The following is a 57,671-nucleotide window of genomic DNA, read 5'->3' on the forward strand; positions in this document are numbered from 1 at the left end:
TTCGTACTTAATACTTTTTTCGTTTCAAGAGCTGCAATACCCATTTTGAACTTTTCCTGAATATCGCGATTGAGATCTTCATAAAAATCTTCAAATTCAGGAGTAACATCCACTGTTCTTATACGTACGATATCACTTTCTTCTTCCATACAAAGGTAACTAATTAATTACATTTTATTCAATAAAAACAACTACATTTTTCCTACAATCCCCAGCTCTCCCTATCCAGATTCCGGTAATTGATAGCCTCGGCCAGGTGGCGGGCTTCTATCTTTTCGGAACTGTCGAGGTCGGCGATGGTGCGGGACACCTTGAGGATACGGTCGTAGGCACGGGCGGAAAGACTCAGGCGCTGCATGGCTGTTTTGAGAAGAGCCAGCCCGGCAGCGTCGGGGACAGCATATGTATGAAGAAGTTGGGTACTCATCTGGGCGTTACAATAAACACCTTCGTGGCCGGCAAAACGTTTTTCTTGGACAGAACGTGCCCGGATCACCCGCTCACGGACATCGACACTCGGTTCGGAAGGACGTTGCTCTGAGATCTTTTCAAAAGGAACGGGCACGATCTCCACCTGTATATCTATCCGGTCCAGCAACGGCCCCGATACACGGTTCATATACTTCTGCACCGCTCCCGGAGGACAGAGACAGGGACGGTCGGGATGGTTGTAATACCCGCAAGGGCACGGATTCATCGAAGCCACCAGCATAAAACTGGCCGGATAGTCGACTGAGAAACGGGCACGTGAAACAGTTATCTTCCGGTCTTCCAACGGCTGCCGCATCACTTCAAGAACACTCCGGTTGAACTCCGGTAGTTCGTCCAGGAAAAGCACACCGTTATGCGCCAGACTGACTTCTCCCGGCTGTGGATAAGCACCGCCCCCTACCATCGCCACATTCGAAATGGTATGATGCGGCGAACGGAATGGGCGTTGTACCATCAGGGATGTCTCCACCCCTATTTTCCCGGCTACGGAATGGATCTTTGTCGTCTCGAGCGATTCATGCAAAGTGAACGGAGGAAGGATCGTAGACAGACGTTTTGCCAACATTGACTTACCGCTTCCCGGCGGGCCGATCATAATCAGGTTATGACCACCTGCAGCAGCCACTTCCAAGGCACGTTTCACATTTTCCTGACCACGTACATCGGAGAAGTCGAACTCGAAAAGTTGCTGACGGGCGTAAAACTCCTCCCGCGTATTAACGACCGTCGGCTGCAACTCACGTTTACCTGCTATAAACTCGATCACCTCTTTGATGTTCGAAGCTCCGTAGACATCCAGGTCGTTCACGACAGCCGCCTCACGGGCATTCTGCTTCGGGAGGATAAATCCTTTAAAGCCTTCTTCCCTCGCCTTGATTGCTATCGGAAGGACGCCTTTTACCGGTTGAAGGCTTCCGTCCAGCGACAGTTCCCCCATCAGCAGAAAACGATCCAGCCGCGAAGCATCCAACTCTTCTGCAGCCGCCAGTATGCCGATAGCCAACGGCAGGTCGTACGATGAACCTTCCTTCCGGATATCGGCAGGAGCCATATTAATAACGATACGGTTACGGGGAAACTTATATCCGCTTACCTGGAGGGCGGAGATAATACGTTCGTGACTTTCGCGGACAGCCACATCGGGAAGGCCTACCAGAAAGAACTGGATACCTTTTGTACAATTCACCTCAATGGTCACGATGGTTGCAGAAATGCCCTGCACGGCAGCAGCATAGGATTTTACTAACATAATTAAAAGGTTTTGATCGGAAGTTTATAATTCGTTTATCTTATCATTCCACCAGTTTTTCAAGTGTTTGTTCTATTTCCAGACCATTGTCCGTCTTCAAGATGATCTTACCTTCTTCATCGATCAGGAAACAACGGGGAAGTGCATTTACATTATACAGGTCGACCAGCATAGTAGCTTGGCCTGCAGAGTCGGTCACCAGATTCCAGTCGATACTGTCTTTAGCCAGTAGTTTCCTGACTTCCCCGGGATCATCGTCCAGACTGACCAGCAGCATTTCGACTTTCTCTTTTGGATATTTCACCGCCACCTTATCCAGATACAGGTCTTCCGTCTGGCACATATCGCACCACGGAGCCGTAAAAGCCAGCAATAAGTAACGCTTCGGGAAAGAATCCAGACTTACGGTATGACCATAGATATTCTTTACATTAAATCCCGGAGCTTCGGCACCCAACGAAGTACGTTGCGCCTTAGCACTGTATTCCTGTAGTTTACGGATCAGATAAAAATCGTTCAGCTTAGGACTTAACACCGCCAACAACTCATCCATCTTACGGGTATCGTCCGGATTCATAAAGAAATACTGCAACAGAACAACAGAAGCTTCTTCATCGGGATGATCCTGAATATAAGCCTGTGCACGTTCGCTCAACGAATGACTTACATTCGTCAGGCGGGAAGGAAGATCCGTCTCTTCAATTGTATTCGTATGACTACTTTTATTATTCAGGATATTGACCAGGTCGGCCTGTTCTTTCAATAAAGGAGCAACCCCCTTGCGGAAATTCGTCAGCTGGTCGTTGATACGTCCACCTTTCACCTGCAACAGAGAAGGATAAAGAGCATCGCCGGTAATGGTTACTTTCTCACCGGGTATCAGGTAAGCAGTAGTCCAGCGTTTCTTATGATCGAAGAAGATAGTAACAGTATTGAAGTCACCTTCACTCCGCTTTAAGGAGAACTGTCCGGGTTTTTCGCAGGTAATGGTGTCGACTACTTTATAACTGTCGTTCTCAAAAACAGCATATAGCGTCTCATCTTCCAGATTAGACAATTTGCCTTCAATCCGGTAAGGAACGTCCCCGCCACATGATGACAAGAACAATGCGACTCCGAAAAACAGTAATAAACGTTTAATCATTATACCTTAAAACCCCACATTAACAGATAATTTGCGGTAAAGATAACAATAGAATTTAAATTACGCTAACATTTATGATAAAATTAATTCAGATATATAAAAAAAAGCGTAGAACAAATGTTCTACGCTTTTCGATAGTTTTATTCTTAACCGTTGATAAAAACTTATCTCCGGTAGGGAAATTACAATTTCGGACCAGCAGCAACCAAAGCCTTACCAGCTTCGTTACCAGTGAACTTAGCGAAGTTCTTCTGGAAGCGACCAGCCAAATCTTTAGCTTTTTCGTCCCACTGAGCAGCGTCAGCGTAAGTGTCGCGAGGATCAAGGATCTTCGGATCAACACCCGGAAGAGCTGTAGGAACAACGAAGTCGAAGTAAGGAATAACCTTAGTCGGAGCTTTGTCGATAGAACCGTCCAGGATAGCGTCGATGATACCACGAGTATCTTTGATAGAGATACGTTTGCCGCTACCGTTCCAACCTGTGTTAACCAGATAAGCCTTAGCACCAGTCATTTCCATTTTCTTAACCAGTTCCTGACCGTATTTAGTCGGGTGCAATGACAAGAATGCTGCACCGAAACAAGCTGAGAATGTAGGAGTCGGTTCAGTGATACCACGTTCTGTACCAGCTAATTTAGCTGTGAAACCAGAAAGGAAGTAGTACTGAGTCTGTTCCGGAGTCAGGATAGATACCGGAGGCAATACACCGAATGCATCAGCAGACAGGAAGATAACCTGTTTTGCGTGCGGGCCTTTAGAAACCGGCTTAACGATGTTTTCGATATGATAGATAGGATAAGAAACGCGAGTGTTTTCTGTAACTGACTTGTCAGAGAAGTCGATAGCGCCGTTAGCGTCTACTGTACAGTTTTCCAACAGAGCGTCACGTTTGATAGCGTTCCAGATATCCGGTTCGTTTTCTTTGCTCAAGTTGATGGTCTTAGCGTAGCAACCACCTTCGAAGTTGAATACACCGTCGTTATCCCATCCGTGTTCGTCATCACCGATCAACAGACGTTTCGGGTCAGTTGACAATGTAGTTTTACCTGTACCTGACAAACCGAAGAAGATAGCCGAGCTCTTGCCTTCTTTGTCTGTGTTAGCAGAACAGTGCATAGAAGCCATACCCTGCAGCGGCAACAGATAGTTCATGTAAGAGAACATACCTTTCTTCATTTCACCACCGTACCAAGTATTCAGGATAACCTGGATCTTTTCAGTCAGGTTGAATACAACAGCAGTTTCAGAGTTCAAGCCAAGTTCTTTATAGTTTTCAACTTTAGCTTTAGAAGCATTCATGATAACGAAATCAGGTTCACCGAAGTTAGCCAGTTCTTCAGCTGAAGGACGGATGAACATGTTTGTTACGAAATGAGTCTGCCATGCTACTTCCATGATGAAACGCAGTTTCAGACGGCTGTTTTCGTTAGCACCACAGAATGCGTCAACAACGAACAATCTTTTGTTAGAAAGTTCCTTTGTTGCTAATTCTTTACAAGTCTTCCAGCACTTTTCGTCTACTGGTTTGTTATCATTTTTATATTCTTCAGATGTCCACCATACAGTGTTTTCGCTGGTAGCATCCTTTACAAAGAATTTATCTTTAGGAGAACGTCCTGTATAAACGCCAGTCATAACGTTTACAGCACCCATATCAGTTACCTGACCTTTTTCGAAACCTTCCAGACCTGGTTTTGTTTCTTCTGCGAACAGAACTTCATAAGACGGATTGTGTACAATTTCTGTCACACCTGTGATTCCGTACTTGCTTAAATCTAAATTAGCCATTCTTGATAATAATTTAAATGATTGACTTTATATAACTTTTCTCTCTCTCGAATTAAAAATAACAGGGCTCTGATGCCTACTTGTAACTTGCTGTTACCTCACCTTGTTAAGACCGGTACAAAAGTAATATTTTTTTTTATAGCTGATACTCTATTAAGGAAATTTTTCAGTAATAATTGCTCTTTTCCATGCAATTAACAAATACACTAGTCTATTTGCAAACCAGACCTTACAATTAGGAGCAAAAATGTCAGACTGGGTATCCACTCACAAAAAAAGAGGGGCGATCTGACAACCGGCCCCTCTCTATATTACTTTTCCATATGCATGTTATTTTACTTCCCAAATCTCACCCTTCATCAAGAAATCTTTCAGTTTGCGGGTAGGATTTTTAGCTTGCACTTCTTCGATCTGCTGATGAACGGCCTGATCGTATACGGGAGCATCCACATCGCGGATAACACCCAGAGCAATAGGCATATCATCTTTCATCATGGCCAGCATCATGTGAAGGGTCGTGTCTTTTTCATGTGCATCATGAACCAGGATATCGTCCAATGTATAACCGTCTTCACCGATTGTCACAACTTTCAGTTTCAGGCCATCCAGAACAATACCCTTGTTACCGTCTTTTCCGAATACCATCTTTTCGCCATGACGCAGGAAGATAGTACGGTCTGCACGGAATTCCTTATCGACAATGCTCTTATGGATACCGTCATTAAAGATAACACAGTTTACAAGCACTTCTGTTACAGAAGCTCCTTTATGGCGGGCAGAAGCTGTCAAGACTTCAGTTGTATTTTTCAGGTCTACGTCGATCACACGGGCAAAGAAATTTCCACGTGCACCCAAAGCCAGTTCAGCCGGGATAAACGGGTCTTCTACTGTACCGTAGGGAGAACTCTTTGATACGAAACCACGTTCGGATGTCGGAGAGTATTGCCCTTTGGTCAGGCCATAGATTTTATTATTGAAAAGTACAATGTTCAAATCGATATTACGACGTACGGCATGGATAAAATGGTTACCACCAATAGCCAGACAGTCGCCATCACCTGTAATCAGCCATACACTCAGGTCGGGACGAGCGGTCTTTACACCGGTTGCGATAGCAGCACCACGTCCGTGGATAGTATGGAAACCATAGGTATTCATATAATAAGGTAAGCGGGAAGAACACCCGATACCAGAGATAACGGCCATATCGTGAGGAGCCACTCCTACTTCAGCCATTGCTTTGTGTAAGCAGTTCAATACGGCATGGTCTCCACAACCCGGACACCAACGAACATACTGGTCGCTCTTATAATCTTTCGGTTCGAATTTTATATCTGTCATTTTTTAAGCCTCCAATATTTTAGTGAATTCCTCAACTAATCTCGCAACAACGAAAGGCTGTCCCTTTACGCGATTGAATTTATACGGATTAAATCCGGGTACTTTAGCACGCAGGTAGTTCGCAAACTGTCCGTTATTCTGTTCGGCAACCACAGCTTTCTTGAACTTAGAAAGTACTTCAACTGTGTTCTTCGGCAGCGGGCTGATGAATTTGAAGTGGGCCATTGCAACCTTCTTTCCTTGCTGCTGCATGGTTTCCATCGCTTCATACAAGTGTCCGTAAGTTCCGCCCCAGCCAATAATCAGCAGGTCGGCATCAGGATCGCCAATCACTTCCAGTTCAGGGATATAGTCGGCAATCTTGTCGATCTTAGCCTGACGGGTGGAAACCATCTTCTGGTGGTTGATCGGATCAGTCGAGATAGCACTTGTCTCATAGTCTTTTTCCAGACCACCCAGACGGTGTGCGAAACCTTCCATACCCGGGACAGCCCAGTAACGAACAAGGCTTTCTTTATCACGACGGTAGGCTTTCCATACCTTTTCTTCTGTATAGTTAGATACGTAATTCGGTTTGATTTCCGGATATTTATCCAGGTCGGGCAACTTCCATGCAGACGAACCGTTTGCAATGAAAGCATCTGTCAACAGGATAACCGGAGTCATATGTTCAACAGCCAGTTTACCAGCCCAGAAAGCAGCATCGAAACAGTCTGTCGGAGTTGAAGCGGCAATAACAACCAGCGGGCTTTCACCGTTACGTCCGTGAAGAGCCTGCATCAGGTCGGTCTGCTCACTCTTGGTAGGCATACCGGTTGAAGGACCACCACGTTGCACGTCGATAATAACCAAAGGTATTTCAGCTATTACAGCCAGACCGATCGCTTCACTCTTCAGGGCCAGACCCGGTCCGGAAGTAGATGTAGCAGCCAGGCTACCGGCAAAACTAGCACCGATAGCTGTACAGATACCGGCAATTTCGTCTTCCGCCTGTACGGTAACGACGCCCAGGTCTTTACGTTTTGACAATTCATGCAGGATATCCGTTGCCGGAGTAATTGGATAACTACCCAGGAATAATTGAAGGCCGGACTTTTCCGCAGCAGCGATCAGCCCGTAAGAAGTAGCCTTGTTTCCATTCACATCGGTATAGAAACCCGGTGCTGCCTTTTCGCTTTCGATACGATAGGTGGAAACTGATGCGTGGATATTGTGTCCGTAATTATAACCATCGGTCAACGCTTTGATATTAGCTTTCGCGATAGCCGGCTTTTTGGCAAACTTATTTTGAAGCATGTTCATCGCCTCTTCCAGAGGACGGTCGAACAACCAACAAACAAGTCCTAATGCGAACATATTCTTACAACGTAGAGCAGACTTATTATCCAGGCCAAATTCAGCCAGACCGTCTTTCACCATTGTCGAGATCGGAGCGGCAACAACCTGCACACCACCCAAACCTAATTCTTTAAAAGGATCGTCTGTAGTAAACAAAGCTTTGTCGAGATCCGACTTCTTGAAAGAGTCGGTATCGATGATAACGATCGAATTCGATTTGATATTCTTCACATTCACTTTCAGCGCAGCAGGATTCATTGCAACCAATACATCCGCCTTATCGCCAGGAGTGAAGATTTTACGCGATCCCAGATGAACCTGAAATCCTGATACACCACTAAGTGTTCCTTGTGGAGCACGAATTTCTGCCGGGTAGTCGGGAAACGTAGAGATCTCATTTCCGAGGATAGCCGACAGATTTGAAAAGATTGTTCCGGTCAACTGCATACCGTCTCCGGAGTCCCCGGAGAAACGAACTACAACCTGTTCCAAAGTTGTTACTTTTGTCTGTTCTGCCATAATTACTTATATTAGCTTTAATCGCTTGTTTGTAGTTAGATTTCCGCAAAGTAAAGAATAAACTTTGCGAGTTCAAAACTTTTGAGGCTTAAAAAGCAGATAGATATAGATCCAGATTATTAGATGATAGATTGAAATGATTGGATACATAGCTACTGACAGGTTTTCCGCAATACATATAAACCCCCGAACGGAAACCATCATCTGCCTTTATCATATTCTGGACCGACCCTGCATCTCCCAGGGAGAGGAAAATCGGGACGAATATATTACTGAAAGCCATTGAAGTTGTACGCGCCACCCGGTTACTTATATTGGGTTTGCAATAATGCAATACGCCATATTGTTCAAACACGGTCGGATCTGTTTTACCCAAACAGCAGGTTGTTTCGAAACAACCTCCCTGGCTGATACGCAGATCGATCACCAGTGAACCACGTTTCATAGTGCGGACCAGCTCTTCTGCGATTACATAACGGTAACGGGTATTGATATAACGCATGGCTCCGATCACCACATCGGCGGTCCGGAAAGCGTTGTGTAACACATTGGGATGGAAGTTGGAAGTAAAAAGTCCCTGCCCCAATACCTGCTGGATAGTGCGTAGCTTGTTTATATCATCATCGAAGACTTTAACCGATGCTCCCAGCGCCAAGGCAGCCCGTGCCGCAACCGTACCGGCATTGCCGGCTCCGACAATAACTACTTCGGTTGGCGATACACCTGGTATTCCTCCCAGAAGGATACCTTTTCCTCCTTGTGTATTGCTCAACAGTTCGGAAGCGATGGAAATGGAAGCCGTCCCCTCTATCTCGGAGATAACATTCAACACCGGACATCTCCGTTGGTCGTCCGACAGCAGTTCGTAGGCAATCGCCGTAATCCGTTTGGCCATCATCAGTTCGAATGCCTCGGCGGCAAAAAGGTTGAGTTGCACCATCGAAAAGACAGTCGAGCGAGGTTTCATCAGCAGAATCTCTTCCGGCAGCGGAGGAAGGATTTTCAGGATAATATCGGCTTGAAATACTTCTGCAGGGGTAGATACGATTTCAGCTCCGGCTTCAGAGTAATGGTTATCGGAATAGTTTATTCCCAACCCGGCCCCGGCTTCAACCAATACATGATGTCCGCGATCGGTCAACATATCGACGGCTTCGGGGGTAAGCACCAAACGTTTTTCCCCTTCTTTCCGTTCCCGGGGAATACCTATCAGTAAACGATTGTTCACCTTACTCAATTCCTTCAACAGTTCCTGAGGGATATATGCTCCCTGCACCTGCTTGCCTCCTGTTGCTTCCATAATACGATTCCTGTCGGCAACTCCTACAATTGCCTTTACCTTATTATATTATACTATTTTCTCTAATGCTTCGGTAATTTTATGCACATCTGTCTCCGTCAGCATCACTTCCGCATCAAATACGATTGAAGCTTTCGTATAGAAAGGAGTCCTTTTTTCCAGACTTTCGGCGATAAACGCAACCAGTTCGTCTCCGGACCGGCCTTTCAACACCGGACGTGTTGTCTTACAGGTTTCCAGTCGTTTTGCCAGTTCCTTTACCGAAACTTTCAGGTAAACAGTTGTCCCGTTCTCGTTCATAAACTCCATATTATCAAAAAAGCATGGAGCACCGCCGCCGGTGGATATCAATACATCCTCGAACATCGAGACTTCATGAAGCATCCTCCGCTCGATATCACGGAAGGCTTCTTCCCCTTTTTCAGCAAAAATCTGCCCGACCGTTTTGTGGTAGCGGGCTTCGATGTAACAGTCCAGGTCAATAAAAGAGAGCTTCATCCGTTCCGCCAGGTCTTTTCCGACCGTCGTTTTTCCGGCACCCATATAACCTATCAAAAAAATACGCTTCATCTCGTATATGATTGTTTACCGCAAATGTAAAGTTTTTTTTCCTCATAACTATGATTTCCTTAAATTATAGTTGGTATCCGAAAAAGTCGTTCCGATGTATTACCTTTGTGCTCATATCTGAATAATAGCAGACAATGGCGAAGAGTAAATATTACGTAGTATGGAAAGGGCTGAACCCGGGTGTTTACGACAACTGGGCGGAGTGTAAGATGCAGGTGGAAGGACAGGACGGAGCGAAATACAAATCGTTCGAAACCCGTGAAGAGGCAGCCGACGCCTTTGAGAAAGGGTACTCTTATTACCTGAAAGCTGCCTCATCCGCCAAAGCCGCTTCCAACCTGACGCCGCAGGCTCCCATCGGGAAACCGATCAACGAGAGTCTGGCTGTCGATGCTGCCTGTAGCGGCAATCCGGGTGATATGGAGTACCGAGGAGTCTATACGGCCACCGGACAGGAAATTTTCCATATCGGCCCTCTAAAGAAAGGCACCAATAATATCGGTGAATTTCTCGCTCTCGTCCACGGCCTGGCCCTGCTGAAGCAGAAAGGAAGCGATTTGCCTATTTATTCGGACAGCCGCAATGCCATCATCTGGGTCAAAAAGAAGAAATGCAAGACGTTGCTGGAACGTGAGCCTGTCAACGAGCCGATCTTCGACCTGATAGAACGAGCCGAGAAGTGGCTGAATACAAATACCTATACCACTACGATCCTGAAATGGGAGACTTCAGTATGGGGAGAGATCCCGGCTGACTTCGGACGGAAATAAAGTACTAACAAATGATATCTGATTGTATGAAGAACAAGATCACTTACATTTTCTCCAGCGGAAAAAATCCGAAATTCGTTTATTACGGAATCAATCTGCTACGCCAGTTAATCCCTTCTGCTTTCTTCAGGATGAGAAGAAAAAGAAAGATTGCCAAACTGATCGCTTCACGCTCCGACATGGATTACATTGAAAGCAGGGTCAATTACTACAACAAGCTGAATGCTCCGGTACAGCTGCCGGCCGATACCCCGATACTGGCCGACCATAAAATGCCTAAAAAGAAAAAAGTATATTTCTTCGACTCATTCGAATATACCCGCTGGTTTCCCAAAGAACTGCATTGGGGATATCTGCCGGGAGATATTATCATCGTACCGGATTATCCTTCTATTGTAAAAAGCAGACCTTTGGTCACCGGTGACCAAAGGTTGTCTATAGACAACACCAATTCCATTGTAATGAAATTGGAAAAAGACCGTCACTTTGTATTTGTAAACGACACCAAACCTTTCCACGAGAAAATGAACCGGGTTATCTTCCGCGGAAAAGTAAAAGGTAAACCTAGCCGCCGCATACTCATGCAAATGTATTTCAATCATCCGATGTGCGACCTGGGCGACGTAAGCAAGCATACCGATGACCCACAGGAATGGCAAACAGCCAAAATGACGCTTAAAGAACACCTGGATTTCAAATTTATCCTATCTATGGAAGGGAACGATGTTGCCAGTAACCTGAAATGGGTAATGTCGTCCAATTCGATAGCTGTGATGCCGCGGCCTACCTGCGAAACATGGTTTATGGAAGGTACATTGATCCCCAATTATCATTATATCGAGATCAAAGACGACTTGTCCGATTTGGAAGAGCGGCTGAATTATTATATCGAGCATGAAGACGAAGCCCTGGAAATCATTAAACATGCTCATGAATATGTCGCTTTCTTTAAAGACAAACAACGGGAAGACCTGATCAACCTGTTGGTTCTTCAGAAATATTTTGAAAAGACCGGCCAACTACCCGGTTAAAAACAACGGATATAAGCCAATGAGAAAGTGTCGTACAGAATATCCTGCAGGCCGTGTTTGTATCTGAATGAGACGATATTTTTCTTTATCTCATAATTCAGTTTCGAACGGAAAATCATTGGCTTATCACCTTCTCCCCTATAACCGCGAAAACCGGAGTAGTCGACATCCAGCGTAAAGTTATGGCAAGTACCCTGCAAGCCAAGCCCATAACAAAATGCATCATTCTGCCGATTCTGATAATTATTGGTCATCCAGCAATAAAAGCCGATCATACCCTGAGCGCGAACCGACAGAGTCTCTTCCGGATTTTTCCATAAAGTACGCCCCACGTTACAGTCGAACCAATAAGAAGCGGCATCCGTATAGCGTGCATCGCACAAACGTCCGCCGCTGGCTGTTTTCAGGTTGGCGCTGACAATGACATCCATCCATTTCTCATTAGATAGTACCTGATAATGAAAGCCGAAGATAGCGTCACCGTGACAAGGGATCGGCTGTTTTACTTCTACGGCATGACGTTCATCGCGCACCTCCGGTGAAGTTTCATACCATTCCTGAATTACACCCTGAACCGTCACTCCGGCACGTCCTTTAGCAATAGGGATATATAAGCGGGCATAAACATCTTTTGTCTTATCGCCGGGCATCGTATGGTACTCGCCTCTGAGTTCGACTTCCCAGCGGGAGGAAAGCTTTCCTCCCAACATTTCCGGTACCGGAAATGCATTCACTCCAAAATAACGGGGAGTATATACTAACAAGGGGACTTTATCCCACCAATTTTCTGCTTGCACGGAAGATAAAGATAATAAACAGCAAATAAAAAGAGAGAAGAGCGTCTTTGTTTTCATCCTATACGTTCTGTTTGTTATATCATTAGAGACGATCGTCCACCCATTCCGGGTTGAGACAACCTTTTACATCATATACTACATGGTTTTCTTTAACAAGTGACGGTATATCGAGTTCCAGAAACTCATCATGAGCCACTGCCAGTACGACTGCATCGTATTTCTTTTCTCCGGATAAAGAGGCGGTCAGTTCAAGTCCGTATTCATTCCGAACCTCCTCCGCACGTGCCCAGGGATCATATATAGAAATATTCACTCCATAATCTTTCAATACACGGACCACGTCACCGACTCTCGTATTTCTTACATCCGGACAATTCTCCTTAAAGGTAAAACCGAGCACCAGAACTTCCGCATACTTCACTGGCACGTCTTTTTTGATCATGCATTTCACCACACGCCCGGCAATATACTCTCCCATCGTATCATTGATACGCCGGCCATACAATATCAGACCGGGATGGTATCCGTAATCCTGTGCTTTCCGGATCAGATAATAAGGATCGACGCCTATACAATGGCCACCAACCAACCCTGGTTTAAACGGCAGGAAGTTCCATTTCGTTCCGGCTGCCGCCAACACTTCATTCGTATCTATATCCAGCAGATGGAATATTTTAGCCAATTCATTTACAAATGCGATATTTATATCCCGCTGAGTATTTTCGATTACTTTGGAAGCTTCAGCTACACGAATGCTCGACACCGGGAATGTTCCGGCTGTGATTACCGACCGGTACAAGGCATCGACTTTCCGGGCTGTTTCCGGTGTCGACCCCGACGTTACTTTTATTATCTTTTCCACCGTATGTTTCTTATCTCCGGGATTGATGCGCTCGGGAGAATAACCAGCAAAGAAATCCCGATTAAAAACCAGACCGGATGTGCTAGCCAAAATAGGAACACATTCCTCTTCCGTTATCCCGGGACAGACCGTAGACTCATAAATCACGATATCGCCTTTCGACAAAACACGTCCCACCGTCTCGCTCGCTTTATACAAAGGCGTCAGATCGGGACTATGATGCGTGTCTACCGGAGTAGGAACTGCCACAATATAATAATTACAGGATTGAAGGTCGGAAGGATCAGATGTGAAATAGAGCCCTGCCTCATCAGATTCCGGTAAATGAGGCAACAAAACGGTATTCAGTTTTTCGGCAGACATTTCCATCGTAACGTCTTCCCCTCTCTTTAAAGCATCCACCCGGCTCTGCTTGACATCGAAACCGATAACCGGATATTTGGTTGCGAACAAATGCGCCAATGGCAATCCGACATACCCCAAGCCAATAATTGCAACCTTCATTTTTTCCATTTACTCTATTCTTCTTTTCCGTTCTATAATGACTGGCAAAGATACAACTTATTCTTCATATTTATTTACAATCCAACACTGTAAACATCTGTCAATATGCGTGCAAATTAGTTTAAACTGGAATACAAATAATTAATTACCATATCTTTGCAGCAGATATTTACAGGCAACATCCGTTTACCTAGTTATGTTGACAAAGAAATAGAAGATGAATCGCAGAGCTGACTTAGACCTTATTCTCCCTTGTTATAACCCGCCTTCGGGTTGGGAATTAAAGGTTATCAGAAAATTTAAAGAAGTAGAATCCTTGTTTGATTCTATTCGTTTTCATTTGCTTATTGTGAGTGACGGTTCGACACGTGGGTATGAGCCGGAAACAATTGCCACTCTGGAACGGGAAATCCCGGGAGTCCGAATAATAGATTACCGTCCCAACAGGGGAAAAGGATATGCTTTGCGTGAAGCCGTACGGCATTGCGACTCAGAATACATTATATATACTGATTATGACTTCCCTTACACCGAAGAGTCTTTCGATAGGGTAATCAAGACGTTACTTGGTGGCGCTGATCTTGTTGTTGCCATAAGAGACAGAAACTATCAGAAGAATCTCCCCCCTTTCCGAAGGTTCCTTTCCGAGTCCTCCCATTTATGTAATGCCATTTTCCTACGTCTAAAAATACGCGATACACAAGGGGGATTAAAAGGTTTCAACCAGACTGGAAAAACCGTTTTTTTGTCAACGAAAGTTAACAGTTTTTTGTTCGACACAGAATTCATTTATAAAGCACAGAGAAAGAAATTGAATATTCAGGCCGTACAATCACGTATCAGAGACGGCTTACATGTTTCTGATATGGGCTTCAAAGTGCTGAAACGTGAAATGGCAAACTTTTTTTCAATCTTATTCAACAAATGATCTTACTAAGCTTTGATATCGAAGAATTCGATGTTCCGCTCGAACATGGGATAGATTTACCTTTCGAACAACAAATGGCTGTATCCATCGAAGGGACCCGGAAGATATTGGCTTGCCTGCAAAAATATCAGGTACACGCCACCTTTTTCTGTACAGCTAATTTTGCAGCTCATGCACCGGAGGTCATTAAAAGCATCCGCCGAAATGGTCACGAGATCGCCTCACACGGATATTACCATTCCTCTTTTGAAATTGCCGATCTGAAAAGTTCCCGTGAGTTTCTCGAACAACAGACCGGACAGCCCGTGGAAGGATTCCGTATGGCACGTATGATGCCTGTCGATGAAAAGGAAATAAAAAATGCCGGTTACACCTATAATTCATCCCTGAACCCGACTTGCATCCCCGGAAGATACAACCATCTGGACAAACCGCGTACATGGTTTTACAAAGAGGGGGTTCTGCAACTTCCGGCATCCGTCACTCCGGTTTTCCGCTTTCCATTGTTCTGGCTGGCTTATCACAATCTGCCGGCTGGTATTTACCGCTGGATGCTCAACCGGACCTTGAAACATGACGGATATGTCGTTACTTATTTCCATCCCTGGGAGTTTACAAATCTGAAAGCACATAAGAAAGAATGGAAGCTGCCGTTCATTATGACCAACCATTCCGGAGAAGGGATGATCAAAAGACTCGACGACCTGATTGCTTTCTTAAAGAAGAAACATTGTACTTTTGCTACTTATACGGAATTCAAACATTGTATTGAAGCCCAAAAACAAAAGAAGGAATGAAAATAACAGAAAGTTTCAGAGCTTTTATCGCAAAACCGTTCTTCCATAAATACAGTACGGTATGTGGGTTATGGGTACTACTGGCTATTATAGCCTGGTTAACCAAATACTTTCCGGGGAAATATAATAATTTCCTTATTTTCCGGGAATCATTCTGGCATGCCATTCAACAGGTTTCATTATACGGAGAATATCCGGCACAATATAACGACGTATACCTCTACGGACCGTTTTTCAGTCTGTTCGTTGCCCCATTTGCGGTCACTCCGTTATGGATGGGACTGTTCACCTGGCTGATCAGTCTATCCGTTTTCCTTTATATAGCAACACGTTGCTTACCAATCGAACGACGACAGCATATTTTCATTTACTGGTTCTGTGCACATGAATTATTGACTGCGCTTTTTATGTCGCAATTCAATATCGCGATTGCTGCCATTATCATTCTTTCTTTCGTATGTATTGAAAAGGAAAAGGATTTCTGGGCTGCTTTCTTTATCTTGCTCGGGACATTTGTCAAATTGTACGGTATCGTAGGACTGGCTTTCTTCTTTTTCTCACGCCACAAGATCAGGTTCGGTTTATCCTGTGTATTTTGGGCAATCGTCATGTTTGGAGCTCCCATGTTGTTTTTTGGCATAGACTACACGGTCAACCAATATGTGGAGTGGTTTGCCGAGCTCAGCGGCAAAAACGATAAAAATGCATTTTCTTTAATGCAAAATGTATCATTCCTGGGAATGGTCCGCAAAATATCAGGATCAGCATCCTATCCGGATATTTACCTGATAGTAAGTGGAATTTTACTATTTGCCCTACCTTATTTACGAATCAAACAATATAAGTTCGCTGCATTCCGACAAACACTACTGGCTTCTGTCCTATTGTTTGTTGTACTTTTCAGCACCGGCAGTGAATCCAGCAGTTACATTATCGCCTTAATGGGCGTTGCCATCTGGTACGTTGTAGCCCCCTGGAAACGATCAAAAACGGATATCGCTTTGATGATCTTTGCATTCATATTGACAAGCATGTCTCCTTCAGATTTATTTCCGAAATACATTCGCGTACATTATGTATATCCCTATGCTCTCAAAGCCTTGCCTTGTACGCTGATATGGTTGAAGTTATCGTATGAGATGTGCCGAAGAAGCTATGCACCCTATAAAATATGATCAGTATAATTGCTAGTTCTATAAATACAGAACAAAACATTCTTTTTAGAAAGAACATTGAAGAAACAATAGGTGTCCCTTATGAGCTCATTATTCATGATAATAGAGAAACCAAATGGGGATTATGTAAAATATATAATCATTATGCATGCATCAGCAAATATGATATTCTCTGCTTCTTCCATGAAGATATATTATTTCAATCAACTGATTGGGGAAAACAAATCATTCAATTCTTTATAAGAACTCCTCAAGCAGGTGCCGTCGGTTTTGCAGGAAGTACCATCAAGACTAAAGCTCCATCCGGTTGGCATATAAGTAAAGATACAACTCGTATAAATCTTATACAGCGAGTATCAGGCAATAGAATCAAAAAAGAAATCATCAATCCTAATAATGAAGAATTCTCTCCCGTATCTCTTATTGATGGATTGGCTATAATAACAACCAAAAAAGTTTGGCAACAGTGTCCTTTTGATGAAAAAACTTTCAAGGACTTCCATTTATACGATCTCGATTTCAGTATGCAAACAACTCAATACTATACAAATTATGTATGTCATATCATTCAGATAGAACATTTATCGCCTGGATCATATTCAAAAGAATGGTATAATGAAACATTAAAATTCCATGAAAAATGGGAAGGAGTACTACCTGTTTATGCTATTCCTTATTCTAAAAAAGAGAAAAAGAGATACGAAGACTTATCATCGTATCTATGGACCAAAAGGCTTTTAAATAATTCATGGGAACAAGACAAACTAATCGCTACAATTAAACACCGCCTTCAACTAAAGACATTTAATCAGATTAAATACAATTTCAAGTTGATGAAACATCTTTTTCGAAATCTCTCTAAAAAGCGGACTAATTTATCTAATTCATAAACCAATATAGCCCATCTACCACAAGTAAAAAGAGGTTTATGGGCTGTTAATATCTGCTGGCGGAATATCTTATCTACTGATTTTTTCCCATATAAACGCTTTTGTACACGTCCACTAATTACAATTCTTTGGTAAGTAGGTAACTGCAACTCATCAATCAGATGTTGTATTACCACACATCCTTCTATAAGATCCAACCCCTCTTTTGGGGCATTGACGGAAACTTTACAAAGATGTTGACGGAAATAATTCAATTTCCGGTTGATACACACAACGTCTCCTAACCTACACATCTCTGCCCAGAAAAGCCAGTCTCCACAGTAACGAAACTGCTTATACATATCTGATATACTAGCACAATACTCCTTTTTAAAAAGAACCATACTAGCATTATAAATACGATTAGATCGAATCATATTTGCTCTGACAAAATTTATGCCAGTATTTACTGTTCGCTCAGGAGATGATTTAGGAAAAGAATCCCAATCGCCCTTTATTATACGGCTTCTCTCATCTACAATATGTGAGCCAGTAAATACCACAACCACCTTTTCACTTCTTTCAAATTCATGAACTGCTTGCTCTAAAAAAGTTGGATCAGCAAAATCATCACTTTCTGCTATCCAGATATATTTACCACGAGCTAACGAAAATCCTTTATCCCATTGTTTAAAAGTACTCCCACTATTTTGTTGATTAAAAACCAAGTGGCTAACCTTAGGAGATTTCTGATAGGAAAATAAAATTTGCTTACTATTGTCAGTGGAACAATCATCTAAAAGGATCAATTCAAAATCATCAAAAGTTTGTTGCAAAATACTTTCTATCCGTTCACACAAATAGTTTGCATGATTATAATTAGGAACGATAACCGATACACATGGAGAACTACACATACTTATCTCATATATTTATCTAAGCCATCTAAAATCCTTGAATCACATCTTTCTGCACTTTTCATAAATAACTCCTTCTGCTTTTCCAGTCCAATACGACAGGCCTCCTTATGATATAAATGGAATGCTATTCCACCCATTTTTAGAAATTTTTTCCTGACACCTAATTTTAGTAAGCGAGATACCAGTTCCCAGTCCTCAAATCCCCATGAGTTAAAAGCTTCATTATAACCATTTATTGCAATCAAATCATTACGCCAAAAGGCCATATTACATCCCCGTAAGCGTGTATTGTTATTTTGAGCATACCTCTTTGCCAAATAATATCGAAGTAAGCGACAGCGTATCCCATTCAATACCAAACGAGAAGCCTTTGCCAAATCTTTCTGACCATTCAGCAATATAGCTGATTCTTCTAAAGACAAAAGAATTCGACTACCACAAACAAAATACCCTCTTTCAGCCAGCTCTAAATGATCCTTTATAAAATGGCGATTCATAATAATATCCCCATCGATTTGTATTACATATTCCCCTGTTGCATGCACAATGGCCTTATTTCTTATAGCACTCAAGCGAAATCCCTTATCTTCATGCCATATATGAATTATAGGTATTGGTGATATTTTCCTCATCTCCTCTATCAGTAAACGAGTGTCATTTTCCGATCCATCATCGGCAACAAGAATTTCTTTTGGTAGAACAGTCTGAGCAAATGCGCTTAATAAAGATAATCGAAGTGCCTCTTTCCAATTATAAGTGGCAATTAACAACGAAACTTCAACGGTCATAGGTAAACAGATAAATATATGGTGCGAAGATATATATTAAAGATATACAAATCTTAATTCTATGTATTTATTTTTATCTTGCTTATATTTGTAACATTATAAGAAATAAAGAAAACAAATCAATCTACAATGAAGGTCGCTTTCGATGCAAAAAGGATTACTCACAATTCCACAGGATTAGGGAATTATGGAAGATATGTAATTGATATATTATCTGATTATTATCCAGAGAATGCTTATGACTTATACTCTCCAAGTAAAGGCAAGGATCATTTGCGCAATAAACTGCGAGAGAAAAAAAATATTACCTATCATTATCCAAGCCCTATCGACTCTTTGTTAAAATCAGTCTGGCGGTCTTATGGGATTATCAAAGATTTAAAAAAGTTTTCACCCGATATATTCCATGGTCTAAGCAATGAACTTCCTATTGGTTTAAAAAAGGCTGGTATCCAATCTGTTGTAACAATTCATGATTTGATTTTTATTCGTTATCCTCAATTCTATAAAAAAATAGATCGTACAATCTACAATCACAAGTTTAGGAAAGCTTGTGAACAAGCTGATCGTGTTATAGCCATCAGTGATATGACCAGACAGGATATAATCAAAACCTATCATATTCCGGAAGAAAAGATCGATGTTGTATATCAGGGATGTGCACCACTATTTCTTAAGCAGGTTTCCTCTGAACAAAAAGAAAAGATCAGAACAAAATATAATCTTCCTCCCTGTTATATATTATCTGTAGGGAGTATCGAGCAAAGAAAAAATTTACTTTTAATTGTTCGTGCATTACGCCAACTGGGAAAAGATATCCATCTGATTGCAATCGGGAAGCGCACTCCCTATACAGACATTGTTGAAACATATATCAAAGAAAACAACATGCAACAGCAGGTTTCCATTCTTAATAATGTTCCATTCGAAGATCTGCCCGGCTTTTACCAGATGGCCGACTTATTTATTTATCCTTCTTTCTTTGAAGGGTTCGGCATCCCGATAATAGAAGCACTTCATTCCAATGTTCCGGTAATTGCAGCAACAGGTTCCTGTCTGGAAGAAGCAGGGGGACCGGATTCTCTTTATGTCGAACCGAATGACGTGAATGATCTGAGCGAGAAAATAAACTGGATTCTTTCAACTCCCACACAAGCTGAGTTGATGAAAAAAGCTGGGAAAGAATATGTGAAACGTTTTACAGATCAACAAATTGCGAACGATCTGATGAACGTATATAGAAATGTTCTGAATAAGTAGCTTTTATTGACTTTGTTTATTCATAAAATAATCTGATATTTGTAGATACAATGAAAAACAGTATATACTATGTCAGAAGCTATTATAAAAAGTACCAAGAAATTCATATATGGAACAATCCCATATATCTATACAAAAATATTCGATCCCGATTCCCCTAAGCTCAGATACTACAAATACATTAAAGAGCACGACTATACACGTCATATCTACGATTTTGCACCAGCCTATATCAACATGAAGGTAGACGTTATGGAAGATAAAGAAAAAGGATTACGTTATGTAATGCATGAAGGAGATAAGAAATTATATTTTCCAGAAGATTTTTCTGCAGAAAGAATACAAAAGGCATACCGATGCCTACTCATAGAGCAGCATCCCGAACATCCGCATCATTATATCGATTCCCCGGAAGAAATAGTAAACAAAACAATTCTTGATATCGGAGCTGCAGAAGGAATATTCTCTCTAAGCGCCATTGAAAAAGCCCGTATGATCTATCTCTTTGAATACGATCCTAAATGGATAAAAGCCTTAAAAGCAACCTTCGAACCCTGGAAAGATAAGGTCAGAATAATAAAAAAATACATTTCAAACACCAACGACGATACTCAACAGACTTTAGATTCTTTCTTTGCAGACAAACCGGTAAACGATCTATTCTTCAAAATGGATATCGAAGGAGCCGAATGCAGTGCCCTGGCCGGCGCCAAAGACTTATTTACGAAAGCTATAAATCTGGATTTCGCTATTTGTACCTATCACAGGAAAAATGATGCAAGAGATATATCTGCATTCCTGGATAATTATCCATGTACTTACAGTACACGCAAAGGTTATATGTATGTAATGCACCGGTTACGTCCCGGCCTTATACGAGGCACTAAAGTCTAAGATTCATAATGGTAACGCCGATTCAACACCTGACGTTCATCTTTAGACTTAATATAGGAAAAGTACAATCCACGCTCTTTTTTGTAAAGGCAGTTATTCTTATCTCCATTCAGAAATAACATTCTGATCCAACGAAGGAAAAAATAGTGTTCTAACGGACCAAAGAAAGCAGCCCATTTTCCTTTTTCCCGTTTTATCTGTTTGGTACTTTCTTTAATTGTTCTTTTCAGGAAAAAACGATCGCTGTATTTATTAATCTTCCGTACTGTTTCATTCTTATCCAGTGAACATTCTTCGGCATAAATCTCTGCTAAACGCGTAGAAACCTCCACAGATAGAGCCAAACGATCGAAGTTAGATAATGCTTCTTCCCGGGTAACTTTCTTAAAACGCAAACGATTAATATCGATCAGCGAAAACCGGAAACTACCATCCGGTTTCGTTTCCATCAACACATTCCCCGGAGAATAATCGATATGTAAAATGCCGGAATGATGAATATTTATTGTGAAACGTACAAAGCTACGCCACATAACTTCTGCATCCAGAATAGACCCATCCATATATTCACGTATCGTCGTAGCCCGCGCATCAAAAATCGAAATATAATAACTTCGGTTTAACAGACCGTCCTTATATTCCTCGATATAAGCGATCGGAGCCGGTGTATTCCCTCCTCGTCTCAGTATTTCGAGCGCATACTCGTAAGAGCGGCAAGCTTTGGACTTACGGAAAAAAGCATAAGCTATCCTATTGACAAGGATCGGAACTTTAAAGCTCTTCACGATCATATCAACACCCTGAACCTGATACCGCTTCAGTACATTTCTCTCGTTATAGATAATCTCACCTTTGGAAGAAAAATTCTCCGGCAGATCATTTATAAAGTCCGTCAGAAAAGAATATTCCGGGTTTATCACAATCTTCATATGGTTCGCTTTCATTCGAATAGTTTAGCGAAGCAATTCATTCACCTTTGCAACAATCATCTCCGGTTTGATCTGCGTCATGCAAGCCCAATCGCCGCGAAAACAAGGTTTCTGTCCAAACACGGAACAAGGGCGACATGGCAAATCGAGTTGAATCGCATTCTTTGGGTCTTGATGATAACCGTAGAATCCGGCATAAGGATGGGTTGCCCCCCAGATGGAAACAACTCTTGTTCCGACAAGGGAAGCAAAATGCATATTGGCCGAGTCCATACAAAGCAAAACATCCAGCTGGCTGATCAAGGCCAGTTCGTTATCCAGCGAATAACGTCCGACCAGGCTTTTTACCCGCGGATACTGGAACGCCCATTGTTCAAGGACTGCTTCTTCGTAGCCCCGTCCTCCCAACAGGAATATAGTATAGTCTTCCTGTTCTGACAGACGGGCAACCACCTGCTCCATTTCATCGATCGGATAGATCTTTCCGCGATGTTTGGCGAAAGGAGCGATACCGATCCATTTGCCGTTTTTCGCTCCGGCTACAGCTTCCATAGCTGACAGATCGGCCGGATGCGATTCGTAAAGGGAAGTAAATGTTTCTGTATAGTTAAGACCGGCAGCCCGGAATACATCGGCATAAGGTTCGATGACAGGACGCAGAGGTTTCAGGTCTTTATGGTTACGTGCCGTCAGACGTTTCCGTTCTTTACGCGCCTTATCCACCACATAAATCTTTGTCTTCTTCAGCCGGAATGAATTACGAATGATCATGGTACGAATCACATCATGCAGATCCAATACGATATCATAATCAAATCTCACCAAAGCAGAGGCAAACCGGAGTAATCCGCCTAATGTCTTTTCCGCTGCTTTTGTATTGATACCGATCACGTCCACATTGGAGGGACGATTCATAAACACGGGTATCAGGAATGCCTGCGTAAGAACAGTAAACGTATCCTGCGGATTTGCTTTGGCGGCGGAATAAATTACCGGAACCGTCATAGCAACATCGCCGATGGCTGAAAGTCGTATAACTAATATTTTTGCCATTATTTTTTACCGTATAGAACTGGATTCAATGCCGGATCGTTGTACATCTTCATTTGTTTGTACACTTTCATATATTTACGGCCGGCTTTGATATCAGCAAGCAGCTGATCCAAGGCGGTCGAAAGGTCTGTCTTCTGTTCCAGCAACACTTTCAGCTTTTCTTCACACTTAGCTTTATGCTCCGGGGTTGCATCAGGACGGCCAGCTTCTTCAGCCATATGATATATTTTGAGTGTCAGGATAGACAAACGGTCTACCGCCCATGCCGGACTTTCCGTATTGATCGTCGCATCAGGCAGAATTTTTACCTCTTTGTATTTATCCAGAAAGAAACTGTCGATCAGTTCGACCAGATCGGTACGATCCTGATTCGACTTGTCAATACGCCGCTTGATAGCCAATGCCTCAACCGGATCGATAGCCGGGTTACGGATGATATCTTCCAGATGCCATTGCACTGCATCAATCCAGTTTTTTAAATAGAGATAAAACTCTATACTTTTTACCTCATACGGATTGTGCATGGTTGCATCCACATCATCAGAAACATGATACGCTTTCGTAGCCTGTTCAAATATCCGGTAACACTGTTCGCTGAAATTCATATTACTACTGTTTTTTCTTTCTGTAAATACTGTTCACAAAGGTAGAAAATCTTTTCAGTTAGGCAAAGTGAAACTTTCAACGCATCTGTTGCAAAGTGGTAGTAGGACCTTCAACATATAAGCTACCTTCCTGGTCCACTCCCATCTTATCGATAAAAACAACGCGTTCTTCGCCTGTTGCCTCCGTACGTCCATGATAGATACAATACATCTGCTTTCCATCTTTCGAGTAAGTCACACTGTTATGACCGGTTCCGGTTACAATTCCTCCCTTTTCCACATTTTTCTGCAACACCGGATTGTTAGCCGCTTTGACAAACGGACCAAGCGGGGATTTGGAAGTGGCATAACCAACAGCATAGTTCTTACCTCCGAAATAATTGGCAGAATACATCATATAAAACATATCTCCTTTTTTGAAGATATAAGAACCTTCCGTCCACCGACGGTTCACTTCACCGGAAGTAACAGAACGGCTCTCCCATTCTGCCTGCGGATCTTCATTTGTCACAGGTGGACGAAGTATCAGGACTGGTTCACCGATAATGCCACTCAAATCCGGTTTCAGTTCGACGCCGTAGATCCAGCTTTCTTCTATTTCTTTAAACATTCCTTTCCCACGCGCCCAACCGGCTACTTCACTTTCTACCGGATGCTTATAGCAGCATCGCGAATAATACAGATAAAGCCGTCCGTCGGAATCTTCCAGCAGATTTCCGTCGATAACCGGATAACCGGGATCAAAAAGGGGACGATCGCTCATCTCCCTAAAAGGGCCGGTCGGTTTATCGGCAACAGCTACGCCTATACGAAAATTTTCAAGCTCATTGGTTGGATTTTCTTTCCAGTCAGCGCTGAAAAACATATAATACTTCCCATTCCGCTCATATACTTCCGGAGCCCAGAAGTTAGCAACGGCCCAGGAGCCGGGCACATTACCACGATAAACCTGGCCTTCTTCTTTCCAGTCTATCAGATTATCCGATGAATAGACACAGAAACCATCTATCGCACCTGCCCCCGTGCCATACATATAATAACGACCATCGGAAGCCAGCAACACATAGGGATCACCGAACTTCACAGGTAGAGGATTTGTATACTTTCCCTGACCATAAACAGGAATACAGAGAATTGTTAACAGGCATAATATGCCCCAAAGTAGATGTTTCATTTTGAATCTTATTTTATTCGTGAGATCTTTCCTTTATATTGAAAGGCACAAGATACATTTTTTTGTATTTTCTACAAACAATCAAGTCCGGACAAAAAGGAATTGCCCGGACTTGAAATATGCTACCTCTCAAAAATCAGCTATGGTTCATAAACTCCGCTATAAGGATTCTGGTCGCCAGCCGGCCAGATCTCATCCACCAACGCCTTGTTATTCTTCATTTCTGCGCCAGGAATTTGATAGATAAAACGCCATGAACGGGCGGGAACAGGTGTTGCACCTCCGTAAGCGACATGGTTTCCTGTACGTAACAAAGGCTTCTGGTTACGGATCAGATCAAATACGGCAAATCCTTCTCCATACAACTCTTTCCGTCTTTCCAGTAATATATCTTCAATCAGCTGGTCACCGGTAGATTCCGTACGTTTGGCATTTCTCAAATCCTGAAGTTGCCACAACAGTTCTTTTGCCTCACCTTCTTTTCCCTGACGGGCCAACGCCTCGGCAGCATTCAGCAACATCTCATCCGAACGCATCACAACCATAGAACCACGGCAATCTTCATTATCACGGAATTTGAACGTTACCCAGAATTCCCTTTTATTATCGCCTTCACCTTCCGACCAACGTTCCAACTGTTTAAAGCGGATATCGTCTTCATCAAACAGGCTGACAAAATCGTCTGCAAGAATAAAACAGCCGAACATCCAGCATTTACGGGTGCCGTTATACCACATGGCGAATGGGGAATAATCGCCCATATTCTGTTCTTCCGTTTGCTTGATCGACCATATCCAGGAAGCTGTTCCATGATTATTGAAACCATTCGTATAATCATCAACGGTAGATAACGGATATTGAGCCAATACCTTTTTCGCATATTCTTCAGATTTCGGCCAGTTATTCATCACCTGATACACTTCAGACAAAATACCTTGTACGATTGCCTGGTTGAATACGTTCGGATAATTGGCACTACGGACAAATCCTTCCAACATCGGTTCGGCAGCAGTCAAATCAGACAAGATCTGTGCATAAGTCTGTTCCAATGTTCCACGCGGCTGGCCTTCCGTATTCTCGGTTGTCGGTTCCGTATATAAAGGTAATCCCGGCATATCTTTTGCGATTACATAAGTCTGCTGGAATAAACGCGCCAGACTGAAATAAGCCCACCCGCGCATCGCCAAGGCCTGACCTTTTATATACTGTTTGTCCTGGTCGTTTCCTTCTGTTCCATCTACCTTAGTTATTACAGAATTCAGGTTATTGATCAAACGATAATGGAAAGTCCATAACTGGCTCGTGCGGAAAATGTTTGTTTGTGTTTCTCCCCAAAAGTTATAAACCCAATTATACCAACCTCTACCATTATTCGCCAGATCCTCACCAGACATATCGGAGATCATTTGTATGGAAATAATGCCATAATCATCATCCCGGTCTGACCCGCCACTATTGCGGCAGCGCATCTGATAATAACAGCCGTTCAAAGCAGACTGCGCACCGGCTGTCGTTGTAAAAACGTCATCATCGGCCACTGCCGTAGACGGTTTCGTATCTAGAAAATCGCTACAAGACATGAATCCTCCGGAAAGTACTCCTGCAGCAAATATTGACAAAATATATTTTATTGTTCTCATATAACTTTTCATTAAATAATTAGACGAATCTTACAAATTCAACTGTAACCCGAAAGAAAAAGATTTAGTAGTTGGGAACCGGTTACTGGTTGTTCCGGAAACACTTTGTTCCGGATCCGTTCCGCGGCGAGCCGCACTGCCTATCGTTACCAGATTATCACCCTGCACAAAAAGGCGTAATGTATTTATGCCATATTTTGAAGTGAACGACTTCGGTAAAGTATAGCCTAAAGTAACATTCCTCAAACGGGCAAACGAGTTATTAAATATGAACTTGGAAGTATAAGTTCCTAAATAATTAGCGTACGCATTAGACAGACGCGGGAACTTGGCATCCGTATTTTCAGGAGTCCATGCATCGAGCATATCCGGGTGCATGCTATAACCCGTACGATAAGACATCATTTGTGCATAATCGCTGTCATACAATTTACCTCCGATACTATAATAGATCATGAAAGATAAGTCAATTCCTTTATAAGAGAAATTATTGGTAAATCCGCCGAATAAAGCAGGAATAGCATCTCCCAGATATTTCTTCTGGCTATCACTTGTTACTTCATTATAGTCTTCTGTAAGAACCCGTTCTTTTACGACCTTCTCACCTTTCTCATTCGTCTCATAAATATTCTTCCAATATTGGTCGTTACCGGTTTCTTTGTTTACACCGGCATACTCGACACCCCAGAAATTATAACGGGATTCTCCTTCACGCCATTTGAATACACCCGAGTTGATCTCTTTCTGCGGTAATTTGGTGATACGGTTTTTATAAGATGTTCCGTTCAAATCAATTGTCCACTTGAAGTTTTTATTTGAAATAGCGGCATAGTTCAAAGAGAATTCTATTCCCTGGTTTTTCACGTCACCGATATTACGGTCAATACCTCCAAAACCGGTAGAAGGCGCCATCGGCAAGGAGAACAACAAATCTTTAGACTTGCGATTGAACCATTCTACGCTACCGCTTAACTTATTAAACACTGCAAATTCCAATCCGAAATTCAGCTGCAGGTTGCTTTCCCATTTCAAATCTTTATTAGGCAAGCGGCTAACCAGAACACCCGGATCCGTATAATTATTCATACCTGTTTGATACAAACCCTGATAAGCATAATATGTACCAAGATTATCATTACCAACAGCACCATAGCTAGCTTTCAGTTTCAGATTATCCAACCAGTCGCTATACGGTTTAAGAAATTCTTCATTCGACAATCTCCAGGATGCACCTACCGACCAGAAATTACCCCAACGATTATCCGGGTGGAAACGGGAAGAACCGTCCGTACGGAAACTACCGGAGATATAATAACGGTCTTTGTAATCATATTCTACACGACTCAACCAACTCAACAGACGGTAGTTATCCTGATAAGAATTCATACTATTCATGACAGATGCCGAACCGATCTCTTCCACTCCGGGGAAAGGGAGTCCCCGTTTGGAAGCAGACAGTAACTTAAATTGCCTGTAATAAGCTTCCTGCCCCAATAAAACCGACAGAGAATGGTCGCCGAAGGTCTTTTCGTAAGTTAACAGGTTATTGATCGTATAAGCGAAATTACGATCGCTTTCTTTATATACTTCTCCTTTATAACCGGCTGCATAACCGTATTCGCTGTTTGTATATCCATCATAATTATATTGGTAGAAATCTACGCTCAAATTAGTACGCCATTTCAAACCAGGCATGAAAGTAATCTCGAAGTAACTTCTATTGGAAACATCATCATGAGACCAAGGAGCATGGTTGTATGCATCGTCAGCCAATGGGTTCCACCCCTGCCAGGACTTACGATAGTCGCCATAGTCGTAAATACGGTTTCCATTTTTATCCAGAATTAATTGCCCTGTCGTCTGGTCCGTTTCATAAACAGGATAAACGGCAGGCATCGTACGAAGGAACCATACCATACTTTCAGCAGCAGAGCCTTCGCGCACACTATGTGACAAACTGATGTTAGTTCCAACTTTCAGCCATTTGTTTACAGAATAATTAAAACTGGCACGTGTGGAATAACGTTCGAATCGTTGAATCGAAAAAACACCTTTATCATTCAGATAACCGGCAGACAGATAATAATCGGCTTTCTTCGACTTACCGCTAAAGTCTATCGTATATTCCTGACGCAACCCCGACCGAAACAATTCATCTCTCCAATTGCCGGAATACAATAACTTTGCGTCAGGATCCATCTTGCCGTCGGTTCCTACCGGAGAAGCTACATTATAAGGATTACAACCAAACTCGCCTGTCAGGTATGCAGATGCCCAGTTTCTTGAATCATCCTCTGAATATCCCCAATCTTTATATCCATTGTATAAAGAACGCCAGGTTAATACAGATAATTCATCGGTTGTTAATTCGCGGGGCAGATCGACAGCCAGACTGGCAAATCCCCAGGTAGAACGAAAGTTGATCTGTCCTTTCTCCGACGAGCCTTTACGGGTCGTAATCATCACAACGCCATTCGCAGCACGCGAACCATACAATGCGGTTGCAGAAGCATCCTTGAGAACAGTCATCGATTCGATATCTGCCGGATTAATGGCATTCAGATAACCATTATAAGCCGTTCCGTCTACGACATACAACGGGTCGCTGGAAGCATTCATAGAACCGATACCGCGTATCATGATTTTGGCATCCTCACCCGGTTCACCGCTATTATTAATAACCTGAACACCGGCACTTTGTCCTTGCAAAGCTTGCGTCACATTGGATGCTCGTATTTTCTCCAAAGATTCTTTTTTGATTACCGTAGCCGATCCCGTAAAAGTTGATTTTTTTCCGGTACCATAAGCAACTACCATTACCTCATCGATAGCTACGACATCTGGTTCCATTTTAATACTCAGACTATTGCCAACGATAGGAGCTTCAATCGTTTTATAACCCAGGTAAGAGACATGGAGAACCTTTGCACGGGCAGTAACTTCAATAGAAAACTCTCCGTTTTCATTCGTTGTCACTCCGTTCATGGTTTGTTTATCCATGATCGCTACTCCAATCATCGGCAAGCCGTCTTCTGCAGATGTAACCACACCTGTCACCAGCTTATTCTGCGCTACCACCAGTTGAGTACACAACAAAATGGCAAAAAGAACTGAAAAAATTTTTTTCATAACCATATTTATTAAAATCAACGCTTCTCATTACTCTCACAAACACATAGCAGTGCATAATTTCAAATCAATCCGCAACTGACAGTCAAAAAACAATCGATATAAATAGCATTAGTTCTGGTAGGACTATGTCATCATACATTCTTTAACGGCAAATATATTAATTTTATATTTATACACTATAATTTATATCAAAAAATCACATCTGCATACAATTTTATTTGAAACCATAATTTATGAGGCCTGCAAATTAATCAATCGAAAGCTACCGTAATTCTACAATAAGGAAAACGAAAAGACCGAAAAGACTGACACTAATTATATTTCATAATATATGAAAGAGTCCTACCAGAACTCTCACCTTATTCGTATTTCATTAATTTAATACAATATCCCAGCAAATAAGAACATTTATTTACAAAATCGACAAAACAGTACGAAAACATCAATAATGAAACGGAAAGCACTACCTTTGCAAACACGTAGAATACAGGAGGGAATACCCTCTTTCGACTTAAATTGAAAGGCAAAATGAAAATTGTAATAGACAATACCGTCCCCTATCTGAAGGGAATAGCGGAACCGATCGCAGAGGTGAAATACCTCGACTCAAAAGAATTCACTCCTACAGCCATTCAAGATGCAGATGCTCTGATCGTTCGCAGTATAGATAAATGTACACGTGAACTATTGGAAGGTAGCCGTGTCCGGCTTATCACCACCGCAACCATAGGTTTCGACCATATCGATACAAAATATTGTAATGAAGCCGGTATTACCTGGAAAAATGCTCCGGGCTGTAATGCAATCTCAGTCGCCCAATATGTGCTGGCCTCACTGATTACCGTTGCACTCCGCAGAAAAGAGACGCTGCAGGACAAAACGATCGGAATTGTCGGCGTAGGCCATGTCGGAAAAGAATTAGAGAAACTTTGTATGGCTTATGGCTTGCATGTTTTACGTAACGACCCTCCCCGTGCAGAGACAGAAGGCAGCGAAGGATTCGTCTCTTTAGATACGATCGCAGAAGAGTCGGACATCATAACCTTTCACACTCCTCTAACAAAAGAAGGACGTTTCATGACACGCCACCTGGCCAATGAGGATTTCTTTAATAAAACCCGTAAAAAGCCCTGGTTCGTTAATGCTTCTAGAGGGGCTGTGCACGATACGAAAGCACTTCTCGACGCTTTAAAATCCGGAATAATCAGCGAAGCCATCATAGATTGCTGGGAAAACGAACCGACCATCGACCGTGAACTGCTCGACCGGGTAGCCATTGCTACTCCGCATATTGCAGGCTTCTCCGCCGATGGGAAAGCCAACGGTACCCGTACCTGCCTGGAAAATATCGAACGATTTTTCAATGTAAAAATAGAGAAGCTGAGAAAGGTTGTGCCACCCGCTCCCGCCGATCCGGTTATCGACCTGGACGGAGTAACAGCTCAGCGTATCGAGTATGCAATCCTCAAGAGCTTTAACCCGCTTGCCGTAGATAAAATGCTACGGGAAACGCCGGAGAGGTTTGAATGGTTCCGGACAAATTATCATCATCCGCGGGAGTTTGCTGCTTATACAATAGAAAATGCGACAGCAGAAGAACGGAAACTCTTCGATCAGCTGGGTTTCCGGTAATATGCCGTAGAAAATAAAAAAATCAAGCACTGAAAAATAATGGCAAAAGACAAGTTATTATCTCCCGGTTTCTGCTACATATTAACAGCAAACTTTTTGCTGTTTTTTGCATTTTACCTGATATTACCCATCCTGCCTTTCTACTTGCAGGAACGGTTTATGACGGATAAATCGATGATCGGATTTATCCTGTCCTGCTATACGATCGCTTGTCTATGCATTCGACCGTTCTCAGGATATCTGTTGGATACTTTTGCACGTCGCCCTTTGTATCTGCTGGCATACGCCATATTCATGGTTATATTTGCGGGATATATGGTTGCCAGCCTGTTGAGTATATTTATTGTATTGCGTATTTTGCACGGGTTTGCTTTCGGCATGGTCACTGTTTCCGGTAATACGATCGTGATCGACATCCTTCCTTCTTCCCGGCGTGGCGAAGGGCTTGGATATTACGGGATGGCGAACAATCTGGCGATGAGCTTCGGCCCGATGATCGGATTGTTTATGCATGAGAGCTTTAGTTACGAGGTTATATTTTCGTGTTCGCTGATCTCTTGTTTCCTCGGATTTATAATGGCCTACCTGGTTAAGACACCTTATAAGCAACCGGTTAAGAAGGAGCCGATTTCTCTCGACCGCTTTTTTCTGGTGAAAGGGCTTTGGGCCGGAATTTCCTTATTGCTTCTTTCTATTCCTTATGGAATGACGACAACCTATGTTGCCATGTATGCCGACGAAATCGGTATTTCGGTACACTCCGGGCTTTACTTTACCTTTATGGCCGTCGGCCTGGCCGTATCGCGCCTGTTCTCCGGCCGACAGGTAGATAAAGGGCGCATCACGCTGGTTATCATACTGGGAATGTTCCTGGCATGTGCCAGCTTCTTCGCCCTCGCATCACTCGAAACTCTGATGAAATGGAATCCGGTATTCACTTCCTATTTGTTTATCGGGATCGCCTTGTCGCAGGGAGTGGCTTTCGGCACAATGTTTCCGGCCTTCAACACACTGTTCGTCAATCTCGCACCCAACAGCCAGCGCGGAACGGCTACTTCCACTTACCTGACCAGCTGGGATGTCGGGATCGGCATCGGATTAATGATAGGAGGAAGTATAGCGCAGACCTTCGGCGGATTCAATCACGCTTATCTTTTCGGGGCTTGCCTCACGGTGTTGTCTACGATCTTCTTTATGGTAAAAGGAGGACCGTATTTCAACAGGAACAAACTGCGGTAAGAAAGCTGATGTATCACCTCAGCGACTCTATATAGTCGCACAACTTCTCTATCCCCTTCTCGCTTTTTATCTTTTCAGCGATAGCTGACGCATTCTTTTTATAGGCAGAATTATTGACAAGGTCGCTCATCTTTTCTTCCAACTCCTCTTCCGAAACTTTTGCGATCTTTACTCTTTCCGGGCCCAATCCCAGGACTTGTACTCGATAGGCCCAATAAGGCTGGTCGAGAAGCAAAGGAGTGATCAGTTGAGGAACTCCCGCACGCGCTACGCTATGCGTCGTTCCGCTTCCCCCATGATGGATAACAGCATCGCAATGCGGGAAGATCAGATGATGAGGGATCGGTTTATGCATCAGGAACAACTGCTCGTTTCCCTGCAACGAAGCGCCGGTCTTAGCCCAGCCGGAACCGACAACCAGCCGGTATTGTTTTCGTTCGCAGATCCGGGCCAACATTCCGCAAAACCGTTCGCGATCTTTTGTCGTACAACTTCCCAGGGTGAAAAAGAGAACCGGGGTCCGGTCTTTATTGATAAATGCCATCAGTTCACGATAGGCTTCTTCGTCATATTCGAAAGTATCATTAAAACAATATCCACCGATATTCCAACGAAAACGTTCATCCCAAACCGGATCGGTATGTCCCAGATACTGACTGTACAACAGAAAATTATCACTGTTCTTTCCGGCATCCTGCCCGAAATTCCGGATCGGAGCCAGACCGTATTTTACGCGATTTTTATTGATCGTATCCTTCACCATATAGTTAGAGACACGGTTCATCATCAACCAAAGCAGTTTCGGGGTAAATATCGGATTAGGCTTCGGATACGGGAAAGCTGGAGGCGGCATTTTTTCACCGGGGAGGAAAGGTGCGAAAGCAGTCCGGACAAACGGTTTCTTACAATATTCAGCTATTCCTGTTGCGGCAAATTCGGTATTGGCAGCGACAAGGACATCATTCTGCTCCAACAGCGGTATCACCTGTACAAACTGTTTGTCGATCGCATCGCGTGTCCATTCCACGATCCTTTTGAAACTTTGTTTATTCTCGGCTGCATCAGCCATCATCCCTCCGATATTATCGAAGTCCTGCAAAACGACTTTTACAGGATATTTTTTAGCCATCTCCTCAAAAACATGGGGCAAATTCATTGTCACTTCATGTCCCCGTTCAACCAGTTCGCGGGCAATAGCCAGGTAAGGCAATACATCGCCCTGTGATCCTCTTGTTACAAGCAGTATTTTCATCGATTCAATATTTTATCATGTAGTTTTTCCACGACAGTTCAGATCTCTCTGTCTTCGTTATCATTCAGGACACACTGTTCTTCGACCTTATATCCCTCTTCCGCCTTTTTACTTTCTGCTTTCCGTTTAAAAAGCATCCGCACCAAAAAGGCTAAAAAACCTAATAATAGACTCATTAACATAATGAGAACAAAGAACGTATATATAAACACATCCGTCAATGTCTATTTTTCACATTCGATATTCCATTATTAATAATATCACATTGTCGTATATTAATTCACAGACAGTTATGTATTTCAAAAAAATCAAATCTTAAGAATAGAATATTGATTCTGAAATATAGCTATTGTTTGGTATAAAGTTATATCGGTACTTTGTATCATCATACAAAACAATAAAAAGAAAAGTAAATGAACAAGTATTTATTGCACAACTTTCTTTATGCCATCTGCATGGTCGCTCTACTGACAGCCTGCGATGACAATGATGATTATGATGGACCCGAAATGAACGGAACCTATTCTAACAAGTTGAGCGCACCCGAGGGTGGCGACGCATTGATCCTGACTTACAGCGGACGAGAGTTTATCGGTAAGGATGTCGCTTTTAAAATGATTAACGACAACACAGCAAACATTACCCTACACGGCGTTCTTCCCGGAGAAACCGCCACTCCACTGGAAAATGTGGCGCTGACCGCCGAAACCAATGGTTATTCTTTTGCCGGAAACGGAACTGGGGCCAACGGAACCTCTTTCGCCTATACCGGAAAAGTAGAAAAAGGGAAAATGACCCTGGCCCTGACCGATGTGAAGATCGCATCGAACCAACTGACATCAAATAAAACATGGTATCCGGTACAAACCGGAGTTACCGAAGAGACAGACCCGGTTCAGGGTAACTATACATGCCGGCATTATGCCTTCCACCTGGTAACAGACAACCTGATACTGGGACAGGCAGCCCCCATGCTCGAAGGCATGGTTGGAAATCTGATCACCTGGTTCATAAACAATGTAACATTCAATCCGGACGGCAATATTACGGCCAGCTACGGAACCATGCCTGAAGGCAAAGCACTTGCCGATCTGCTGAATGCTGTTCCCGACAGAAAAGAAAGCGATTGGATCTCTTCCCCCATCAATCTGGCTTCTTATTATGTAAAAGACGATTCCGAACTTTACATCGTGCCTAACGTAGACATGATCCTTTATCAGATTCAGCAAAACAAAACCAAAGCGGACAGCAGTCTGGACCCGGCAGTTCTTGCAGCCGTTTATCAGCAGCTCAATAAATGGAGCACCACAGGTATTAAAATGACTATCCGTAAAAACTCTGAAGTTCCTTACAACAGCATGGGCAACCTGATCGCTTACAAAGGTGATATTTTTATGTTCCTCGACAAGGAAGAAATAGCGGCATTCATTCCTCTCCTTTCTTTAGTAAAAGGACTTCTTCCCGAAGATATCCTGAACGGACCGATGGGCCCGATGATCGGAACCATACTCGACATGTTGAGCGGAAGCCTGCAACAAGCACAAACACTCGAGCTGGGCATGATGCTGACCAAAGAAAAACAGACACTATAACAAATAAAAACGACAGAAATGAAAAAATTATATGTAATAGCATTCCTACTGACCTTTTTGACGGGGCCTGCATTCGGGCAAATAATGAAAGGGCACATTTACGATCAGGAAACGAACGAACCGCTGGCCGGTGTCAATATTACTTATAAAAGACTGAGCGGAGAAACAGACGGAACAGTCTCAAATGCCGACGGTTTTTATCAGATAAACCTGCCGGAAGGTGGTGTAGACTTGCTGTTCAGCTATATAGGATACGAAAACGAAATGGTCCCGGTAGTAATCAACCGGAATGAGACAAAAACCCGCGACGTACGGATGCGTATCAAAGCAAACCTGCTGGGTGACGTAGTAGTCAGTGCCGGACGTTTCGAACAGAAACTGAGTAACGTAACAGTCTCGATGGACCTGCTGAAAGCAGACGATATAGCCAAACAGGCTCCTACCGACCTGAGTTCTACGCTGAACACAATGCCTGGGGTCGATATCAACGACAAACAGCCTTCCATTCGTGGAGGTAACGGCTGGACCTATGGTGTAGGTTCGCGAAGCCTCGTATTGATAGACGGAATGAGTGCCCTGACTTCCGGGACAGGTATTATCAACTGGAACATTGTTCCTCTTGAAAACATCGAACAGGTGGAAGTGATGAAAGGTGCTTCGTCGGTACTTTACGGTTCGTCGGCTTTAAACGGGGTAATCAATATCCGCACCAAACGTCCTAGCCTCACTCCGGTAAGTACCTTGCGTACATATATAGGTATTTATGGCGATCCGGCCAATGAAGACTATCAATGGAGTGACAAATCATTCTGGAAAGAAGGTAAATATGAAGTAGAGCCTTTCCTTCGTAAAAATGTATTTTCAGGGATCAGAAACCCGATGTATGAAGGGATAGACTTTTCACATGCCCGTCGTATCGGCAACTTCGATGTGTCGGCCGGATTAAATATGTTCACCGATGAAGGCTATAAAGAACAAGGTTACAACAAACGGTTCCGGGCCGGAGGTAATCTGACTTACCATCAGCCGATGACAGACGGCAATCTGGTAAACTACGGTTTCAACGTAAACTATATGAGCGACAAATACGCCGACTTCTTCCTGTGGCGCTCTCCGAAGGAGGCTTACCAGCCCTCTCCTATCGCGAACATGGGACGCGAAGCTAATACATTCTATATCGACCCATTCTTTAACTTCACAAACCCGTCCAACAACACATCGCATAAGATAAAAGGACGTTTCTACTATCGCGGAGATAATATTGCAGACGGTTCGAACAACGGTAAGTCGATCACCGATATCCTGGGTAATATGGGAACAGATGCAAATGCGATCGCCGGGATCGTTCAGAATGTACAGAACGGCGATTATAGCATGTTCTACCCTTTGATACAGCCGGCTCTTCAAGGTGATATCAACGGGCTGGTAAACGGTACGACCAATCTATTGAACGGAATCTTCCCCACAGCAACCACCGCCGATTACTGCGACCTGCTTTCATGGGTGATGAAACGCGGTATTCCCAGCAGCACATCCGACCTGGTGCCCTGGTTATCGAACGCAATCGATCCGAAGTCAGACCCGGTCAGCATTGACAAAAACTATACTTATTATCTGGATTACCAATTCAATAAGAAATGGGATAACGGTACGCAGATCACGGCCGGCGCTACTTACGAACATATGCGCAGTACGTCAGTGACTACGGGCAACCATGATAGCGACAACGCTGCCCTTTTCTTCCAGTACGATCAACGTTTTTTCGATCGTCTGAGCGTATCGGCCGGCATGCGTGCGGAATACTATCGCGTCGATGATTTCCTGCGTGAAGCCGACACAAAGATATTCGGAGCCAAAGTACCTGTAAAACCGATCTTCCGTGCCGGACTGAATTATCAACTGGCAGACTACAGCTTCATCCGCGCCAGCTTCGGACAAGGCTACCGTTATCCGTCCCTGACAGAGAAATATGCCCGTAAAGACATCGGTGGTGTCGGCGTATTCCCGAACAATGAAGTAAAAGCGGAAAAGGGAGTGAACGCCGAACTGGGTATCAAACAAGGATACAAATTCGGGAATCTGATGGGATTCTTCGACGTAGCCGGTTTCTATACACAGTATACAGATATGATCGAATTCCGTTTCGGTTTCTTTGATCCTAATTCATTTGCATACGCCAATAGTACAAAAGATATACTCGGAATCCTCGCACAGGGACAGATACCGGGTATCGGAGCACAGTTCTATAATGTATCGAAAGCCCGTATCTACGGAGCCGAGATCAGTACCAACGGTTTCTATGACTTCAACCCGGATACCCGTCTGTCTTATAATCTCGGTTACGTATACATCGAACCGGAAGATGCAGACTATAAAGAGAAGAATGAACTCGAAGCACAATACAACGATCCGCTCCGGGCAAAGGAAAAGTCTAACGATTCCAAATATCTGAAATACCGCCAGAAACATACCGTTAAAGGTGTGCTCGACTTCCAATGGAAACGTTTGAACCTCGGAATGAACGTAACCTGGAAGAGTAAAATGCTGGCCGTAGATTATCTGATGGTAGACGAACGCGAAAAAGATCAACCGGATGTAATGGAATATATCCGCCAGCTTCTTTACGGTAACGTAGATGGCCAGACACTTAATTCCTACTGGAAAGAAAAGAATACAGACTATTGCGTAGTCGACCTGCGTGCCGGTGTGAAGATCACGAAAGATGTTTCTTTTCAGTTCATGATCAACAACCTGTTCAACAAAGAATACTGCACACGTCCCATGCTGGTATCCGCACCTCGTACGTATGTAATGCAACTAAATATGAATTTTTGACCAAACCACGATGAATCGAAAAGCCCTACTGAACGCCATGTCAGTAGGGCTTAATTTTTTAAATTCTTTTCCTGTCATTTTAATATATCCTCTATCACATGCGGATAATGTGCATATTCCAACGCATGCACTTTTGTAGCCACTTCTTCGGGAGTGTCGGTAGGCAACACTTCACATTTAGCCTGGAAAATAATATCCCCTTCATCGTAATTTTCATTAATATAATGTATGGTGATGCCCGATTCTTTATCACCTTCCGCCACTACAGCTTCATGTACATGCATACCATACATACCTTTTCCACCATGTTTCGGCAACAAGGCAGGATGTATATTGATGATCTTTCCCGGATAGGCTTTTAATAAGGCATCCGATATCTTGTTCATAAAACCGGCTAAAACGATCAGATCTACCTGATATTCCGCCAATTTCGTCAGAATCGGAGAGCCTTCCACAAACTCCTCACGGGAGAATACGAAAGAAGGAATTCCGAGATTATTGACACGGGCATGCACGCCCACTTTTTTGTTATTCGACAAAACAACCGCCACTTTAACGGTTTCACTTTTAGAGAAATATCGGGCGATATTCTCGGCATTTGTACCCGAGCCGGAGGCAAAAATTGCTACGTTTTTCATATTTTCCTATGTTTTAGTGCACACGAAAAGAAAAAATGTGCAGTTTTCCGCATTTTTAGTGCATTAAATTTGTTTTGTAACATAAAAAATTCTTTTCTTTGCACTGCAAATTTAAAAAGTATATTCGTATTTATTAATCTAAATTGAAAAAGTTATGTCTGAAGTTGCATCTAGAGTAAAGGCTATCATCGTTGATAAATTAAGTGTTGAAGAAACAGAAGTTACAAACGAAGCAAGCTTTACTAATGATTTAGGAGCAGACTCTCTTGACACTGTAGAGTTGATTATGGAATTCGAAAAGGAATTCGGTATTTCAATTCCTGATGATCAGGCAGAAAAGATTACAACAGTAGGCGACGCAGTTGCTTATATCGAAGCTAACGCGAAGTAATCAATCCTTTTAATTAAAGGTATGGAATTAAAAAGAGTTGTAGTAACAGGTCTTGGTGCCATTACTCCTCTTGGTAATACCCTCACAGAAACATGGGAGGGTATTATCAATGGGAAGAGTGGAGCCGGTCCTATTACGCAGTTTGATGCATCCAAATTCAAGACACAATTTGCATGCGAAGTTAAAGGCTTCGATCCGTTATCAGTAATGGATCGTAAGGAAGCCCGTAAATGTGACCGTTATAGTTTATTTGCAATAAGTGCCGCAAAACAAGCAATCGAAGATGCTGCTATGGACCTGGACAAAGAGGACAAGGACCGTATCGGCGTTATTTTTGCTTCAGGTATCGGCGGTATCAAGACATTTGACGAAGAAGTATTAGGATATGCGAAGACAAAAGATACGATCGGGCCGAAATTCAACCCGTTCTTCATCCCTAAGATGATCTCGGATATCGCAGCCGGACATATCTCCATGCTTTATGGATTCCGTGGTCCTAACTTTGCAACAGTGTCGGCTTGTGCCTCTTCTACCAATGCAATCAGCGACGCATACAACTATATCCGTTTGGGTAAAGCAAATGTGATCGTGACAGGTGGTGCGGAAGCAGCTATTGCAGATTCTGGTGTCGGTGGGTTCAACTCGATGAATGCGCTGTCAACCCGTAACGATTCACCCGAAACAGCTTCTCGTCCATTCAGCGCAAGTCGCGACGGTTTCGTCATGGGAGAAGGTGGAGCATGTTTGATCTTGGAAGAGATGGAACACGCTTTGGCACGTGGAGCTAAAATATATGCTGAAATCGCCGGAACAGGAATGTCAGCCGATGCATACCATCTGACAGCCTCTCATCCTGATGGATTAGGAGCAAAGTTAGTGATGCGTAATGCGCTGGAAGATGCAGAAATGACTCCGGAAGATATCGATTATATCAATGTTCACGGAACATCTACTCCGGTAGGAGATATATCAGAAGTTAAAGCGATCAAAGATGTATTCGGAGATCATGCTTACAATCTGAACATCAGTTCAACGAAGTCAATGACCGGTCATTTATTAGGTGCTGCAGGAGCTATCGAAGCAATGTTATGCATCATGGCAATAAAAGACGGTATCATTCCTCCGACGATCAACCATGCTGATGGCGACGATGATCCTGAAATAGATTATAAACTGAATTTCACATTCAATAAAGCTCAAAAAAGAGAAATACGGGCTGCATTATCCAATACATTCGGATTCGGTGGCCACAATGCTTGTGCTATTGTTAAAAAATTTGTGAAGTAACGTGTTTACACAATTATACAAAAAGATAAGGCTCCTAAAACATAAGAATAAGGAGCCTTATTCTTCTTTATATAAGATACTGGGATTTTACCCCGATAACATCCACGTTTATGAGCAAGCCTTCCTGCATAAATCTTCCTCTATCGAAGACAGTGACGGCAAATGGCTGAATAACGAACGTCTGGAGTTTTTGGGTGATGCCATATTGGATGCCATCGTAGCAGACATTGTATATAAACATTTTCAAAATAAGCGGGAAGGATTCCTGACCAATACCCGTTCTAAGATTGTACAACGCGAGACACTCAATCGCGTAGCCGTCGAGCTGGGCCTCGACAAGATGGTCGTTTACTCGGCAAAATTAAGTTCACACAACAATCACATGTATGGCAATGCTCTGGAAGCACTGATCGGAGCTATCTATCTGGATCAGGGATACCGTGCCTGCTATCGGTTTATCGACCATGTGATCATCAAACGATATATCGATCTGGATAATATAGCCCGTAAAGAGGTGAACTTCAAATCAAGCCTGATAGAATGGAGCCAAAAGAATAAGCTGGAAGTAACATTCGACCTGATAGAATCGTTTTCCGACAATGACGGCAACCCTGTATTCCAGACAGGCGTAACTTTATCCGACACGCAAATCGGGGTCGGGATCGGCTATTCCAAAAAAGAATCACAGCAGAATGCAGCCAAAATGGCTATTAAGAAACTACGTACCGACAAAGTATTCCAGCAATTTATCTCCGAACTGAAAAAGAAGCAGACCGGTGAATCGACAGCAGAACAAGAGTTTGAAGATCTTCCGGAAGAAGAGACAGAAACCATGGAACAGGTTTCTGCCGGACAAACATCAGGTAACAAACCACAGTGCGTCGATGCAACTATCAATGAAGGAGTTCGGTAAGTATTGTACCCGTCAGTTTCGGAAAATAATTATATTATAATATTTAGGTCGAAACAAACAAGAATTCCTATAATTTACTACATTTGTAAAAAAAGAATTCCTTTGATTATCAAGCTAAGTTTATGGAGGGTACATTTTTACAAATCATCTTACCAATTACGTCTGTAATCGTAATTATCGCTTTATCCACATATATCTTTATATTGCGGAAACGGCTGGCTGGAATGTCCCGAAACGGACAAAAGCAAGAGTTGTTTCAGCAAGAAGCAATCGACTTGAAAAACAAATTAATGCTAGCCCTCCAGGCTGGTGATATGACGGTTTGGTCTTACCTTCCGCAAGAGGATAGATTCGATCTTCTCAACACGAATCTATTTTCGAAACCCATAAAAACCCTGCAAGACCTGAGAGATCAATTGATACCCGAAGATCAGGAAAAACACAGGCAACTGGAAACAGATATCCTCAACGCCACAAAAGAAAAAACATCCGGAATCTATCGCGTCGTATCTTCGGAGGGTGAAATTACCTGGTATGAGGTTTTTGTGATGGGAATAAAAGGGAAAGATGGAAAAGTATGTCGCTTTATCGGAACCCAAAAAGATATTACCGCCAAAGCCGAACGTGATCAGGCACTCCGTAAGTACATTCAACGCTCAGAACTTGCTATTCGCTCTGCCAATATTATCCAATGGGATTACAATGTAAAAACACGCGAATTCACACGTCTGAATATCGATCCTTCCCAACCGGATTTATTTGTTCGTACACCATTTACATTCTTTGTGCACCCCGAAGACAGGAGGCTTCTACTGGAGCAGGAAGAATTGCGGGCAGAAGGGAAAGAAGGTGCCGATAACCTGCATCTACGGGTTATGATGGAAGGGGATGCCGAATACAGATGGATAACTTCTTACACCGTCCCATTGGAATATGACGAAAACGGAATACCAACTACACTGACAGGTCTTCAGATGGACGTCACTTCCATCGAGAAAGCAGAAGAATCCAATCGAATGAAGAGTGCCTTCCTGGCCAACATGAGTCATGAAATACGTACACCACTCAATTCAATTATCGGTTTTTCACAGCTGCTGGCCGAAACGGTAGATAAAGAAGAGCGGAATGAGTTTATCCGTATTATCGAAAACAATAACAACCAACTTTTACAAATCATTAATGACATTCTCGACCTGTCGAAAATAGAAGCAGGAAAGATGAAATTCGTTTATTCCGATTTTGATGTATCCGAGATACTTACAGATTTGAAGGAGACTTATAACTCAAGAATGGAGAAAGGGGTGGAACTTATTTGTGATATACCTTATCCGAAATGCATTATCTATTCAGAAAAGAACCGTCTGATACAAGTACTATCTAATTTGTTGAGCAATGCAGCCAAATTCACGGAACAGGGGTCTATTACAATGGGATACCGGATTATCGACAGCGGTCTGTCTTTCTATGTAACCGACACAGGAAAAGGGATCGAAAAAGAGAATCTGTCACAAATATTCGAACGATTCATGAAATTCGACAGCTTTGTTCCGGGAACAGGGCTAGGGCTTTCTATCTGCCAACTGATCGTACATAAACTGAATGGTCATATCATGGTCGATTCAGAGCCTGGAAAAGGTAGTACATTCTCTTTTACTATCGCATGTGATCCTAAGCCTGTAATCTGACTTACAAATTACTTGCCGAACGAAATACCCATTCTTTCTCCCTGGATGATCAGGTCGTTCTCCGGCGTGACCAGTTTCAGTTTGCCGGCCACTTCCGCCAAGGCAATCGATTCCACTTTATCACCATTCATACATACCATACGTCCGAACTGGCGGTTGGCAATCAGTTCCGTAGCATGCCCCCCCAGACGAGTCGCCAGATTACGGTCGAACGGCGAAGGATTGCCGCCACGCTGAATATAGCCTAATACGGTATCACGGCATTCGATACCGGTAGCCGCTTCTATCGTACGGGTGATATAATCGGACGGGCGTTTCTTATCGGGTGTCTCCACTCCTTCGGCAACAACAACGATAGAATATGGCTTACCTCGATGGGCACGATCGAGGATCGTCTCATTTACTTTGTCCATATCATATCCGAGTTCGGGAAGCAAGATCACATCCGCACCTCCGGCCATTCCTGCATAAAGGGCGATCCATCCGGCATGGTGTCCCATCACTTCCACCACCATTACGCGCTTGTGCGAACTGGCAGTCGAATGCAAGCGATCAATCGCATCCGTAGCGATATTGACAGCTGTATTAAAACCAAATGTGATATCCGTACCCCAAACATCGTTGTCGATCGTTTTAGGTACTCCAATAATATTCAGTCCCAAAGCAGACAACATTCCTGCTGTTTTCTGCGTACCGTTGCCACCGATACAGACGAGACAGTCTAATCCTAATTCTTCATAATTCTGTATAATGATCTGAGGCTTTTCACTTTCACCCGAAGCGAGCAGTTTACGGAATGGCTTTTCGCGCGAAGTACCCAGGATCGTCCCTCCCAGATTAAGGATACCGGAAAGACTACGTTCGTCGAACAATTGAATATCTTTGTTCAGTAGTCCGACAAAACCACTATGTATACCTATTACTTCCATGCCGTAATGCATGATGGCAGTTTTACCTACACCGCGAATCGTAGCGTTTATACCGGGACAATCACCTCCGGAAGAAAGGATACCTATTTTCATTGTTTTGTTAATTATGTATACGACAAAGATATAAATAAAAAGAGAATGCCTACATTTGCAACCTATACAAATAAAAGGAGCATGGATATTTTAACAAATACGATATCACTACTCTTCCGGCACCGGCAGAAAGAAATAGAGAAATACGGGCAAGACACGGACTTGCTCCAGCGTAAACAATTACGCTCTCTTTTGAAGACCGCACGCAATACCGAATGGGGTCTGACATACGATTACAAAAGTATCCGCAATTACAGCGATTTCTGTGAGCGTGTTCCGCTTCAGACCTACGATGATATCAAGCCTTATGTGACACGGATGATCAATGGAGAAAGGAATATTCTCTGGCCTTCGGTCGTCAAGTGGTACGCTAAAAGTAGCGGTACCACGAACGACAAAAGTAAATTCCTACCTGTCACCCGCGAAGTGCTTCACGGTTGTCACTACCAAGGAGGTTTCGACACCGTTTCCCTCTATCTCCGGAATAATCCCGAAAGCCACTTCTTCTCTAAAAAAGGACTGATACTCGGAGGAAGCCACAGCCCCTCCCCTCTCAATCAAAATTCTCATTGCGGCGACCTGTCGGCTGTTCTGTTACAGAACTTGAACCCGCTGGTCAACCTCATGCGTGTTCCGGCCAAACGGATCATCCTTATGGACGAATGGGAAAGCAAGATAAAAGCAATCGTAGACTGTACCTGGAATAAAGATGTGAACAGCTTGTCGGGCGTCCCTTCCTGGATGCTGGTCCTGATCAAATCGGTCCTGAAAAAGACTGGTCGGGAATACCTGAGTGACGTATGGCCCAATCTGGAAGTATTTTTCCACGGCGGTATCAGCTTCGAGCCATACCGGGAGCAATATAAATCGTTGATTCCTTCAGATAAGATGCATTATATGGAGACTTACAACGCCTCGGAAGGTTTCTTCGGCATACAGGATGATCCGGCAGACCATAGCTTGCTGATGATGCAGGATTATGGAGTTTTCTACGAATTTATTCCCATGTCGGAAGTAGGAACTTCCAATCCGACGGTTCTTCCCCTGGAAGCTGTAGAGACAGGAAAGAATTATGCGATGGTAATAACGACATCCGGCGGCCTGTGGCGTTATCAGATCGGTGATACGGTTCGTTTCACCTCTCTTTTCCCTCATAAGTTTATTATCTCGGGAAGAACTAAACACTATATCAATGCTTTTGGCGAAGAATTGATGGTAGACAATGCCGATAAAGCGATCAGCCGCGTAAGTATCCAAACCGGGGCCAAAGTGAAGGAATATACAGCCGCCCCTCTCTTTATGCTGGACAAGGCAAAAGGTCGTCATCAATGGTTTATCGAATTTGAAACAATGCCGCCTTCGCTGGATGAATTTGCATCCCTGCTGGATAAGACTCTGCAAGAGCTGAATTCCGATTATGAAGCCAAGCGCTATAAAGAAATATCCTTGCAACCACTGGAAATCGTAGTCGCTCGCGAAGGCGCCTTTTACGAATGGCTCAAAGAAAAGGGTAAACTAGGCGGACAGCACAAAATACCACGCCTCAGCAACGACCGCATACACATCGAACAATTGCTGGCTATCAATAAGCGGTTGTCCTGATAAAGACAATAGCCTGAATAAGATATTTATAGAGTTTGATAGCTAACTAATTGGGATAGCTTAGTATTATTTATAAATCTGTATAGGCAAATACATTCAAAACGCCCATACTACGCGCCAGAAAAACCACCTCAAAACCGACATTTAGTCACCGAAAAAACATTAAACAAAACTATTTGATTAATCAGCATGAATCAAATGGGATAATTCAGCTTACCGTTGAATATTATAGCTTCTAAAACGAATAAGAAAAATAAACTCCTCCCCCCTGCTCGTTGAAGGTCGGGGCAATCACTATATTCTTTGCGGACTTACGATTTATTTTGCGGGCAATAGCGTTACGGAGGGGAAAATAAGCCAGATAGGATAATTCGACGGAAAGAATACCAAAACCGGCTCCTGCCACGACATCGGCTACCCAATGGCGGTTATTATATAACCGTGAGCCGGCGACAAACAAAGCGATTGCATATCCCGAATAAGCCAGTACCGGACTACTATCTTTAAACTCTTTATAAGCCATGTGAGCCCCCAGGAATGCATTGGCCGTATGGCCGGAAGGAAACGAATAGGGTCCTCCGTCAGGACGAGTTTCATTTACCGAATACTTCAGGGCACGGGTCATCACTGCATTCATACCTTCAGCCATCGTTACCAGGAAAAGCTGATCTACCCAATTATGCTTCTCCTTTCCCATCAAATCACAAACGAAAACCCAGCCCAGCATTCCCCATTCCAGATAATCGTCGACCCGGATTTTCTTCACATCGCTTTTCCGGGAGAAAAGGTGAAAATCGTTCATTCCGTCGATGGCTGTCCCCACCACTCCGACAGTGATCAGAGACGCAGGAAGGATCAGATGCTCGGGGTTGAATTTGTACTCGATAACCGACATCTTCTGCGGCAGGCTATCGGATACCGCCTCGTTCTGTGCCTCCACAGGCGACAAACGGATAATCATCAGAAGGGCAACGATAAGTATGGATATTCTCATTCCTTACAGGCTTAATCTTTTTTATTCAAACCACAAAGAAACAAAAAATAACTTACCTTTGTTTCATTATAGATCGTATTGATCTCCGTTTATAAACAAATTAAAGACATTCATTCCGATGAAAAGAGCAAACAACAGGCCCATGCTGGCTGCCTTTATTTTATGTGCAGGACTACTTTCCGCCTGCGGACAAAAGAAAACTCAACAAGAACCCCAGGAAGAACAGGTTACTGCTGAATTGGTCGGCAACGATAAAGATGAACACGGATGTATTGGTTCAGCAGGTTATACATGGTCGGAAGTACAGCAAAACTGTATCCGTCTTTTCGAGTCAGGTACACGTTTGGAAGCAATCGACGGTAAATCGTCTGCTTACCTCGTATTCAGCCCGGACTCATTAAAAGCCGAACTGTTCTTTTCAAGCGGAGAACCGAGCGAAGTACTCGACCGCCGTTCACTGCCTGCCGGAGGCTACGCCTGGAATGTGGAAGACGATGACACAAAAAATGTACGTTCCATCGATGGCGTATGGACTATCAGCCAACGCGGAACAGAAATCTACCGCCAGAATAAAACGGAAACAGACAGTTCGTTAGGAGCCATGCAAACTCTTACTTACGAAGGTTTGCTTCCCTGTGCCGATTGTCCGGGTATCCGTTACGACCTGACTATCCGTAGCAAAGAACATAGTGGAGACGGCACTTTCTCCCTTTCACAAACATATCTGGAAGCCGAAGACGGTAAAGATGCCACATTCGTAACCGACGGCAAACGTCTTACTCTAAAAGGAATACCAGGTGACGATAATGCAACTGTATGGCAACTGATCTCAGACAATGGGGATGAAGTGATGAACTTCCTTTGCGAAAATGATTCTACGCTAACGCTTCTGGGAGATGACTTTACGAAAGCCGAATCGGAGCTGAATTATAGTCTCAAATTAGTGAAGAAACAGTAAAAAAGATCCCATTTCAACTAATATTTATTATATGGGATATAAAAGCTCCTTGAACGATTGATTTATTAAATCCAATCTATATTAACTCCTGATTATATTCGCTAACTTTGTGGCAGACAATCCCTTGAAAATTGAAGGATATGAAACAAAGTGAAAGTGCATTGTCAGGAATGAAACAGTTCTTGGAGCTTCTTCCTGATACGGTTTTAATAGTTAATAAAGAGGGGATAATTGAAGATTTACTCAATTATCAGCCTGAAATATCTTTGTCCCTCACTCCACAGCAACAACAAGGGCAAACTATACATGAGTTATTCCGTTATAAGAATTTAAAAGGTAATTCCGGGAATAAGCTACTGAGCGCATTCCTGGATACAATGAAGACACGTAAACCCAATACAATCCATTATGAGGTTGAAAATGACGGGCATACAGGCTATGCAGAAGGATATATAACTCCTTTTGAAGATCATACCTTCGGTATATTCCGGAATATGACCAAACGGGTGGAAGCTCAACAGGAGATCATCAATGAGAAGAACAAACTGACAATGGCTTTAAAAGCCGGTAATTTGTCAGTTTGGTCTTATCTTCCTGATAGCGATTCTTTCGACCTGGCTGACGATCAGACAGTTCCACAACCGGGTATGAAACTATGGGATGTTACCAAACAACTTATTCCCGAAGACAGAGAACGACATGTCAAACTGGTCACTGACATCGTGAATGAAAAACACGAACAAAGTATCGAACAATTTCGGTTACTAACACCTGAAGGGAAAATCCGGTGGTACGAAATCTACTCGATGGGTGTCCGTGGAGAAGACGGTAAAATAAGCAGTCTGATCGGAACTCAAAAAGATATTACCGATCAAAAAAATAAAATTCAGGAACTTATCGAGAATCGCCAACAGCGCGATTTACTCCTACAAATCACTAACATGATTATCTGGGAGTATGACTATAAAACAGATATCTGTACTTCTGGCAGAGAGTCTTTATTTTTCGATAGTAATACAACGCTAAAAGATATTTATAAGACAGTCGCCCCTGAACATCAGGAGATGTATTTAAAGGCATATGATGAAATCCTGAATAAACGTTCCGACCTGATGAATATTCAATTCCGGGTAAAAGGACTTGATGGCCTATACCGGTGGGTCAGGCTGATAGCCAAAGTATCCAAATATGATAAAGAGGGTAATGTCCATAAACTGATCGGAACTCGCGAAGATATAACGGAAGAGGTAGAACGCGAACAAAGATTCCGCAATTATATACAACGGTGCGAACTGGCTATTCAAGCCGCCAATATTATTCAATGGGACTTGGATATCAAAACACAGGAGTATACCCGCTTATATCCAGATTCGATTAATCCCGGTAATTTCATCCGTAGATCATTTATTTTCACAGTTCATCCTGACGATCGACTTATCTTGCAGCGAGAACAGGAAAAGCGGGCGCGCGAATGCAAAGGATATAGCAACCTGCACTTACGGATCATGCTGGACGGAGATACAGAATATCGATGGATGAACACATTTTCCGTTCCATTAGATTATAACCCAGACGGTAGTCTTAAAAATGTAACGGGACTTCTGATCGATATCACACATATCGAAAAAGTGGAAGAAGGTAATCGGATGAAAATGGCCTTTCTTGCCAATATGAGTCATGAAATCCGGACGCCTCTTAACGCTATTGTCGGTTTTTCCCAGCTTCTTGCACAAACAGACGATCATGAGGACAAAGAAGAGTTTATCCGGATCATTGAAGAAAATAATGATTTATTATTACAGATTATCAATGATATACTCGATATTTCTAAAATCGATGCGGGGAAAATGACCTTCAACTACAGCGACTTCGATATTACGGAGATAATTACGGATCTGAAGCAGGTATATGATTCACATTTATCTTCAGAGGTAAAGCTTATATGTAATCTACCTTACAAAAAATATATGATCCACTCCGAAAAGAACAGGTTGATACAGGTAATTACCAATTTACTGAACAATGCAGCCAAATTTACATCGGAAGGTTCAATCACCATCGGTTATGAAGTAATTCCTGACGGATTATCTTTTTATGTTTCCGACACGGGTAAAGGAATAGACAAGGAAAATCTGAAACATGTTTTCGAACGTTTCGCTAAATTCGATAAGTTCGTACCCGGAACCGGACTCGGTTTATCTATCTGTCAGATGATTGTCAACAAGCTGGGAGGAGAAATGTCTGTTGAATCTGAATTAGGAAAAGGAAGCACATTTCGGTTTACAATAGCGTGTGAAGCAAAATCAGACCTTCCCAAAACACTCGACTTTGAAAAGGTCTGACAATTCTATATAAATAAAAGAGAAAATTAATTCTCAATCAAGACATCCCGTTTCTCATCAAATCCACCGTCAAACTGATTATCTTTGATTTCAGAGTTGATTACACGCTGGAAGAAGAAACGATGTTTGTTCCAATGGAAAGCCGGATACTGGTTGTTCTGCTTGATCGTATTATTCCGGAAGATCAGTCCGTCTACCGACTTGGCATACAGGATCGGAGCATCGAATGTTTCAAATTCATTATTCTCGATCACGATATCACTATGGAAATACTTCTTCTGATCTTTCAGGTCAGGTATTTCGGGATAGATCGAGATAACAGCGTTCGTAAACTGGAACATATTGGTCAATGAGTTGATGAACTTGTTGTTACGGATCAATACATCGTGGCAGGCACCAGTTTCAAACCAACCGTTACAATCGCCACACAATAGGATTGCCGTACCGGAAGTATGATCGAATACATTGTTTTCAACAACTGTCTTTTTCGGAGTACTGAACAGGGAGCCGCGGGCACGGTTATTACGGATCACGTTGTCGGCGAAGTACACTTCAGGTGTCCATTCCAGGTTCTCGATACCAAATGTTCCTGCTTCGCTGATTGCAGGATCGATACTTTCTTCAAAAACGATCTCAAACTGTTTTGCTCCATGTGCACTCGGTTTATCGATTGCTTTAATAGAGGCCACTTTATTCTGGTTACCGATAATTTCCATTGTCTTGGAATCGATAAACTGTACGGCATCACCCGGGAAGCCCCATTCAAAGCCATAACTTTGAGAATGCATATACTCGCCGACCAGCGTTTTGTCGTCCACACGTTTCTGAATTTTTAAATAAGTTCCATGTACGTTGATCGCATCATCCATCATCCCCTCGTACAGACCACCAACAGAAATGATCTTTCCTTTACAACCGGAGAAGTGGGTAGCATCTGCCTGAGTGGTGAAGTAACGCGGATCACTGTCGCCACGAAGACATACGGAGAATTTATTCAACGTAATATTTTCACTCATCTGAGCCAACAGGCCCATGCCTTCCGCATAGTGCACCTGGATATTATCCAGCGTCGTATTCGTATCATAAGAAACAAAAATGCCCGGTGTAGGACGACCGTAACCACGCATAGCAACGACTGTTCCGGGGATCAATTTCTTATTTTTCCATTTAGTAGACTTGATCACACGGGGAGACAACTCTGTTACACCCAGAGCTCCTACACTGATATCACTGGTGGTATAAACCAGACGTTTGGTATCGCCTTCAAAGGCAATCCCCCACCGGGGGGAGTGTTCCCAGCCTTCACCCTTAGCAACAAATGCACTGTCGCGTATTTCATACTGAACCCAGGGAGCCACTTCGTAAGTAATCGCTCCGGCCACCGTATCGTTTTCCAGCACTTTCAGCTGGCTGATATGCGGGTTTTCGAAGTCGATACTGAAGTTCTTCAGTGTACAGTTTTCCGAATTTACCAGCGAAACAGGCAACATACGGCCATGGAATATCAATTCTGAGCCTTGTCCGTCGAAGACAATATTCTTCATGTTCTCGAAAGGAAGTCCTACCAGCTTCGGATTATCCTGATCGTGGTTGGAGATAAAATATTCCTTTTGTGCAGCTCCTTCCGGATAGAAATCATAACGTCCTTTGGGTAAAACGATCCGGATCGTATCATCCGATGTGTGGGAAACGGCGATCTGTTCCAATGCTTTTGCCATAAGCGGGGAAGCATTCTCCTTAGTATCAGGAACAAGACCGAAATTCGATAAATCGTACGGATTCTTTGTTTGTGCACAGGAACACAACAGCACAAAACAAAGTAAAGTACTAAAAACAGCAATTGAGTTTTTCATATTATTTATTATCTAGTTATTAACCGGACAAATATACAAATTCTTTGCAACCTGGTTGCACTCCTTTCTGTCTACCTTTGTATCAGTAAACGAATAAAACAGGTAAAGATATGGGACATTCTTGTAGTTGTAATTGCCACGCTCATTCTCAGGAGAAGCATCACATTTCCCCCTACCTGCTTCCGGCTATTTCTTTCGTCATGCTAATAGCCGGGATCTATATGCAGCAAACCGAAGCGGAAATGTTCAGGAAAGAGTTGGTAAGATTCATCTGGTACCTATTGGCTTATCTGCCGGTCGGACTACCCGTCATGAAAGAGGCGATAGAGAGTATACGGGAAAAAGATATTTTCAGTGAATTCACACTTATGTGTATTGCCACCCTCGGAGCTTTCTATATCGGCGAATATCCGGAAGGGGTTGCCGTTATGTTATTTTACTCCATAGGTGAGATCTTCCAAGATAATGCCGTAGCTAAAGCTCGCAAGAATATCAGTGCCCTGCTCGATGTAAGACCTGAAACGGCAACAGTCATCCGCAATAACAAACAGATTACCTTCGCTCCTACAGAAGTTCTTCCCGGAGAAATTATTGAAGTGAAAGTGGGAGAAAGAGTTCCTCTTGACGGAAAGCTGCTAAGTGAGATTGCCGCATTCAATACAGCCGCCCTTACCGGAGAAAGTATGCCGCGTGATATCCACCGGGATGAAGAGGTTCTGGCAGGTATGATCGTGACCGACAAAGTGATTCGGATAGAAGTGACAAAACCTTATAACCAAAGTGCACTGGCCCGTATTCTCGAACTGGTACAGAATGCAGCAGAACGAAAAGCTCCGGCGGAACTGTTCATCCGCAAGTTTGCACGTATCTATACTCCGATCGTAACCGGGCTTGCTCTCCTGATCGTACTGATCCCTTTCATCTATTCTTTGATACAACCGGATTTTCTGTTTATCTTCAACGACTGGCTGTACCGGGCATTGGTATTCCTGGTTATCTCCTGTCCTTGCGCCCTGGTGATCAGTATTCCGCTGGGATACTTCGGAGGGATCGGGGCGGCTTCGCGACAAGGCATCCTCTTTAAAGGAGGTAATTACCTGGATGCCATCACCAAAATTAACACGGTGGTATTCGATAAGACAGGTACGCTCACCAAAGGAGTCTTTGAAGTACGAAACCTGTCCACGGCAAATAACATTCCTGAAAAAGAACTGCTTCGTATCATTGCTTCCGTCGAAAGCCGGAGCAACCATCCTATCGCCAAAGCAATCGTGGCATACGCCCGGGAACAACAGGTGGAAATCGACACAACTATCGATACGACCGAACTGGCGGGTTACGGATTAAAAGCAGTAGTCGACGGGAAAGAGATATTAGTAGGTAACCCGCGTCTGCTGGACTTGGAAGGAATTTTGTTTCATCCTAGTGAAACAAGTGTTTCACCTAGGAGAAACAACTGTTTCACCAGCATGAAACAAAATTCGGATACCGTGGTTGTCTGTGCGATCGACCGGCAATATTCCGGTTATATCCTGCTTGCTGACACACCCAAAGAGGATGCAGTGGAAGCCATCAAACAATTAAAAGAATTAAATATTAATAACCTGGAGATTTTATCCGGAGATAAACAAATAATTGTTTCTAAATTAGCTTCCCGTTTGGGAATATCCCGGGCGTATGGCGACCTTCTGCCGGAAGGCAAAGTCGCTCACCTGGAAGAACTGAAACGGAATCCGGAGAACCGGATAGCCTTTGTGGGCGACGGTATCAACGATGCTCCGGTGCTCGCCCTAAGCGACATAGGCATTGCGATGGGTGGATTGGGAAGCGATGCGGCGATAGAGACGGCGGACGTAGTGATACAAACCGACCAGCCCGGCAAAGTGGCTACGGCGATCCGTATCGGTAAGTTCACACGTAATATCGTATGGCAGAACATTGCGTTGGCATTCGGCGTCAAACTGATTGTATTGATCCTGGGAGCCGGAGGTGTAGCAACCATGTGGGAGGCCGTTTTTGCAGATGTCGGTGTCGCTCTATTGGCCATTCTTAATGCCGTAAGAATTTTAAGGACTAATAAACAGGATTGATATGGATGCTTATTTAGACATATTGAACAAAAGAAAGATCAAACCGACGGCTATCCGCCTGCTTGTACTCAAAGCAATGATGGAGTTTGAGCGAGCCTTTAGCCTGCTCGACCTGGAGAATTATCTGGATACGGTAGATAAATCGACCGTGTCGAGGACTATCAATCTTTTTCTCGATCACCACCTGATCCATTGCATCAACGACGGATCAGGCTCGTTGAAATACTCGGTATGTGGCGAAGATTGTAATTGTTCGATAGAAGAACTGCATGCGCACTTTTATTGCCAGAAATGTCACAGGACCTTCTGTCTGCGGAATATTCCCGTCCCAACCGTACAGCTACCACGTAATTTCACCCTGGAAAGTATCAACTACGTGTTAAAAGGTTGCTGCGAAGATTGCTCAAAATAGACAAAGACATTATCTTTGCGGTCTGTCTTCCCGGATATTACGAAAATATAGGTGAAGGCAAAGCAACCATTAAAGTATAAAACAGATATGGAACATCCATTAAGTATTTACAACACGCTCACAAGAAAGAAGGAACAGTTTATTCCGTTGCATGAACCCCACGTAGGCATGTATGTCTGTGGACCGACGGTTTACGGAGATGCGCATCTGGGACATGCCCGTCCGGCCATCACATTCGACCTGTTGTTCCGTTATCTTACTCATATAGGATATAAAGTACGCTATGTACGCAACATAACCGATGTCGGTCACCTGGAACATGATGCCGATGACGGCGAAGACAAAGTAGCGAAAAAGGCCCGCCTGGAGCAGTTGGAACCGATGGAGGTGGTACAGTTTTATGTAAACCGTTACCACAAGGCGATGGAAGCTCTCAACGTGCTTCCTCCCAGCATCGAACCGCATGCTTCCGGTCATATCATCGAACAGATCGAGCTGGTCAAAAAGATCCTCGACAACGGATATGCTTACGAAAGCGAAGGTTCGGTTTATTTCGATGTCGAGAAATATAATAAAGATCATAACTACGGTGTTCTTTCCGGTCGTAACATTGAGGATATGCTGAATACGACCCGTACATTGGACGGACAGGAGGAAAAACGTAACCCGATCGATTTCGCTCTTTGGAAATGTGCACAACCGGAGCATATCATGCGCTGGCCTTCTCCGTGGAGTAATGGTTTCCCGGGATGGCATTGCGAATGTACAGCTATGGGTAAGAAATACCTCGGAGAGCATTTCGATATCCATGGAGGTGGTATGGACCTGATCTTCCCGCATCACGAATGCGAAATCGCGCAAGCTGTCGCTTCACAGGGTGACGATATGGTTCACTACTGGATGCATAATAATATGATCACTATCAACGGCCAGAAGATGGGTAAATCGTTGGGCAACTTCATCACGCTGGATGAATTCTTCTCAGGCGATCACAAGACGCTCAGCCAGGCTTATTCGGCCATGACGATCCGTTTCTTTATCCTGCAGGCCCACTATCGCAGCACGGTAGACTTCAGCAACGAAGCACTGCAAGCTGCTGAAAAGGGATTGAGCCGTTTGATGGATGCTTATAATCATTTACAAAAACTGACCGCTTCGGAGACTTCAACAGTAGATGTAAAAGACCTTCGTAAGAAATGCTACGATGCACTGAATGACGACCTGAACTCTCCGATCGTTATCTCCCACCTGTTTGATGCCGCCCGTGCTATCAACTCGGTGAAGGACGGTAAGGAAACTATTTCGGCCGACGACCTGAAAGAGCTACAGGAGGTGTTCCACACATTCCTGTTCGAAATTTTAGGTCTGAAAGACGAAGCGGCTTCTGCTGGAGGCGATAGTTATGAGACATTCGGCAAGGCGGTAGACTTATTGCTTACGATCCGCCAACAGGCGAAAGCAAACAAGGACTGGGCTACTTCCGACAAAATACGCAACGAGCTGACCGCCATGGGATTCGAAATAAAGGACACCAAGGACGGTGCCGAATGGAAGTTAAGCAAATAAGCTGATTATGACAATTAACGAATTTCTTCAGGGCGACAAGTTCGCCTTATTAGCCGGAGTTGAATTATTAGAAACGGGCAATGGTTATGCCAAAGCCCGTATGGAGATAAAGCCGATGCATCTGAACGGAGGCGGCGTCTGCCAGGGTGGAGCCATTTTTACGCTGGCCGATCTGGCCTTTGCTGCAGCCACCAACAGCCATGCACGTCTGACGTTGTCCATCACATCCAATATCAACTTCTTCAAGGCAGAAAGCAAAGGCTTCCTTTATGCCGAAGCACGCGAAGTGTTCAGCCATAAACGACTGGCAAACTGCGAAGTAAACATTACGAACGAGGCAGGCGACCTGATCGCTACTTTCAGCGGCTCCGGATACCGGAAGGACACGGAGTTGCCATTTGCACCGATAGAGTAAAAAAAGAACTTCTTATATAGATACAAAAAGTCCCGGCGTGCAACCGGGACTTTTTCTTCGAGAATTATTCATACCGCAACGACCGTGCTGGTTTGCTAAGGATTGTTTTAGCAGTCTGCCAGCCGATGGTCAACAAGGAAATCACACACAACAAAATTACCGGAACCAGGAAGAACCAGGCTTTCCAGTCGGTACGGAAAGTGAAATGACTTAGCCAGCCATCCATTACCCACCACGCCAACGGAAGGGCGATGACTATCGCAATGCCGATCAGGATAAAGAATTCACGTCCTAATTCATAGAACAACTGTTTTTTCGATGCACCCAGCACTTTGCGGATACCCATTTCACGGACACGGGTCGAGCACGAGAACATCACCAATACCCAAAGTCCCATGCAGGAGATAAAGATAGCCAGTACGGCAAAGAGCGCGACGATCAGACCGAACACTTCATCCTGGCGGTATTGCTGGTCGAAGAACTGATCGAGGAAGAAGTAATCGTAACTGGAATCAGGGAAATAACGGTTCCAGACAGACTCCGCCTGTTTCACCAATTCATGGGGATTACCGTTTTCCATTACCACAGAGATATAACGTTGCTTCATCCAGCTCAACTTATCGTGCAAGGCAAACAAGATAGGAGTGTAATCTTTATTCAGGGATTGCTGATGATAGTCTTTCACCACACCGATAATCTGCATCGGCTGATCGACAGTCTCCACGGAGAGGCGTTCCCCGATCGCAGCATCGGCTGACGCAAAGCCCAACGTACGAACGGCAGCTTCATTCATGACGATATTATAAACATCCCCACCGAAATCTTCGGCAAAACCACGGCCAGCTACAAACTCCAGATCGTACGCATCCAGATAGTACATATCACAGCTAAGCATTTCCAGCAGGCGGGTCTGCTTCGTCGCATCGCTCAGACGAACGATAGACAGGAAGTCGGCAACCTCCGTTCCGGGAACAGCTCCGGAGACTGTCACATTCTTTACGGAAGGCAGAGACTTCAACTCTCTTTTCATTGCTTCCAGCTTTGTAGACAACTCTTCACAGTGGGCCGGAAACTTCAACACC

Annotated in this window: 47 protein-coding genes (2 of these 47 running past the window's edge); 23 read left to right on the top strand and 24 right to left on the bottom strand. The window is 43.4% G+C overall.

Features of this window, described 5'->3' with window-relative positions:
- From QZ076_RS00415 to QZ076_RS00450, 8 genes are all read right to left on the bottom strand, one after another.
- Window positions 1-149, bottom strand: partial view of a type II toxin-antitoxin system RelE/ParE family toxin gene (locus tag QZ076_RS00415; RefSeq protein WP_293709279.1) — the start only. Its footprint begins 214 nt before the window's first position; the window shows 149 of its 363 coding nt (coding positions 1-149); its start codon is at window positions 147-149; its stop codon lies off the left edge, out of view.
- 53 nt (window positions 150-202) lie between these two features.
- Entirely contained in the window at window positions 203-1,741 is a 1,539-nt protein-coding gene (locus tag QZ076_RS00420; protein ID WP_293709281.1) for a YifB family Mg chelatase-like AAA ATPase, read from the bottom strand.
- Between the two features lie 43 nt (window positions 1,742-1,784).
- On the bottom strand, window positions 1,785-2,885 hold the full coding sequence (locus tag QZ076_RS00425) for a TlpA disulfide reductase family protein (RefSeq protein ID WP_293709283.1): 1,101 nt from the start codon (window positions 2,883-2,885) through the stop codon (window positions 1,785-1,787).
- 182 nt (window positions 2,886-3,067) lie between these two features.
- On the bottom strand, window positions 3,068-4,675 hold the full coding sequence (gene pckA, locus QZ076_RS00430; RefSeq protein ID WP_293709285.1) for a phosphoenolpyruvate carboxykinase (ATP): 1,608 nt from the start codon (window positions 4,673-4,675) through the stop codon (window positions 3,068-3,070).
- A 330-nt stretch (window positions 4,676-5,005) separates the two neighbouring features.
- On the bottom strand, window positions 5,006-6,016 hold the full coding sequence (locus QZ076_RS00435; protein WP_293709287.1) for a 2-oxoacid:ferredoxin oxidoreductase subunit beta: 1,011 nt from the start codon (window positions 6,014-6,016) through the stop codon (window positions 5,006-5,008).
- 3 nt (window positions 6,017-6,019) lie between these two features.
- Complete coding sequence (locus QZ076_RS00440) at window positions 6,020-7,873, bottom strand: 2-oxoacid:acceptor oxidoreductase subunit alpha (RefSeq protein WP_293709289.1); 1,854 nt, start codon at window positions 7,871-7,873, stop codon at window positions 6,020-6,022.
- A gap of 88 nt (window positions 7,874-7,961) precedes the next feature.
- Window positions 7,962-9,173, bottom strand: a complete 1,212-nt coding sequence (locus QZ076_RS00445; RefSeq protein WP_293709291.1) for an alanine dehydrogenase — start codon at window positions 9,171-9,173, stop codon at window positions 7,962-7,964.
- 48 nt (window positions 9,174-9,221) lie between these two features.
- The gene (locus tag QZ076_RS00450; RefSeq protein WP_293709292.1) at window positions 9,222-9,743 is read right to left on the bottom strand and encodes a shikimate kinase; all 522 of its coding nucleotides are present in this window, start codon (window positions 9,741-9,743) and stop codon (window positions 9,222-9,224) included.
- 134 nt (window positions 9,744-9,877) lie between these two features.
- Between QZ076_RS00450 and QZ076_RS00455 the strand changes: the two genes are divergently transcribed.
- Window positions 9,878-10,513 (top strand): viroplasmin family protein, encoded by a 636-nt coding sequence (locus QZ076_RS00455; RefSeq protein ID WP_293709294.1) that lies wholly within the window; start codon window positions 9,878-9,880, stop codon window positions 10,511-10,513.
- Window positions 10,514-10,539: 26 nt separating this feature from the next.
- Complete coding sequence (locus QZ076_RS00460) at window positions 10,540-11,544, top strand: glycosyl transferase family 90 (RefSeq protein WP_293709296.1); 1,005 nt, start codon at window positions 10,540-10,542, stop codon at window positions 11,542-11,544.
- On the opposite strand, the gene QZ076_RS00465 is transcribed toward QZ076_RS00460, so the two are convergent.
- Together QZ076_RS00465 and QZ076_RS00470 are read right to left on the bottom strand one after the other, a co-directional pair.
- Window positions 11,541-12,398, bottom strand: coding sequence for a hypothetical protein (locus QZ076_RS00465; RefSeq protein ID WP_293709298.1), 858 nt, complete (start codon window positions 12,396-12,398; stop codon window positions 11,541-11,543). The two genes, QZ076_RS00460 and QZ076_RS00465, sit on opposite strands and share 4 nt — an antisense overlap.
- Before the next feature lie 25 nt (window positions 12,399-12,423).
- Entirely contained in the window at window positions 12,424-13,716 is a 1,293-nt protein-coding gene (locus tag QZ076_RS00470) for a nucleotide sugar dehydrogenase (protein ID WP_293709300.1), read from the bottom strand.
- Between the two features lie 208 nt (window positions 13,717-13,924).
- Here QZ076_RS00470 and QZ076_RS00475 point away from each other — a divergent pair, with 208 nt between their 5' ends.
- The 4 genes from QZ076_RS00475 to QZ076_RS00490 are packed head-to-tail and all read left to right on the top strand — an operon-like array spanning window position 13,925 to window position 17,497.
- Window positions 13,925-14,635 (top strand): glycosyltransferase, encoded by a 711-nt coding sequence (locus QZ076_RS00475; RefSeq protein WP_293709302.1) that lies wholly within the window; start codon window positions 13,925-13,927, stop codon window positions 14,633-14,635.
- The gene (locus QZ076_RS00480; protein WP_293709304.1) at window positions 14,632-15,432 is read left to right on the top strand and encodes a polysaccharide deacetylase family protein; all 801 of its coding nucleotides are present in this window, start codon (window positions 14,632-14,634) and stop codon (window positions 15,430-15,432) included. Before QZ076_RS00475 ends, QZ076_RS00480 begins: the two co-directional genes overlap by 4 nt.
- Entirely contained in the window at window positions 15,429-16,607 is a 1,179-nt protein-coding gene (locus QZ076_RS00485) for a glycosyltransferase family 87 protein (protein WP_293709306.1), read from the top strand. Before QZ076_RS00480 ends, QZ076_RS00485 begins: the two co-directional genes overlap by 4 nt.
- The gene (locus QZ076_RS00490) at window positions 16,604-17,497 is read left to right on the top strand and encodes a glycosyltransferase (RefSeq protein ID WP_293709308.1); all 894 of its coding nucleotides are present in this window, start codon (window positions 16,604-16,606) and stop codon (window positions 17,495-17,497) included. Before QZ076_RS00485 ends, QZ076_RS00490 begins: the two co-directional genes overlap by 4 nt.
- Here the strand turns inward: QZ076_RS00490 and QZ076_RS00495 are convergent.
- On the bottom strand, window positions 17,416-18,393 hold the full coding sequence (locus tag QZ076_RS00495; protein WP_293709310.1) for a glycosyltransferase family 2 protein: 978 nt from the start codon (window positions 18,391-18,393) through the stop codon (window positions 17,416-17,418). The two genes, QZ076_RS00490 and QZ076_RS00495, sit on opposite strands and share 82 nt — an antisense overlap.
- A gap of 2 nt (window positions 18,394-18,395) precedes the next feature.
- The gene (locus QZ076_RS00500) at window positions 18,396-19,184 is read right to left on the bottom strand and encodes a glycosyltransferase family 2 protein (protein WP_293709312.1); all 789 of its coding nucleotides are present in this window, start codon (window positions 19,182-19,184) and stop codon (window positions 18,396-18,398) included.
- Between the two features lie 129 nt (window positions 19,185-19,313).
- Between QZ076_RS00500 and QZ076_RS00505 the strand changes: the two genes are divergently transcribed.
- Both QZ076_RS00505 and QZ076_RS00510 read left to right on the top strand, forming a co-directional pair.
- Complete coding sequence (locus QZ076_RS00505; protein ID WP_293709314.1) at window positions 19,314-20,444, top strand: glycosyltransferase family 1 protein; 1,131 nt, start codon at window positions 19,314-19,316, stop codon at window positions 20,442-20,444.
- A gap of 69 nt (window positions 20,445-20,513) precedes the next feature.
- A complete protein-coding gene (locus tag QZ076_RS00510) occupies window positions 20,514-21,338 on the top strand; it encodes an FkbM family methyltransferase (RefSeq protein ID WP_293709316.1) in 825 nt (274 codons plus the stop codon).
- On the opposite strand, the gene QZ076_RS00515 is transcribed toward QZ076_RS00510, so the two are convergent.
- The 6 genes from QZ076_RS00515 to QZ076_RS00540 form a co-directional block, all read right to left on the bottom strand.
- Window positions 21,335-22,267 (bottom strand): lipopolysaccharide kinase InaA family protein, encoded by a 933-nt coding sequence (locus tag QZ076_RS00515; protein WP_293709317.1) that lies wholly within the window; start codon window positions 22,265-22,267, stop codon window positions 21,335-21,337. The genes QZ076_RS00510 and QZ076_RS00515 overlap by 4 nt on opposite strands.
- Window positions 22,268-22,291: 24 nt before the next feature.
- Window positions 22,292-23,320, bottom strand: a complete 1,029-nt coding sequence (locus QZ076_RS00520; protein WP_293709318.1) for a glycosyltransferase family 9 protein — start codon at window positions 23,318-23,320, stop codon at window positions 22,292-22,294.
- The gene (locus QZ076_RS00525) at window positions 23,320-23,925 is read right to left on the bottom strand and encodes a DUF4254 domain-containing protein (RefSeq protein ID WP_293709319.1); all 606 of its coding nucleotides are present in this window, start codon (window positions 23,923-23,925) and stop codon (window positions 23,320-23,322) included. Before QZ076_RS00525 ends, QZ076_RS00520 begins: the two co-directional genes overlap by 1 nt.
- Before the next feature lie 76 nt (window positions 23,926-24,001).
- A complete protein-coding gene (locus QZ076_RS00530; protein WP_293709320.1) occupies window positions 24,002-25,099 on the bottom strand; it encodes a glycoside hydrolase family 43 protein in 1,098 nt (365 codons plus the stop codon).
- Window positions 25,100-25,239: 140 nt separating this feature from the next.
- Window positions 25,240-26,739, bottom strand: a complete 1,500-nt coding sequence (locus QZ076_RS00535) for a RagB/SusD family nutrient uptake outer membrane protein (RefSeq protein ID WP_293709321.1) — start codon at window positions 26,737-26,739, stop codon at window positions 25,240-25,242.
- 30 nt (window positions 26,740-26,769) lie between these two features.
- Window positions 26,770-29,868 (bottom strand): TonB-dependent receptor, encoded by a 3,099-nt coding sequence (locus tag QZ076_RS00540; RefSeq protein WP_293709322.1) that lies wholly within the window; start codon window positions 29,866-29,868, stop codon window positions 26,770-26,772.
- Window positions 29,869-30,399: 531 nt separating this feature from the next.
- Here QZ076_RS00540 and pdxB point away from each other — a divergent pair.
- Both pdxB and QZ076_RS00550 read left to right on the top strand, forming a co-directional pair.
- Entirely contained in the window at window positions 30,400-31,503 is a 1,104-nt protein-coding gene (gene pdxB / locus QZ076_RS00545; RefSeq protein ID WP_293709323.1) for a 4-phosphoerythronate dehydrogenase PdxB, read from the top strand.
- Window positions 31,504-31,542: 39 nt separating this feature from the next.
- Window positions 31,543-32,742 carry an MFS transporter gene (locus QZ076_RS00550; RefSeq protein ID WP_293709325.1) on the top strand — a complete coding sequence of 400 codons (1,200 nt, stop codon included), beginning with the start codon at window positions 31,543-31,545 and terminating at the stop codon, window positions 32,740-32,742.
- A gap of 13 nt (window positions 32,743-32,755) precedes the next feature.
- Here QZ076_RS00550 and QZ076_RS00555 read toward each other — a convergent pair whose 3' ends face one another.
- Window positions 32,756-33,994, bottom strand: coding sequence for a glycosyltransferase (locus tag QZ076_RS00555; RefSeq protein ID WP_293709327.1), 1,239 nt, complete (start codon window positions 33,992-33,994; stop codon window positions 32,756-32,758).
- A 413-nt stretch (window positions 33,995-34,407) separates the two neighbouring features.
- Here QZ076_RS00555 and QZ076_RS00560 point away from each other — a divergent pair, with 413 nt between their 5' ends.
- Both QZ076_RS00560 and QZ076_RS00565 read left to right on the top strand, forming a co-directional pair.
- A complete protein-coding gene (locus QZ076_RS00560) occupies window positions 34,408-35,586 on the top strand; it encodes a DUF4925 domain-containing protein (RefSeq protein WP_293709329.1) in 1,179 nt (392 codons plus the stop codon).
- 18 nt (window positions 35,587-35,604) lie between these two features.
- On the top strand, window positions 35,605-38,421 hold the full coding sequence (locus QZ076_RS00565) for a TonB-dependent receptor (RefSeq protein WP_293709331.1): 2,817 nt from the start codon (window positions 35,605-35,607) through the stop codon (window positions 38,419-38,421).
- 74 nt (window positions 38,422-38,495) lie between these two features.
- Here the strand turns inward: QZ076_RS00565 and purN are convergent, their stop codons facing one another.
- Window positions 38,496-39,059 (bottom strand): phosphoribosylglycinamide formyltransferase, encoded by a 564-nt coding sequence (purN, locus tag QZ076_RS00570; protein WP_293709333.1) that lies wholly within the window; start codon window positions 39,057-39,059, stop codon window positions 38,496-38,498.
- A gap of 154 nt (window positions 39,060-39,213) precedes the next feature.
- Here purN and QZ076_RS00575 point away from each other — a divergent pair, with 154 nt between their 5' ends.
- The 4 genes from QZ076_RS00575 to QZ076_RS00590 all read left to right on the top strand — a co-directional run bounded on the left by QZ076_RS00575 (window position 39,214) and on the right by QZ076_RS00590 (window position 43,335).
- A complete protein-coding gene (locus QZ076_RS00575) occupies window positions 39,214-39,450 on the top strand; it encodes an acyl carrier protein (RefSeq protein ID WP_009860668.1) in 237 nt (78 codons plus the stop codon).
- 21 nt (window positions 39,451-39,471) lie between these two features.
- Window positions 39,472-40,737 (top strand): beta-ketoacyl-ACP synthase II, encoded by a 1,266-nt coding sequence (gene fabF / locus QZ076_RS00580; protein ID WP_293709335.1) that lies wholly within the window; start codon window positions 39,472-39,474, stop codon window positions 40,735-40,737.
- A 25-nt stretch (window positions 40,738-40,762) separates the two neighbouring features.
- On the top strand, window positions 40,763-41,650 hold the full coding sequence (gene rnc / locus QZ076_RS00585) for a ribonuclease III (protein ID WP_365324156.1): 888 nt from the start codon (window positions 40,763-40,765) through the stop codon (window positions 41,648-41,650).
- Window positions 41,651-41,772: 122 nt separating this feature from the next.
- On the top strand, window positions 41,773-43,335 hold the full coding sequence (locus QZ076_RS00590) for a PAS domain-containing hybrid sensor histidine kinase/response regulator (RefSeq protein WP_293709339.1): 1,563 nt from the start codon (window positions 41,773-41,775) through the stop codon (window positions 43,333-43,335).
- 8 nt (window positions 43,336-43,343) lie between these two features.
- Here the strand turns inward: QZ076_RS00590 and QZ076_RS00595 are convergent, their stop codons facing one another.
- Window positions 43,344-44,357 carry an ATP-dependent 6-phosphofructokinase gene (locus QZ076_RS00595; protein ID WP_293709341.1) on the bottom strand — a complete coding sequence of 338 codons (1,014 nt, stop codon included), beginning with the start codon at window positions 44,355-44,357 and terminating at the stop codon, window positions 43,344-43,346.
- Between the two features lie 81 nt (window positions 44,358-44,438).
- Here QZ076_RS00595 and QZ076_RS00600 point away from each other — a divergent pair, with 81 nt between their 5' ends.
- On the top strand, window positions 44,439-45,959 hold the full coding sequence (locus QZ076_RS00600; protein WP_293709343.1) for a GH3 auxin-responsive promoter family protein: 1,521 nt from the start codon (window positions 44,439-44,441) through the stop codon (window positions 45,957-45,959).
- Window positions 45,960-46,194: 235 nt separating this feature from the next.
- On the opposite strand, the gene QZ076_RS00605 is transcribed toward QZ076_RS00600, so the two are convergent.
- Entirely contained in the window at window positions 46,195-46,920 is a 726-nt protein-coding gene (locus QZ076_RS00605; RefSeq protein ID WP_293709471.1) for a phosphatase PAP2 family protein, read from the bottom strand.
- A 151-nt stretch (window positions 46,921-47,071) separates the two neighbouring features.
- Here QZ076_RS00605 and QZ076_RS00610 point away from each other — a divergent pair, with 151 nt between their 5' ends.
- Complete coding sequence (locus QZ076_RS00610) at window positions 47,072-47,911, top strand: copper resistance protein NlpE (RefSeq protein ID WP_293709345.1); 840 nt, start codon at window positions 47,072-47,074, stop codon at window positions 47,909-47,911.
- Window positions 47,912-48,051: 140 nt separating this feature from the next.
- Window positions 48,052-50,253: an ATP-binding protein gene (locus QZ076_RS00615; RefSeq protein ID WP_293709347.1), complete on the top strand. Its 2,202-nt coding sequence runs from the start codon at window positions 48,052-48,054 to the stop codon at window positions 50,251-50,253.
- A 26-nt stretch (window positions 50,254-50,279) separates the two neighbouring features.
- Here QZ076_RS00615 and QZ076_RS00620 read toward each other — a convergent pair whose 3' ends face one another.
- A complete protein-coding gene (locus QZ076_RS00620; protein ID WP_293709349.1) occupies window positions 50,280-52,106 on the bottom strand; it encodes a right-handed parallel beta-helix repeat-containing protein in 1,827 nt (608 codons plus the stop codon).
- Between the two features lie 110 nt (window positions 52,107-52,216).
- Between QZ076_RS00620 and QZ076_RS00625 the strand changes: the two genes are divergently transcribed.
- From QZ076_RS00625 to QZ076_RS00640, 4 genes are all read left to right on the top strand, one after another.
- Window positions 52,217-54,196, top strand: coding sequence for a heavy metal translocating P-type ATPase (locus tag QZ076_RS00625; RefSeq protein WP_293709351.1), 1,980 nt, complete (start codon window positions 52,217-52,219; stop codon window positions 54,194-54,196).
- Window positions 54,192-54,608: a transcriptional repressor gene (locus QZ076_RS00630; RefSeq protein WP_293709473.1), complete on the top strand. Its 417-nt coding sequence runs from the start codon at window positions 54,192-54,194 to the stop codon at window positions 54,606-54,608. Before QZ076_RS00625 ends, QZ076_RS00630 begins: the two co-directional genes overlap by 5 nt.
- Window positions 54,609-54,695: 87 nt before the next feature.
- Window positions 54,696-56,174: a cysteine--tRNA ligase gene (gene cysS / locus QZ076_RS00635; RefSeq protein WP_293709353.1), complete on the top strand. Its 1,479-nt coding sequence runs from the start codon at window positions 54,696-54,698 to the stop codon at window positions 56,172-56,174.
- 7 nt (window positions 56,175-56,181) lie between these two features.
- Window positions 56,182-56,589, top strand: a complete 408-nt coding sequence (locus tag QZ076_RS00640; RefSeq protein ID WP_293709355.1) for a PaaI family thioesterase — start codon at window positions 56,182-56,184, stop codon at window positions 56,587-56,589.
- 64 nt (window positions 56,590-56,653) lie between these two features.
- Here the strand turns inward: QZ076_RS00640 and QZ076_RS00645 are convergent, their stop codons facing one another.
- Window positions 56,654-57,671, bottom strand: the 3' portion of a protein-coding gene (locus QZ076_RS00645) for an ABC transporter permease (RefSeq protein WP_293709357.1). It continues 1,406 nt past the right edge of the window; 1,018 of the gene's 2,424 nt are visible here — the last part of the coding sequence; the start codon falls outside the window, past its right edge — the gene reads right to left on this strand; its stop codon occupies window positions 56,654-56,656.

Origin of the sequence: uncultured Parabacteroides sp. (assembly GCF_905196875.1) — a bacterium.
In the GTDB taxonomy this organism is placed as follows: domain Bacteria; phylum Bacteroidota; class Bacteroidia; order Bacteroidales; family Tannerellaceae; genus Parabacteroides.

What these genes read in the sequence shown, in the direction of transcription:
- fabF (WP_293709335.1), top strand. Translation starts at nt 39,472, where the DNA reads ATGGAATTAAAAAGAGTTGTAGTAACAGGTCTTGGTGCCATTACTCCT.
- QZ076_RS00605 (WP_293709471.1), bottom strand. Translation starts at nt 46,920, where the DNA reads ATGATTATCCGTTTGTCGCCTGTGGAGGCACAGAACGAGGCGGTATCC.
- QZ076_RS00450 (WP_293709292.1), bottom strand. Translation starts at nt 9,743, where the DNA reads ATGAAGCGTATTTTTTTGATAGGTTATATGGGTGCCGGAAAAACGACG.
- QZ076_RS00575 (WP_009860668.1), top strand. Translation starts at nt 39,214, where the DNA reads ATGTCTGAAGTTGCATCTAGAGTAAAGGCTATCATCGTTGATAAATTA.
- QZ076_RS00625 (WP_293709351.1), top strand. Translation starts at nt 52,217, where the DNA reads ATGGGACATTCTTGTAGTTGTAATTGCCACGCTCATTCTCAGGAGAAG.
- purN (WP_293709333.1), bottom strand. Translation starts at nt 39,059, where the DNA reads ATGAAAAACGTAGCAATTTTTGCCTCCGGCTCGGGTACAAATGCCGAG.
- QZ076_RS00425 (WP_293709283.1), bottom strand. Translation starts at nt 2,885, where the DNA reads ATGATTAAACGTTTATTACTGTTTTTCGGAGTCGCATTGTTCTTGTCA.
- QZ076_RS00510 (WP_293709316.1), top strand. Translation starts at nt 20,514, where the DNA reads ATGTCAGAAGCTATTATAAAAAGTACCAAGAAATTCATATATGGAACA.
- QZ076_RS00445 (WP_293709291.1), bottom strand. Translation starts at nt 9,173, where the DNA reads ATGGAAGCAACAGGAGGCAAGCAGGTGCAGGGAGCATATATCCCTCAG.
- QZ076_RS00525 (WP_293709319.1), bottom strand. Translation starts at nt 23,925, where the DNA reads ATGAATTTCAGCGAACAGTGTTACCGGATATTTGAACAGGCTACGAAA.
- QZ076_RS00440 (WP_293709289.1), bottom strand. Translation starts at nt 7,873, where the DNA reads ATGGCAGAACAGACAAAAGTAACAACTTTGGAACAGGTTGTAGTTCGT.
- QZ076_RS00435 (WP_293709287.1), bottom strand. Translation starts at nt 6,016, where the DNA reads ATGACAGATATAAAATTCGAACCGAAAGATTATAAGAGCGACCAGTAT.
- QZ076_RS00595 (WP_293709341.1), bottom strand. Translation starts at nt 44,357, where the DNA reads ATGAAAATAGGTATCCTTTCTTCCGGAGGTGATTGTCCCGGTATAAAC.
- QZ076_RS00470 (WP_293709300.1), bottom strand. Translation starts at nt 13,716, where the DNA reads ATGGAAAAAATGAAGGTTGCAATTATTGGCTTGGGGTATGTCGGATTG.
- QZ076_RS00620 (WP_293709349.1), bottom strand. Translation starts at nt 52,106, where the DNA reads ATGAAAAACTCAATTGCTGTTTTTAGTACTTTACTTTGTTTTGTGCTG.
- QZ076_RS00460 (WP_293709296.1), top strand. Translation starts at nt 10,540, where the DNA reads ATGAAGAACAAGATCACTTACATTTTCTCCAGCGGAAAAAATCCGAAA.
- pdxB (WP_293709323.1), top strand. Translation starts at nt 30,400, where the DNA reads ATGAAAATTGTAATAGACAATACCGTCCCCTATCTGAAGGGAATAGCG.
- QZ076_RS00540 (WP_293709322.1), bottom strand. Translation starts at nt 29,868, where the DNA reads ATGAAAAAAATTTTTTCAGTTCTTTTTGCCATTTTGTTGTGTACTCAA.
- pckA (WP_293709285.1), bottom strand. Translation starts at nt 4,675, where the DNA reads ATGGCTAATTTAGATTTAAGCAAGTACGGAATCACAGGTGTGACAGAA.
- QZ076_RS00480 (WP_293709304.1), top strand. Translation starts at nt 14,632, where the DNA reads ATGATCTTACTAAGCTTTGATATCGAAGAATTCGATGTTCCGCTCGAA.
- QZ076_RS00500 (WP_293709312.1), bottom strand. Translation starts at nt 19,184, where the DNA reads ATGACCGTTGAAGTTTCGTTGTTAATTGCCACTTATAATTGGAAAGAG.
- QZ076_RS00610 (WP_293709345.1), top strand. Translation starts at nt 47,072, where the DNA reads ATGAAAAGAGCAAACAACAGGCCCATGCTGGCTGCCTTTATTTTATGT.
- QZ076_RS00550 (WP_293709325.1), top strand. Translation starts at nt 31,543, where the DNA reads ATGGCAAAAGACAAGTTATTATCTCCCGGTTTCTGCTACATATTAACA.
- QZ076_RS00485 (WP_293709306.1), top strand. Translation starts at nt 15,429, where the DNA reads ATGAAAATAACAGAAAGTTTCAGAGCTTTTATCGCAAAACCGTTCTTC.
- QZ076_RS00455 (WP_293709294.1), top strand. Translation starts at nt 9,878, where the DNA reads ATGGCGAAGAGTAAATATTACGTAGTATGGAAAGGGCTGAACCCGGGT.
- QZ076_RS00515 (WP_293709317.1), bottom strand. Translation starts at nt 22,267, where the DNA reads ATGAAGATTGTGATAAACCCGGAATATTCTTTTCTGACGGACTTTATA.
- QZ076_RS00590 (WP_293709339.1), top strand. Translation starts at nt 41,773, where the DNA reads ATGGAGGGTACATTTTTACAAATCATCTTACCAATTACGTCTGTAATC.
- QZ076_RS00565 (WP_293709331.1), top strand. Translation starts at nt 35,605, where the DNA reads ATGAAAAAATTATATGTAATAGCATTCCTACTGACCTTTTTGACGGGG.
- QZ076_RS00600 (WP_293709343.1), top strand. Translation starts at nt 44,439, where the DNA reads ATGGATATTTTAACAAATACGATATCACTACTCTTCCGGCACCGGCAG.
- QZ076_RS00555 (WP_293709327.1), bottom strand. Translation starts at nt 33,994, where the DNA reads ATGAAAATACTGCTTGTAACAAGAGGATCACAGGGCGATGTATTGCCT.
- QZ076_RS00530 (WP_293709320.1), bottom strand. Translation starts at nt 25,099, where the DNA reads ATGAAACATCTACTTTGGGGCATATTATGCCTGTTAACAATTCTCTGT.
- QZ076_RS00520 (WP_293709318.1), bottom strand. Translation starts at nt 23,320, where the DNA reads ATGGCAAAAATATTAGTTATACGACTTTCAGCCATCGGCGATGTTGCT.
- QZ076_RS00465 (WP_293709298.1), bottom strand. Translation starts at nt 12,398, where the DNA reads ATGAAAACAAAGACGCTCTTCTCTCTTTTTATTTGCTGTTTATTATCT.
- cysS (WP_293709353.1), top strand. Translation starts at nt 54,696, where the DNA reads ATGGAACATCCATTAAGTATTTACAACACGCTCACAAGAAAGAAGGAA.
- QZ076_RS00615 (WP_293709347.1), top strand. Translation starts at nt 48,052, where the DNA reads ATGAAACAAAGTGAAAGTGCATTGTCAGGAATGAAACAGTTCTTGGAG.
- QZ076_RS00490 (WP_293709308.1), top strand. Translation starts at nt 16,604, where the DNA reads ATGATCAGTATAATTGCTAGTTCTATAAATACAGAACAAAACATTCTT.
- QZ076_RS00560 (WP_293709329.1), top strand. Translation starts at nt 34,408, where the DNA reads ATGAACAAGTATTTATTGCACAACTTTCTTTATGCCATCTGCATGGTC.
- QZ076_RS00420 (WP_293709281.1), bottom strand. Translation starts at nt 1,741, where the DNA reads ATGTTAGTAAAATCCTATGCTGCTGCCGTGCAGGGCATTTCTGCAACC.
- QZ076_RS00505 (WP_293709314.1), top strand. Translation starts at nt 19,314, where the DNA reads ATGAAGGTCGCTTTCGATGCAAAAAGGATTACTCACAATTCCACAGGA.
- QZ076_RS00495 (WP_293709310.1), bottom strand. Translation starts at nt 18,393, where the DNA reads ATGTGTAGTTCTCCATGTGTATCGGTTATCGTTCCTAATTATAATCAT.
- QZ076_RS00475 (WP_293709302.1), top strand. Translation starts at nt 13,925, where the DNA reads ATGAATCGCAGAGCTGACTTAGACCTTATTCTCCCTTGTTATAACCCG.
- QZ076_RS00535 (WP_293709321.1), bottom strand. Translation starts at nt 26,739, where the DNA reads ATGAGAACAATAAAATATATTTTGTCAATATTTGCTGCAGGAGTACTT.
- QZ076_RS00640 (WP_293709355.1), top strand. Translation starts at nt 56,182, where the DNA reads ATGACAATTAACGAATTTCTTCAGGGCGACAAGTTCGCCTTATTAGCC.